Source organism: Enterobacter sp. ECC-219 (assembly GCF_043966805.1).
Taxonomy (GTDB): domain Bacteria; phylum Pseudomonadota; class Gammaproteobacteria; order Enterobacterales; family Enterobacteriaceae; genus Enterobacter; species Enterobacter cloacae_N.
This window is the reverse complement of the sequence record NZ_CP143680.1, coordinates 3,716,553-3,771,457: the sequence shown is the minus strand read 5'-3', so window position 1 is coordinate 3,771,457 and position 54,905 is coordinate 3,716,553. Positions and strand designations below refer to the sequence as shown.

Genomic DNA, 54,905 nt, shown 5'->3' with positions numbered 1-54,905 from the left:
ATCGTCACGCGGCCGTGAATGTCGACGGCCAGTACCCCTTCGCGAAGCGACTGCAGCATCGCCTGTCGCTGTTCGAACAGGGCGGATATCTCATAGGGTTCGAGCCCGAACAGAATGCGCTTCAGCACCCGCACCAGACCCCAAATCGCCATTGAACTCATAAAGATGCTGAACAAAATCGTCCAGAGCGCGTTAAGCCGCCCGCGGGCTATCTGATCTTCCACCTTTTTGAGGGAAATACCGACCACCACGACCCCGATCTGATCGTGCTGGCTGTCATAGACCGGCGTGAAAACGCGAAGCGCTTCGGCGAGGGCGCCGCGGTTTACCGAGACATTCTCTTTGCCTTCCAGCGCGGGTTCGAGATCGTTGCCAATAAAATGCAGGCCGATGAGCGCCTCGTTCGGGTGCGAGTAGCGAATCCCCCGCATGTCGGTCACCACGGTAAGCAGCAGATCGTTGCGTTGGGTAACGGCTTTGGCGATGGGCTGAATAATGTCGGACTGCGGCGACTGCATCAGGCCGCGCTGGATCTCCGGGCTGTCGGCCAGCGTGCGGGCGATACCCAACGCGGTATCTTTTACATCATCGCGGGTCGCCCGGGTGATTTGCACGGAATAGAGCGCAAAAACCACCAGCAGCACTGAGGCGATAATCGCGGACACCATCAACGTGACCAGCGTGTACAGTTTCATGGGGCGCTTGCGCGTCAGAGGGAAAGGCTGCAGATCGCTCATCAACACTCCGCGATGATTAAGAAAGGGGGTGATTATCGCTGATGATGGGCTTTTCTTAAAGCCATGTAAAAGCGTCGATTTGCTCTTCTTTTCGTGACCCCACTCGCAGGTCATCTATATAAAACACTTTATAGTGTGTGGGTACTCATAATAAGGAGGCTGTTTATGAGCATTACGCTTACCGGTTCGGTCAAGGAAAGACGGCACGCCAGCACGATGAATATAGATAGATTGTCCACGCTGGACATGCTGAAGGTTATCCACGAGGAAGATGCACGCATTTCTGCTGCTATAACCCCCTGCTTAACGACAATCGCCCGCGTGGTGGATAACGCCGCCGCGGCGCTCAACCACGGTGGCCGTCTGGTCATCGTCGGGGCAGGACAGTCGGGCTGCGCCGCACGGCAGGCTGCGGATGATTATGCGCCGGGGAAAAACCCTGTAATTGCCGTGACGGCAGAAGAGGGAGAAGGGAGCTACGAGCGCGGGGTCGCTGACCTGCAGGCCATCAAATTTGGTGAACACGATATGATGCTGGCGGTGACCGTCAGCGGAAAAACGCCGTGGGTCTGGGGAGCGATGCGGCATGCCTGGTCGCTGGGAGCGCCTGTTGCGGTCATCACCGGTGATGCACAAAGTGAAGCGGCGCAGCTGGCAAGCATGGTAATTGCCCCTGAACTGGGGGCTGATGTGGTTGCCGGGTATCTCAATACCAGGGCGGGGATCGCGCAAAAAATGATCCTCTCGATGATTACCACCGGGCTGGCCGTTCGCACCGGGCGCGTTTACAGCAACCTGCGCGTGGATCTTGAGGCAAGCAGTACCAAATGGGCTGAACGGCAAATCGCCATCGTGATGGAGGCGGGGGGATGCAGCCGGGCGCAGGCAAAGGCCGCGCTGGAGAGCTGTAACCATCACTGTAAAACGGCGGTGCTGATGGTGCTGACCGGTCTGGATGCGTGGAAAGCCCATGAGCTGCTGGCGCAGAATAACGGGTTTATCCGCGTGGCGTTGCAGGAAGCGCCGTGAAACTTTGCCTCTGAAATAATAAAGCCCGCGCTGCGGGCTTTATTATTTTCAGGGAAGGATTAGAACTGGTATACCAGACCAACCGCTACGATGTCATCAGTACTGATGCCGTTCGCTTGATAGAAGTTATCGTCTTCATCCAGCAGGTTGATTTTGTAATCAACATAGGTAGACATATTCTTGTTAAAATAATAGGTTGCTCCAACGTCAGCATATTTAACCAAATCTTTATCGCTGCCGTAATAAGAGTTCAGGTCTTTCCCTTTAGACATCAGGAAAGAAACTGCAGGGCGCAGACCGAAATCGAATTGATACTGTGCGGTGACTTCATAGTTCTGAGTCTTGTTTGCGACGAAATAATCACCGTATGGGGTCATATTTCGGGTTTCTGAATACATGGTCGCCAGGTAAATATTATTGGCGTCGTACTTCATACCCAGGGTCCAGGCGTCGGCTTTGTCGCCGCCTGCATTTGTTTTGGTTACCTGATCGTTGGTACGGTCAGAGGAGGCATAAGCTGCACCCGCGGAGAAGCCCATACCGAAATCATAGGAAGTGGAAAGACCCCAACCGTCGCCATTCTCTTTACGAATGTCGCGACCATTGCCTGTACCTTCCTGATCGTTAGAGGCACTTTCGTTATTGCCCTGGTACTGAATAGCGAAATTCAGTCCGTCAGCCAGGCCGAAGAAACCGTTGTTACGGTACGTTGCAACGCCATTCGTACGACCGGTCATGAAGTTATCGGTGTAGGTGTAGGAATCCCCACCGAATTCAGGCAGCATATCGGTCCAACCTTCAACGTCGTAGAGAACGCCATAGTTACGACCGTAATCGAACGAACCGTAGTCACCAAATTTCAGGCCCGCGAAACCAAGACGGGTCCACGCCTGGTTGCCACTGCTCTCTGTATTGTTCGCCTGGATATTATATTCCCATTGGCCATAGCCGGTCAGTTGAGTATTGATCTGCGTTTCACCTTTAAAACCCAGACGAACATAGCTCATATCGCCGTCGGAATTGGTGTTGTCAGAGAAGTAGTGCAGGCCATCGACTTTACCGTATAAGTCTAATTTATTGCCGTTGTTGTTATAGACTTCGGCGGCATGTGCTGCGCCAGCCATTAACACTGCGGGTACCAGAATTGCCAGAACTTTTCTTTTCATTATATATTCCCTTTAACAATAATTTATATGAATATATGTAATTACTCTCCGTAATTACGTTTCTGATACTATTCTATGGGTTGTTAATTTGGTTCAAAATTAAATGTAATTAAATGGGTAAAAATATTTCATAATATTTCAGTTGGGTTCTTTATTTTTTTAATGAATTGATCGGTTGTATATATTGTGTGTAATTATTATTAAGTATTCCGCATTTCTATTTTTTAATTTATTTCATTTTGCTATGTTATAATTAAGCGCCCATTTTCGTCACAGGAAAATATGATGGATATCACACAGTGGCAGCAGCGCTTTGAATCCTGGCTTGATGAACATCACGCGACTGACGATACCGCGCACGATATTTCACACTTCCGTCGCGTCTGGATGACGGCGCAGAAAATCATGGTGCATCATCACGTCGACCCGCTGACGATCCTGACCGCCTGCTATTTTCACGACATCGTCAGCCTGTCGAAAAACCATCCTGAACGCAGCCAGTCGTCGCATCTGGCCGCGCGCAGGACGCGAGAGATTCTGCACCGCGATTTCCCTGACTTCCCGTCGGATCGCTACGCTGCCGTGGAGCACGCCATTGAGGCGCACAGTTTCAGCGCCGGACTGACGCCGCACACGATTGAAGCCAAAATTGTCCAGGATGCAGATCGTCTGGAGGCACTGGGAGCGATCGGCCTGGCGCGCGTGTTTGCCGTGTCAGGCGCGCTGGGCGTACCGCTTTTTAACGCGGACGATCCGTTTGCCGACGCGCGGCCACTTGATGACCGGGCGTTTGCGCTCGATCATTTTCAGACCAAGCTGCTGCGCTTGCCTGATACAATGCAAACCGAGGTCGGGCGCGAGCTCGCGCAGCACAACGCCGATTTTCTGATTCAGTTTATGGCGAAACTCAGTGCCGAATTACAGGGCGACTGCATCGGGCTGGATAGCCAGATTCAACACCGCTTCCGTCGCAGTTTGCGAAAGTGAACTGTGGTAATCTGTTCCCAGTCTTTATTGCCCGGTTAAAAGAATGCAGGAAAATCGATCAGTGACAGAGCCCGCGTCTGAGCAGGCAGAGAAGTCAACGGCAACGGTGCAGGCATTACTGCGTCAGCTGCTGGATATTTATGACGCTAAAACGCTGGCAAACCAGCTGGTGGCGCACGGTGAGAGCCACTGGAGCCCGGCCATCCTTAAGCGGCTAGTGACCAGCGATCGGGCAGGGCGCCGCCTGAGTGAAGGCGAGTTTCGTTATCTGCAAAATCTGCTTCCGCGGCCACCTGCTGCGCACCCGAACTATGCCTTCCGCTTTATCGATCTGTTTGCCGGCATCGGCGGTATCCGGCACGGCTTTGAAGCGATCGGCGGTCAGTGCGTGTTTACCAGCGAGTGGAACAAACATGCGGTACGCACCTATAAAGCGAACTGGTACTGCGATCCGCAGGAGCATCATTTCAACGCCGATATCCGCGATGTCACCCTGAGCCATAAAAGCGGCGTCACGGATGAACAGGCCGCCGAGCATATTCGTCAGACGATTCCGGCGCATGACGTGCTGCTGGCGGGCTTCCCGTGCCAGCCTTTCTCGCTGGCCGGCGTATCCAAAAAGAATGCCCTCGGACGTGCCCACGGCTTCGCCTGCGATACCCAGGGGACGCTGTTTTTTGATGTGGCCCGAATCATTGACGCCTGTCGCCCGGCCATATTCGTGCTGGAAAACGTCAAAAACTTAAAGAGCCACGACGGTGGAAAGACCTTCCGCATTATCATGCAAACGCTGGATGAGCTGGGCTATGACGTGGCCGATTCCGGGGACATGGGCGCGGATGACCCGAAAATCATCGACGGGAAACACTTCCTGCCCCAGCATCGCGAACGCATTGTGCTGGTCGGTTTCCGCCGCGATCTCAATCTGAAGGGGGATTTCACCCTGCGGGATATTCCCTCCTTATATCCCGAGCGCCGTCCAACCATTGCCGACCTGCTGGAGCCTGTGGTCGATGCAAAATTTATCCTGACGCCGATCCTGTGGAAATACCTCTATCGCTATGCCAAAAAGCATCAGGCCAAAGGCAACGGCTTCGGGTTTGGCATGGTAAACCCAAACGATCCCCGCAGCGTGACCCGCACATTGTCCGCTCGCTACTACAAAGACGGCGCGGAAATCCTGATCGACAGAGGCTGGGACAAGGCTCTGGGCGAGAAGGATTTCGATGATCCGCAAAACCAGCGTCACCGTCCGCGTCGCCTTACGCCGCGGGAGTGCGCACGGCTGATGGGCTTTGAAACGCCGCAGGGCTACCGTTTCCGCATTCCGGTTTCGGACACTCAGGCTTACCGTCAGTTTGGTAACTCGGTGGTGGTGCCCGCGTTCGCGGCGGTGGCAAAACTGCTGGCCTCGCGCATCAGACAGGCGGTGGCGCTCCGCCAGGGTGAGGCCGTCAATGACGGACGTTCACGATAAGGCCACGCGCAGCAAAAACATGCGTGCCATCGGCACGCGTGACACCGCGATTGAAAAGCGTCTGGCCGGGCTGCTGACGCAGGCGGGCTTTGACTTTCGCGTACAGGATCCCGCGCTTGCGGGTCGTCCGGATTTCGTCATCGACGCGTATCGGTGCATCATCTTTACCCACGGCTGTTTCTGGCATCATCACGACTGCTACCTGTTTAAAGTTCCTGCGACGCGCACCGATTTCTGGCTGGAGAAGATTGGCAAGAACGTTGAACGCGACGCGCGTGATCTTGCCACGCTTGTCGCGCAGGGCTGGAGGGTGCTGATCGTCTGGGAATGTGCGCTGAAAGGGCGGCTGAAGCTGAACGATGCCGATCTGAGCGAACGGCTGGAAGAGTGGATCTGCGGCGGCGGCGAGGCCGCGCAGATCGACACGCAGGGGATCCACGCGCTTACGGTTTCTCCACCTCGCAAGGCGTAACCACGGGCTTTGCCGGCAGCAAATATTTGCCTAAGGTCACCAGCACGACGGCAAAAACAATCACCCCTAAAGCTAACCACTCAACCGGAGAGAGCGTTTCACCGCCAAGCCCGGTGCCAAGCAGCACGGCCACGACCGGGTTGACGTAGGCATAGCTGGTAGCGACCGCCGGAGAGACGTTACGGATCAGGAACATATAGGCGTTGATGGCGATGATGGAGCCGAACAGCGCCAGGTAGCCTACCGCCAGGAAGCCCGACAACGGCGGCAGGGTAGTCAGCTCCTCTCCCGTCAGGGCTGAGGCCAGCAGCAGCACAATCCCAGCCGCAAGCATCTCAATTGCCCCCGCCATCATGCCGGTCGGCAGCTCGATACGAGAACCGTATACGGAACCGAACGCCCAGCTCATCGAGCCAATAAGGATAATCACTGCGCCCCACGGATTCCCGCTCAGGTTACCGCCGCTGTTGAGCAGAATAATGCCGGCAAGGCCGATGCCAATCCCCAGCCACTCCAGCTTGCGGGTGCGGATGCCGAAAAGGCGGCTGAAGCAGAGGGTAAACAGCGGTACGGTGGCAACGACCACGGCGGCGATCCCAGACGGTACGTTCTGGTGCTCGGCAATGGTCACAAAGCCATTCCCGACCGCCAGCAGCAGCAGGCCTATCAGGGCGGCGTTCAGCATTGGGCGAAGCGGAGGAAGCTTATGCCCGCGCAGCAGCAGGAAGGCCAGCAGCAGCACGCCCGCCGAGAGGAAGCGAATGCCCGCCATCATCAGCGGCGGCCAGCTTTCTACGCCGATGCGAATGACAAAGTAGGTGGAACCCCAGATGATATACAGCGAAAAAAGTGCCCCAATGAGTGGAAGCAGTTGCCGGAAACGCATAATCCCTCACGACGAAATAAAAAGGTCGCTGATAGTAAACGCGAAAACTATCGCGCTGGCGAGCCCTTTAATTGTGTAGTTGATGTGAAATTTTTGTTGACGCAAGGTGCCTGTTTCCGCGATTGCGCTTTTGCTCCATACTATTCACTTAATTACCAAAAAAAGAAGGATCACCATTTTGGCAGGAAGTAGCTTATTAACATTGCTGGATGATATTGCCACCTTACTGGATGATATTTCCGTGATGGGGAAACTGGCGGCGAAGAAAACCGCAGGGGTGCTGGGGGACGATCTCTCGCTTAACGCTCAGCAGGTGAGCGGGGTACGGGCTAACCGTGAGCTGCCAGTGGTGTGGGGCGTGGCAAAAGGCTCGTTTCTGAATAAAGTGATCCTGGTGCCGCTGGCGCTGCTGATCAGCGCATTCATTCCCTGGGCAATCACGCCGCTGCTGATGATTGGCGGGGCATTTTTATGTTTCGAAGGCGTGGAGAAGGTCCTGCACTCTTTGAGCTCTCGCAAGCAGAAGGATACCCCGGAGGCGCGTCAGCAGCGCCTTGAAGCGCTGGCCGCGCAGGATCCGAAAGTCTTCGAGCGCGATAAAATCAAAGGCGCCATTCGCACCGACTTTATTCTTTCAGCAGAGATCGTTGCCATTACGCTGGGCATTGTCTCCGACGCTCCGCTGCTGAATCAGGTGCTGATCCTTTCCGGGATCGCCATTCTGGTTACGGTTGGCGTCTACGGCCTGGTCGGTCTGATCGTGAAGCTCGATGATATCGGCTACTGGCTGGAGGAGAAATCAAGCGCGGTGGCAAAAGGCATCGGCAAGAGCTTACTGACGCTGGCGCCGTGGCTGATGAAGAGCTTGTCCGTGGTGGGCACCCTGGCGATGTTCCTCGTGGGCGGCGGTATTGTGGTTCACGGCATTGCTCCGCTGCATCATGCTATCGAACATTTCTCCTCGGCGCAGGGGAGCGTGGTGGCCGCTATTCTGCCGACGCTGCTTAATCTTGTGCTGGGCTTTATCGTTGGCGCTATCGTGGTGGCAGCGGTGAAACTGGTTGAAAAAATGCGCGGTACAGCGCACTAATTGTTACCCGTCGCAGGATGCAAAAAGACCATTCCTCGTCTAAATTGAAACAGTTTCACCCTGATACAGGAGGCAGGTATGGTCTTTTTGGTCAGTGATGAAGTTAAGCCTAAGAAGGGCGGCCCACGTATGATTGTCACCGGGTATTCCAGCGGAATGGTGGAGTGTCGGTGGCACGATGGCTTTAGCGTCCAGCGGGAAGCATTTCGTGAAGATGAGCTTCAGCCGGGTGACGGGCAGCACAAGCGGGACAAGGCTTAATCACATAACGCCCGGCTTTGCCGGGCGTTTTTTATCTCCAGTACCGGGTGTAGGCAGTTGTCAGGGAGTGTGTGTGCAGCGCGATACCTTTGTTGTAAGACAATCTTTTCTGCAATGGCTGCATAAGCGTAGCAATCCGGGGTTGATTGTTAATCTCTGTTTTCTGATCGTTCTGGTGTTTTCCACTCTCCTGACCTGGCGTGAGGTGGTGGTGCTTGAAGAGGCCTACATTTCCAGCCAGCGGAACCATCTGGAAACCGTGGCCAGCTCGCTGGACAGGCAGTTACAGAACAGCGTGGACAGGATGCTGCTGTTCCGCCAGGGCATACGCGATGCGATCCAGATGCCGCTGGCGTTTGATGTCCTGCAGAATGCCGTGTCGCGCTTCAACACCGTCCGCAAGCAGCCTACCTGGCAAATCGCCGTTGATAAAAAGCGGACCCTGCCCATTAACGGCGTTTCGGATGCGTTCGTCGAAAAAACCACGCTTCTGAACCGTGACCCTGACCGCATCAGTCATGAAATTTCTGCCGCGCTTGAAGTAGGGTATCTGCTCAGGCTGGCGTCCACGCGAGCGCAAACGGAATCACGCGCGACCTACGTCTCCCGCGCCGGTTTTTTCCTTTCCACGGATACGCCGGACCTGGCGGGCGACATCACCTCCCGCTATTACCATCTGGTCACGCAGCCCTGGTTTACCCAGCAGTCAGAGCGCAACAACCGCGCCCGCGCGGTGCGCTGGTTCATCTCTACGCCTTCCTCATGGAACGGGGAGGAACGCACGATCGCCGCCAGTGTGCCCATCTATTTCGACCATTACTGGTACGGCGTTGTAGCGATGGATTTTGCGTTGAGCACGATGCAGCGCCTGCTGGCTGACGCGACGGAAGACCGGACGGAAGGGGAGTATCAGCTGTACGACACTCGTCTTAATATGATTGCCACATCTGACCGTTCAGGAAAACCGATTAACCATTTTGATGAACGCGAAACGGCGCAAATAGCGCAGGCGATTGAGAACGATACCAGCGGTGGGATCCGCCTTGGAAGCCGTTTTGTCAGCTGGGAGCGGCTCAATCACTTCGATGGCGTCGTCTTGCGGATCCACACCCTGCATGAAGGGGTACAAGATGACTTCGGCAGTATCAGTATTGTGCTGGCGCTGATGTGGGCACTCTTTACCGCCATGCTATTGATCTCGTGGCTGGTTATCCGTCGGATGGTCAGCAACATGTATACGCTCCAGCACTCGCTCCAGTGGCAGGCCTGGCATGACCCGCTCACCCGCCTGAATAATCGCGGCGCGCTGTTCGACCGCGCAAAACTGCTGTCGGAAACCTGTCGCCAGCAGTCGCTGCCGTTCTCGGTTATTCAGATCGATCTCGACAATTTTAAAAGCATTAACGACCGTTTTGGCCACCAGGCCGGGGATAAGGTGCTCTCCCACACGGCAGGGTTGATTGCCAGTACGTTACGCAAGAACGATGTGGCAGGACGCGTGGGCGGGGAAGAGTTTTGTATCGTTCTGCCGGGGCTTGGTCTTGAGGAGGCGAGAGGCGTCGCGGAGCGTATTCGTTGCCGAATCAACAGCAAGGAGATTCTGGTGAAGAAGAGTATGACCCTGCGCATCAGCGCGTCACTCGGCGTCAGCAGCGCGCAGGAAAACGAAAACTACGATTTCGAACAGCTGCAGTCCGTGGCGGATGCCCGGTTATACAACGCTAAACAGGGCGGGCGTAACCGGGTTGTCTGGCACGATCATGACAAAAAGTGATCCAGCCCCTCCTGCCAGCCGAGCGGTCCCGCCTGCCGGGTGTGATAAACCCGGCTGGGGCTATCGTCCCGTAACCTAATACCCTGGCGGTTTATGCCCTTAATCACCACCGCGAAGTCCACGCTGTCCAGCAACGGCGCGTCGTTTGGCCCATCGCCGAGCCCCAGGGTGGTGGGTTCAATATTTTCCCGTTCACGGTACTGCGCGATAAGCCAGTTAGCCGCAACGTCCTTACCGCAGCCGGCATCAAGAATGTGCCAGAAACGGGCTCCCTGCAGGCATTTCAGTCCGCGCTGCGCCAGCGCCGCTTCAAACCGGGCCATGGCTTCGTCGGAATCACGCCAGATGAGCGTGACGGAGGCGTCGTGCCTGCGGGCAAGCGCCGCCCGGTAGCGGGTCAGCCCCGTCCATTCGCTGATGACGCGTTCGTCCACGTCGTCAAAAGTGGTGAATTTGAAGCCTGCCTGCTGGCGGATTTGCTCAATAAGCGGATGAATCTCCCGGTGCGTCATGCCGTTGATGTGGCGCTGACCCATTTCCCAGCGTACGTCAGGCTGAACCACCGCGCCGTTCTCAGCGATAAAAGGTAAGCCTTCGAGACCTAAATCCTGCTGGATATCCAGCATCTCTGCCGCGCTTTTGCTGCTGCAAAGAATCACCGGTACCTGGTTATCCTGCAGTTTATCGAGCCACGGCATCGCGGGCTGCCACTCATAGGTATGAATATCCAACAGCGATCCATCCAGATCGGAAAAAATCAGCAGGGGACCCTGGAGTGAAAGCATAGTTACTCCCGAAAACGAATGAGCCTTAATCTAAGAATGTTCCTAAAAAATTATCTGCGCTTAAACCGGATTCAGGAGAACCGATCCAGCCAAACCCGCATTCGGCGTATGTTGTTGCTCATAACCAAAACGATTATGTTAAAAATATTATATTCACTGTAAGAATATATGCTTGTCATGCAAAATCGTTGGGGATAGTGTTGTTTGTACATCAGATTTCCTGGTGTAACGAATTTTCAAGTGCTTCTTGCATAAGCAAGTTTTGATCCCGGCCATCCCCATGACCGGGATTTTTTTCGTGCTAACGATTTGCTTCGGACACGCTAAAGTCATGAATATCTAGCTCGAAGGCCTCCGCCAGCTCGCGATAGGTGTGATAATCCCTCCCGTTAACAATGACGTGGTCCGAACCATCGTCCGTGCGGCGGACTTCTGACTCACTGATCTCATTGATGGCGGCCAGCAGGGCATCGACATCCACCTCAACTTCGCGCTTGATGGTGTCGCTGTACTCTTTATCGGTCTTCATTACGGGGTTCCTCATTCAACCGTGTCCAACGCTAAGTATAGACTGTGTATAAAAACGCCATTCACGCCGTGCGGCGATGTGTGTTTTTGCGTTTTGTTCTACACTGGCTCAAAACCAGAGGAGGAATGTATGAAGGTCAACGATCGGGTAACCGTTAAAACGGACGGTGGGCCGCGCCGCCCGGGGGTGGTGCTGGCAATTGAAGAGTTTAGTGAAGGCACAATGTACCTGGTCTCACTGGAAGATTACCCGCTCGGCATCTGGTTTTTTAACGAGCTGGGGCATCCGGACGGCATTTTTGTTGAGAAAGCGGAGTAGTACGGCGTCGGGTGGCATTGCGCGTGCCCGATTACGTCCGCAAAAGCAAAAATCTCTGGCCAGGCCAGAGATCAAAGGTAGGGTGCAAAGGGGTTTAAGCCACTAACGCATGTTGACGAAAATCCCGTTCGTCACATTATCGGTCAGACGTACCACGTGATAGATCACTTGCTTATTATGCGTTTTAATTTTCCTTTTAATATTTCCTTTGTGTGATGAAACGGTTTTCGCTTTAATATTCATCTGGTCGGAGATCTGAATAGTTCCTTGTCCCGCCATCCACATTCGCAGCATGCTTGATTCAGTCCTGCTTAATGAAAGGGTGGGTAAGTTAACCGCTCCTACATTTTTAACTTCTTTATTCAAATAATCACCCAGAATGTCATCCAGCGACTCGGGTTTAATCGACTTAGAACTAATCAATAAATTTTTACGGACCAACAAATACTCATCGAAATGGATATTCGCGATCGCCATAAAAACAATAAACAGGGTTTTTGGATGCTGATTAATGATTTGCTTAATGTGCTGACTGTTGGCTGGATCGTGAATGAAACAGTCCTCATTAATAAACACCACGCCTGGTTTGAGTTCGTCACAAGCGGCTGCGAGTTCTTCAACGGTGTGTGCATCGTTGATGTCTCTCTTTCTTACCCCTCTGCTTGCCAGGTACCCGGTTAACCCTAGCCGGGTGTAGCTGCATAAATCCATAATGATCGTTGACATGGCATACCCTCACTCAATGCGTAACGATAATTCACCATCTGCCTGAGAGCTCAAAACAGCCATACGGGATGGAAAAAAATAATAAACCTGTGAGCATGACAAAGACTTTCAGGCGGACTCACTATCCCGTAAAGTTACGTATAATTTGCCAGGAATCTTCTTAAAGTAAAGTAAATATTAAGTATTGTGAGATGGTTAGAAACATTTAAACCGCGTCAGATATATCCTGGAAGATGTTTTTCGCGTTTTATTTTAGGAATATCCTCAGAAAGACAATAGCGAACGTGAGGACTATTATTTACGTGGCAATTCGCTGACAATATCCGCTAACAGATTGAATATCTCGCCGAATAAATGTTCACAGAAGGGGGCGATAAGGGGCATCAGTAATGACATTAATAAAATTCCGACCGTCAGGGTCAGCGGAAAACCAATCACAAACACCGAGAGCTGCGGTGCCATTCTGTTCAGTAAACCTAATGCCAGGTTGACGGTGAGCAGCAGCGTGATGATCGGCAGAGCCAGCATCAGACCGTTGAGGAAAATCAGCCCCGCCGCGCGGGTAAGCGCGAGGAAGGCGTTGCTGTTGACCGGGTTATCACCAATCGGCAGCGTATGGAAGGTATCCACCAGCATGGAGATGAGCCACAGATGGCCGTTAAGCGACAGGAACAGCAGCATGGCGAGCAGATCGATGATGCGCGCCAGCACCGGCATGTTGAGATGGCTGCCGGGATCGACAAACGTGGCGAACGATAGCCCCATCTGCAGGCCAATCAACTCACCAGCCGTGCGCACGGCGGCGAAGGCGAGCTGCATGGTAAAGCCCACGGCGACGCCAATCATCACCTGCTGCAAAGCGACCCATATCGCGTTAGCCGAGAAGATGGGAATATTCACGGGTGGCAGGGAAGGGGCAACGATAATGGTGATGATAATGCCCAGCCCCACCTTGACGCGCTTGGGGATCGATTTCTCGCTGAGTATGGGGGCGGTGGAGATCAGCGCCAGAATGCGCAGCATCGGCCAGAAATAGACGCCGAGCCACTGAACCCACTGGTCGCTGGTGAAGTGCAGCATCGTCAGGTCAGCCGATGATGTACGGCAGATTGGTAAACAGGTTGCGCATATAGTCCAGCAGCAGGTTTAGCATCCACGGCCCGGCCACGATAATCGCCACGAAGACGGCGATGATTTTCGGGATAAACGACAGCGTCATTTCGTTAATCTGCGTGGCAGCCTGAAGAATACTGATAATCAGGCCGGTAACCAGCGCGACAAGCAGCAGCGGCGCGGCAACGGCAATGGCGATTTTCATCGCTTCCGTGCCCATCATCATGACCGATTCGGGTGTCATTGCCGTTCCTTAACTGTAAAAACTCTGCGCCAGCGAACTGACCAGTAGTTGCCAGCCATCGACCAGCACAAAGAGCATGATCTTAAAGGGCAGGGCAATGGTGGCCGGCGGCACCATCATCATCCCGAGCGCCATCAGGACGCTGGCGATCACCAGGTCGATAATCAGGAACGGAATAAAGATGGTAAAGCCAATCTGGAACGCGGTTTTCAGTTCGCTGGTGACATAGGCCGGCAGGAGAATGCGCATCGGCACCGCTTCCGGCCCCTGAAGCTCGCCGGTGTTGGACAGTCGAGCGAAAAGAGCCAGGTCCGCTTCGCGCGTCTGACGCAGCATAAATTCCCGCAGCGGCTGCGCGCCTTTTTCCAGCGCTTCCTGCATCGAAATTTTGTCTTCGCTGAACGGCTGGTAGGCGTCGGTATAAATCTTGTCGATCACCGGCGACATGATGAAAAAGGTCAAAAACAGAGCTAAACCCAGAAGCACCTGGTTTGGCGGCGCCGAAGGGGTGCCCAGCGCGTTTCGCAGCAGACCAAAGACGATGATGATGCGGGTGAAACTGGTCATCATCAGCAGGATGGCCGGAATAAAGGTCAGCGAGGTGATGAAGACCAGCGTCTGAACCGGGAGCGACCAGCTCTGGCCGCCACCCGCAATCGGCGTTGAGACCAGACCGGGCAGCTGTGCATAAACCGCAGGAGCAAACAGGCCAATGCCCGCAAGCGTAAGGGATAACAAACGGCGCATCAGGATCTCCCGGAACGCTTAAGCAAACTCTTCATGACGGACTGAAAATCCGCAGGGGCTTGTGCGCGCTCGTCCACCGTGACCGGGGCGGGCGGCAGTTTATGTAATACGTTGATGTTTGAGCCGGTTACGCCCAGTACCAGACGCGCATCTTCCACATCGACGATGACCACGCGTTCGCGCGGCCCAAGGGGAGTGCTGGCGCTGACCTTCAGGCCGCGGGTGCTGGCAGTTTTACCCGCCAGACCAAAACGCTTCGCCAGCCAGGCGGCAATAAGAATAAAGGCAATAATACCGAACAACGCCCCGCTCACCTGGAGCAGCGGGGAGCCGGGAACGGCGGACGGTGGTGATATTGTTGCCTGGGTTTTCATACTTAACGGCTCAGACGACGCATGCGTTCAGACGGGGTAATGATGTCGGTGATGCGCACGCCGTATTTGTCGGCAACCACCACCACTTCACCCTGAGCAATCAGATAGCCGTTGATCAGAATATCCAGCGGCTCGCCAGCCAGGCCGTCAAGGGCCACGACCGAACCCTGCGTCAGACGCAGCAGCTCTTTAATGGTCATCCGGGTGCGCCCCAGCTCAACGGTCAGCTTGACCGGGATGTCCATAATCAGGTCGATATCCTGCAGCGTGCCGCTGACGTCACCGCCGCCTAACTGCTGGAATACCGCGTCCGCCGCGCTTTTTGTCGGAGTCGTTTTTTGCTCGTTTAACGCGTCAGCCCACAGATCGTCCAGTGCTCCGCTGTTTTCATCGGACGGATTGTTCATGTCACTCATTTGGGCTGTTCCTCATTCAGCGAATTCAAAATCGGGTTGATCAAGTGCTCAACGCGTAACGCATACTGACCGTTAATCGTGCCGTACTGGCTTGTGAGTACGGGGACACCATCCACGTGGGCAATAATGCGGTCGGGTTTGTCTATCGGCAAAACGTCGCCGGGTTGTAATTTCAGGATCTGGGATAACCGCATAGAGATGTCGGCAAAGTTTGCCACCAGCTCCAGCTGGGAGTGCTGCACCTGGCGCACCAGGTTTTCACGCCAGTTCTGATCTTCGTTGCGCGAGTTCTCCAGCGGCGGGTTAACCAGCAGCTCGCGCAGCGGTTCAATCATGCTGAACGGCAGGCAGATGTTGAATTCGCCGGTCAGGTTACCGATCTCCACGTGGAACGGCGTATTGACGACGATATCGTTCGGGGAGGTGGTGATATTGGTAAATTTCACCTGCATCTCAGAACGGACGTACTCCACTTCCAGCGGGTTAATCGCTTTCCACGCGTCGCTGTAGGACTCCAGCGCCAGCTTCAGCATGCGGTTAATGACGCGCTGTTCGGTGTGGGTAAATTCACGGCCTTCCACTTTGGTCGGGAAACGCCCGTCGCCGCCGAACAGGTTATCCACCGCAATGAACACCAGGCTTGGCGAGAACACCACCAGACCGGTGCCGCGAAGCGGCTTCAGATGAATCAGGTTAAGGTTGGTTGGCACCGGCAGGTTGCGGGCAAACTCATGGTACGGCTGAATGCGGATCGCACCGACCGTGATATCCGGGCTACGACGCAGCAGGTTAAACAGCCCCATACGGAACTGACGTGCAAAACGTTCGTTAATGATCTCCAGCGCCTGCAGACGTTCACGGACTACGCGACGCTGGGTATTGGGATCGTAAGGACGAATATTATCGTCGCCGGTGAGACCCGGTTGCGGATCATCACTCTTATCGCTGTCGCCGTTAAGCAGCGCGTCGATTTCTGCCTGAGAAAGAATACTGTCGCCCATGTCGTTACCGCAGAATAAAGGCTGTGTACAGAACGTCAGTGACTTCCTGCTTAGGTTGACCGTTTACCAGCGGGGTGGCCAGCGTCTGCTTGATGGCGTCGACCAGCTTTTGCTTACCCACGTCGGTAGCCAGCGCGGAGGCGTCCTGACGAGAAAACAGCAGGAGAAGGCGGCTACGCACTTCCGGCAGATAATCGTTCAGGCGCGCGCGGGTCGCTTCGTCCTTCAGGCGCAGCGTAATACCGACATACAGCACACGATCCGCATCACCGAGGTTAACGGTGAAGGTGTCCAGAGGGAAAAAGACCGGCGCCGGCGGTGGAGCAGGTTCGGCTTTGGCCGCAGCGGTAGAAGGTTCCTGCTGCATACGCCAGTAACTATAGCCCGCGGTAGCGCAGGCGGCGAGCGTGATCAACACCAGCAGCGGGATCCAGATGGAACGCTTGCTTTTTTTGGTGATAGCGGAGTCTGTCATCTGATACGAGCTTCCTGTTTCGGTACAGCTTAATAAGGTGATTATCCCGTGTCCTGCCGTCGTCAAAGCGTGGAAAAGACGGGGATAATCACGCTACCTCTGGCGTTTAGGCGAAGATGTCTACGGCACCGTTACCGCGCGCCGCGGATTGCAGGGCGGCAGGAACCGGCAGGAGCTCATCGCTCTCTTCATTAAAACCGCCGTGCTGGCCGGAACGCGAGGCCTGATGCTGCTGGGATGAAGACTGCTGCTGACCGGCGAAACTCTCGCTGCTGACGCTGCTCTGAGAAAGCTGAATGCCGTTCTCCGCCAGCGAGGTCCGCAGGACCGGCAGCGCGGCCTCCAGCGCTGCGCGCACATGGCTGTGCGCAGAGACCATCTGCAGCTGTGCCTGGTTGTCGTCCAGCTTAAGCGAGATTTGCACCTGGCCCAGATCTTCCGGATGCAGGCGCAGCTCCGCCGTCTGCTGGCCCTGCTTAGTGAACAGGGTGATGTGCTGGCTCAGGGACTGCTGCCATTCGTGGGTGCCCAGAGGCTGGCTTAGTACCGGCGCGGTGGCAACGGTGGCGGCTGGCTGGCTGATAGCATGGCTGGACATAATCGGTGCCAGGGTCGCGGTTGGCGAAGATGACGAGGAAGAACTGGCGAACTCCTGCTTCTCTGCGGCCGCGGCCACGACCGGCGTGGCAGGCGCGTTGCCTGAGAGATCGGGACCGTTGTTTTTCGCCTGGCTCTGGTAGGACGCAGAAAGCTGCGCTTTATCATGGCTTCCCGCAGGCGCGTTCAGAGACGGCTGGCCTGCACCGTTTGGCGAAAGCGTTGCTGAATTCAGCGCTGAGGGAGCGGAAACGCCATCGCTGCCAGCCGCACGAGAGGCGGTAGTTTGCTGGTGCGGCAGCATCGCCATCAGCGCGCTTAACCCGGCCAGCTCTTCTTCGCTCAGTTCGCTTTGACCGTCATCTTTGCCGTTGGCCGTAGTGAGCGTCTTCAGCGCGTCGCCCTTTGACAGCGGCACCAGCCCGGAAACCAGGGTTTCAAGCGGCGCGGACTCGGTCGTTTCAACGCCATTCAGCGCAGGCTGACGCGCGAGCAGATCGGCAATTTTGGCCTGCAGAGCGGTATCGCCTTTGGCTTCCAGCGCAACTTTCGACAGCTTGCCGCCGGCGGCTTTCAGGTCCGCCAGGGTGAGCGGCGCATCGTTACCTTTGCCCGTTGCGTCCGTCAGGGCGCTCGCCAGCAGGGAGAGAAAGTCTTGCGCACCCTCGGTGCCTTTCCCTGTTTGCATCCCGCCTGACAGGTCGCTGTCGCTCATCAGCAGTTGTTGCAGTGTGATCATTCCGGTTTCCTCATTGATGCGCGCTGGGCAAACTCATCCATTTTCTTCTGATCCAGGCGGTTTTCCGCCAGGGTCGAGGCTGCAATCTGCCGGTCCTGTAAGGTTTGCCAGGCCTGCAGCCTCTGTTTTTTCTCGCGCCAGAAATTCAGCGCGGTATCGACTTTTTGGGTCCACTGGTTTAGCTGCTGACGGTGCTGCTCTATCGCCTTTTCCAGCGTCTGGATAAACTGCTGATAGTTAATCCAGCGCTGGCTGCCAATGCCCTGCGTCATATCGGTATTGAGGTTGGTGCGATATTCATGCTGATAGTCGATTAACATCTTCAACTGTTCTTCAGCCTGCTGGCACCCGCGTCGCATTGCGCCAAGCTGCAATGCGGCATCATCAACTTCTTTTTCAGCCAGATCTTTCAGCGTTGATAACGCGCTGTTTTGCGCCATGACCTTCGCCCTCCACCTGTGTTACACCTGCGGGAAAATCAGCTCCAGCGCCTGGATTGAATCTTCCCAGTCGGCACGTTCAAAAATGCCCTGTTGTAAAAATGCCTCCAGCTGCGGCCACAGGCTAATCGCCTTGTCGAGCATCGGGTCGCTGCCTTTGGCATACGCCCCCACGCTGACCAGATCGCGGTTGCGCTGGAAGCTGGAAAGCAGTTGTTTAAAGTTACGCACGCGGGCGTAGTGCTTCTCGGTAATCAACGCCGTCATCGCACGGCTGATGGACGCTTCAATATCAATCGCCGGGTAGTGCCCGGCTTCGGCCAGGCGGCGCGACAGCACGATATGGCCATCCAGGATCGCGCGCGCGGAGTCGGCAATCGGGTCCTGCTGATCGTCGCCCTCGGTCAGTACCGTATAGAACGCGGTGATAGAGCCGCCGCCGCTGATGCCGTTCCCCGCACGCTCGACCAGCGCCGGAAGTTTGGCAAAGACCGAAGGCGGATAGCCTTTGGTCGCCGGCGGCTCGCCGATAGCCAGCGCGATTTCACGCTGCGCCATCGCGTAGCGGGTGAGGGAGTCCATGATCAGCAGCACGTGCTTGCCGCGGTCACGAAAATCTTCGGCGATACGGGTGGCGTAGGCGGCACCCTGCATACGCAGCAGCGGCGACACGTCCGCCGGTGCGGCAATAACCACCGAGCGGGCGCGGCCTTCCGCACCCAGAATGTTTTCGATGAAATCTTTTACTTCGCGACCACGCTCGCCGATCAGCCCCACGACGATCACGTCGGCCTGGGTATAGCGCGCCATCATGCCGAGCAGGACGGATTTCCCGACACCTGATCCGGCAAACAGGCCCATGCGCTGCCCGCGACCTACGGTGAGCAGGGCGTTAATCGGACGCACGCCGGTATCCAGCACGTGCTCAATAGGGGTACGCTGCAGGGGATTGAACGGCTGGGTGATCAGCGCGCCGGTTTCGGTGGTGTCCGGCGCGGGCAGGCCATCAAGCGGCTTCCCGCTGCCGTCCAGCACGCGGCCCAGCAGGGCAGGGCCAAGCGGCAGCTGTTTCCCGCTTTGCAGCCCGTCGCCGCTGATATTCTTCGCATAGACGCGCGCGCCGGGCAGAATGCCTTCCACCTCTTCAAGCGGCATCAGGAACAGGCGCTGGCCGTTAAATCCGACCACTTCGCTTTCGACTTCACGCGTCTCCTGACCATCCTGACGCTCAATGACGCAGGTTGCCCCCAGCGGAAGCTGCAGGCCGGTGGCCTCAAGTACCAGACCGGTGGCGCGCGTCAGTCGCCCATAACGACGAACGGATGGCAGCTGTGCCATCTTCGTCTCAAAGTTGTCGAGCGTGGTGAGCCACCGGGTGAGGCGCGCGGTCATCAGACGACTCCCGGTGCCGCCAGGCGGCACAGTTCCTGCCAGCGGGTGGCGACGCTGGCATCCAGGTCGCCTTCATCGGCAGAGACTTTGCATCCGCCGTGGTGTAATGACGGGTCGCCGCGCAGACGCCAGCCGTGCAGGCTAAGCGTTGCGCCCAGGCTCTCTTCAACGCGCTGCAGATCGTCCGGGTGGACGCGCAGCTGCGGTTTGCCGCTGAACAGCGGCTCCTGCTGAAGCAGACCCTGAATTTGTTTGATCAGCGCGGTGTTATCCACCACGGGCGTCTGGCCGATAACCTGACGCGCCGCTTCCAGTGCCATCTGCATCAGACGCGAGGCAATCACGCTGTCCAGCGCGTCCAGCGTGTGCTGGAACTCGCTGACCAGCTGCTGCATGCGGGCATGGATCGGCGCCTGCTGCTGGCGCGCCTGATCGATGCCGTGCTCCAGCCCTTTCGCCAGGCCTTCCTGATACCCCAGATCGTGACCCTTCTGGCGGCCCTCGTTCAGGCCAGCATTGTAGCCCTGCTCGTGCGCCTGCATTTGCAGCTGCGCCAGCATCTGCGCTTGCTGTTCTTCTTCGCTCAGCTCAGGCTGTTCGACGTCCGCGTCGGGCTCTGCGGGCGAAACCACCGCGGGCGAGAATTCGGCAAGGGGAGGGGCCAGATCGTCCGGGGTCCAGCGCTTCCACGACAGCTCATTAGACATAGGTGTCGTCTCCGCTGCCAATCACCATCTCGCCGGTTTCCGCCAGACGACGAACAATAAGCAGGATCGCTTTCTGCTCGTTTTCCACCTGAGACAGACGCACCGGGCCGCGGTTGGCAAGGTCGTCGCGCAGGATATCGGCCGCACGCTGAGACATGTTGCGCAGGAACTTCTCGCGCAGAGGCTGCTCGGCACCTTTGAGGGCAATAAGCAGCGACTCGGAGTCCACTTCCTGGAGCAAGCGCTGGATGCTGCGATCGTCCACTTCGACCAGGTTTTCGAACAGGAACATCTCGTCGATGATTTTTTGCGCCAGCTCGCCGTCGAATTCGCGAACCGCCGTAATGACCGCCTCTTCCTGCTGCGTTTTCATCAGGTTGATGATTTCCGCCGCCGTTCTCACGCCGCCCATTTTGCTGCGCTTGAGGTTCTGACCGTCGAGCAGGTTGTTCAGCACTTCGGTCAGCTCCGCCAGCGCGGCCGGCTGGACGCCGCCGAAGGTCGCGATACGCAGCATCACGTCGTGACGCAGACGCTCCTCGAACAGGGCCAGAATATCGGCAGCCTGGCCACGTTTGAGGTGAACCAGGATGGTGGCGATAATCTGCGGGTGCTCGTCGCGAATAAGGTCGGCGGCACTCTGCGGCTCCATAAAGTTAAGCGTTTCGATACCGCTGGCGGTATCGCGCGTTTCCAGAATATCTTCCAGCAGGCTGGCCGCGCGCTCTTCGCCCAGCGCCTTGACCAGCACGGAGCGCAGGTAGTCGTTGGCGTTGACGTTGAGCGCCGCAAACTGTTCGGCTTCCTGCTCAAATTCCGACAGCACCTCGGTCAGCTGCTTGTTGGAGATCTGACGCACGTTGGCCATCGCCGCACTGAGAATTTGCACTTCTCTCTGGGAGAGGTGCTTAAACACCTCTGCCGCGCGGTCTTCGCCAATGGTCATCAGCAGGATGACGCTTTTATCGGTGCCCGTAAGCGTATTACTCATGTTCGTTACCCATCCACTGGCGGATGACCAGCGCCACGACGCGCGGATCGTTATCTGACATTTCGCGAATGCGCTGGCTCATGACCTCGGCGCCCATGCGCTGGTTAGCACGACGCTGCTGCATCTGTTCATCTTTGCTGAGGCGAACTTCAACCGCTTCTTCCGTTTCCTGACGCACAGACATCTGTTCGCGAGCCACTTTTTCGGCTTCTGCGCGGCGCTGAAGCTGAGGGCGTACGCCCTTACGCCACAGCAGCCACGCGACAATCAGCACCAGCAGCCAGCGTCCTGCGGACATCAGCTGGTCGATAAACGCCTGCTGTTGCCAGAACGGCAGCTCGCCGCCGGTCTCTTCAACCGAGTTGAACGGTGAGTTGACCACGTTGAGAGTATCGCCGCGCTTCTCGGAGTAACCCATCGCTTCACGGGTCAGGTTTTCAATCTGCTTCATCTGCTCGGCGGTCAGCGGCAGCGGTTTGCCATCCGCCAGCGTTTTGTAGTTCACCACCACCGCCACGGAAAGACGCTGAATATCGCCCACGTTCAGTTTAGTGTGGCGGATCGTCCGGTCCACTTCGTAGTTCGTGGTTTCGTTGCGGCTGCTGGAGCGCGGGCCTGCGTTACTGGTCGTTGAGGTGGTCTGCTGATTATTTTGCTGACCGTTCTGCTGATTGGCCGGCGGCGTGGAAATCGGCGCCGCGTTAGCCGGAGCAGGCTGGTTAGAGAGCGCGCCCGGCACGCCGCCAGGGTAAGCCCCACCCACCTGTTCGCTGGAGTTGATCTGCCGTGAACGCATCACCGCCTGAGCCGCATCGCCGTTCGGGCTGTATTGCTCTTCGGTTTGTTCTTTATTAGAGAAGTCAATCTGCGCAGTCACCTGGGCATGCACGTTACTGTTGCCCACTACCGGGCCGAGGATCGCTTCGATGCGGCGCTGGAGACGGCTTTCAACGTCGGCGGCGTATTTCAGCTGCGCGTCGTTCAGATCACGCCCGGCGGTATTGGATTGGGTCAGCAGATGTCCGCTTTGGTCCACCAGCGTTACGTTACCCGGCGGCAGGCCGGCGACGGCGCTGGAGACGAGATGCGTCACCGCGCTGATTTGCCCTTCGTCCAGCGCGCGGCCAGGCTCAAGGTTCACGGTAACGGAAGCCGAAGGGGATTTCTGTTCACGAACGAATAAAGAAGGTTTAGGCATCGCCAGGTGCACGCGGGCACTCTTCACCGGGCCTAACGTTTCAATGGTGCGGGCCAGCTCGCCTTCCAGCGCACGCTGGTAGTTCACCTGCTCGCTGAACTGGCTGATACCAAACTTTTCCTGATCCAGCAGCTCAAAACCGACCGCGCCGCCCTTTGGCAGGCCCTGCTGTGCCAGACGCAGACGAAGCTCGTGCACCTTATCTGCCGGCACCTCAAGCGCACCGCCATTATCGGCAAAGCGATAAGGGATATTCATCTGGGTAAGCTGGGTGACGATGGCGCCGCCATCCTGATCGGAAAGGTTGCTGTAGAGCGTGCGGTAATCAGGGCTTTTCGCCCATAAAACCATCGCTACAAGGATCGCAATTGCGGCAGCGCCTGCCACGATCAACGGGATTTTAGGATTCGCGCGAAGGCGGTTCATCCACTCGAGTGATTTATTTTGTGGCGCTGTCGATGCTGCTGCACTCATTGCGCACCTCTTAAATCCTGGTGGTTTACGTTATTCGTGTAGAGAAACAAAACTGACTCCCGGGTCGGCAAACACGACAAAAGTTCCATATTGATGGCCCTGCCATTATTTGACGATTCCGGATTTTCTATGCGTCAAATAACCTGGTTTTTTCACGCTATTTACCGCCATTATCTTATTGACAAGCTGTTAGTCTTGACCGCGTAAAAAACCATCCAGGGGAGAGTCATGGCTATACAGGGCATTGAAGGGGTAATCAGTCAGTTGCAGGCAACGGCGATGACGGCCCGTAATCAGAATGTGGCAGAACAACAGCCGACCATCAGCTTTGCGGGACAACTGCACGCCGCTCTTGACCGTATCAGCGATACCCAGACCGCTGCGCGTACGCAGGCGGAGAAGTTTACCCTCGGCGAGCCGGGCGTGGCGCTGAACGATGTGATGACCGATTTGCAAAAAGCCTCGGTTTCTATCCAGATGGGGATCCAGGTGCGTAACAAGCTGGTGTCGGCGTATCAGGAAGTGATGGGGATGCAGGTTTAAGTTATCTAACCTAATGATATTTACAATTAATAACCATCTGATCCCACAGCGTGGGGCATGGATGGGGCAAACTCACTCAATTTCTGGTTGAGGATGAGTACCTGGTCCTGGTTATTTTCAGCCATCCAGGATCCTTACACCCGGTAAACCATTTGCGCGTCGGTGTGGCCCATTTGCTTCGCAATGAAGTTCGGGTTAGCACCGGCAGTCAACGACCAGCATGCATACGTGCGTCGGGACTGGTATGCTCTGCGATAGCGAATCCCGGCGCGTCGCATTGCCGCTTCCCACGACTGGTTAATCGACCTCACTGCGTAATGATGCCCTGCTCGGTCTTTAGCAATTCAACCGCGGCGGTGGCGCATTGATTTCCCCAGTGATGCCAGCCTGGCGCCGCGCTGCGGCTGAATAATTCAATGCGCGGCACATCGCTGTAAAGCAGCTCCAGCCGGTGGCGCACTTCCCATGGCTTTTCGCTGTGCGCGCCGAGCGGGCTGTATATCACTTGCTTAATCCCGGCGTGCTTTCGCTCAAGCCTGGCGCCGCGGGTAGCAATAAGCAAGTCTTCGGTGTTGGCCCGGGTGTGGTTGCCGCCATTCATTCGCGTCTCGGCGTTAAGCAAATCGAGGAAGTCGTAAAAGTCGGTGACTTCACCTTCTGCCAGTGCCTTGTTGATGCACAGCTTGGCGTTCTGATTCAGCTTCACCCAGGTAAAGCCTTTCATCGTGCGAACGGTAAAGCCCCAGGCGTCGGCCAGTTCGATAGCCTCCTGGTTATGCGTGCCGTTGTACCACATCGCTAGCACCGCGTTTTAGGCGGCAAGTTCCCAAACTGGCAGGCGCTTGATGTCGATTAGCTTCATGGTTGGGTAATGATCGGCAGCTGCGCCATTGCTGATAGTGTTGCCGTAAGACCAGGCAGATCTGTGTAGACAAGAGAGTATTTTCCGGTCATTTCGCGCCGCCTTTCACAAAAATAACCCAGTGGGTTTTGTCAGCCTTTCCAGTGCGTTGCCAAATGGCTGGCCTCTCCTCAGTCAGAGCCAAAATATTGCTCACCGGGATCTGGGTTTCATTCCATTCGAAGATGAGTACGCCGTGTGGCCACAATACCTGGAATGCGTCGGCGAAGCCGGCACGCAGATCATCGCGCCATGTTTCTTTGTTCAGGCGTCCGTACTTTTTGCCCATCCACGCTTTATCGCCGACACGCTCGAGGTGCGGAGGATCGAATACGACGACAGGAAAAGTGTTATCAGCAAAGGGAAGGGTGCGAAAATCAGCTATATGGTCCGGGCTGATAACCAGCTGACGACCATCGCAAAGCTCATGCTGTTCGGCGTGGATATCACAGAAAAGAGCGCGATCGTCCTGCTTATCGCACCAAGACATGCGAGAACCGCAGCACATGTCCAAGATTGTTGCATCTGTCATGCCGCCTCCTGCCTTTCCCGATATTCCTCAGCGAGCCGCTGCGCCTTTAATGGATTGCTTACCACTTCACCCCATGGCATTAGCCAGCCGTTACCAATGAAGGGAAGGCACAGAGTGCCAACCCTGATGTCGTCGTGAGCGTGAGTCATAGGATGGACTCCATTTCGTCGATGTAGGGGCCCTGTGCAATCAGGCGGCTACGGCGGGCGGCGCGAGCAATGCACTACTGCCGCCTACCTTCCTGCGATTGCTCTACGGCGCGCCGGTTGAACAGCCGCGACTTGCCCTGTGGTGTAATGACCTTTGGCTTCGTGACCAGGTCGAAAGTGCGGTCACTGATGCCGTCCTCGTTGAACCATTTTTCCGACTCAACGATCTGCGCTATCTGTCCGGAGCGGCGGGTGATGCCGTTGGCGACCCGGTTAAACTCGATGAGCGTTACACCAAACTTCTCAGCGATTTCGCTGCCGGTTACCGGGCGTCCCCGCGTCTTAATCATCCAGATAACGCGTTCACGGAGGCCGGAGAATTGCCCGGTTCGCCCGGGCCGGCGGTAAAAGGGTGTGCGTTTCATTTCCACTGCTCCCCGAACGTGAAGCCGATCTCCGCCAGCACCTCGTCCATCTTCTCGATGAACTCTGGCACCATTTCGTTGAAATCGGTCATGTACTGCGGATCCCGCTCAACGACGACGTGGTGAATGCCTTCGCGCTTCATGCGTGGGTCGTAGTTGGCAAAGAACCAGACATCTTTTCCGGTAACCCACATGCTGTACTGCACCTGGGCCATATACGCGGACTTGATTGCTTCGAAACCGCCAAGGCGGAATTTCATGAAGTCGCGAGAGGTGAAAGGACATTTAAGTTCAAGGCCGAACCCATTACTGCAAAGGCCGTCACTGGAAGAGCATCAGAAAGCGTGGCTGCTGTGGAACTACAGCGAGAATATCCGCTTCGAATATCAGGTGGCGATCACTCAGTGGGCATGGGCAGAGTTCCGGGACCATCTCGGCGCGAAGAAGGTAGCCGGCAAGACGATGGAGCGCCTGAAGAAACTTATCTGGCTGGCCGCGCAGGACGTCAAAGCGGAGTTGGCAGGGGGCGAGACGTACGAATACCAGGCGCTGGCGGAACTGGCGGGCGTAGCGAAATCGACCTGGACGGAAACGTATCTGCCTCACTGGCTGGCAATGCGCAACAGCTTTAAGCGACTCGATAGCGGTGCGCTTATTTCCGTAACGCGATCACGTTCACAACAAAAGACGACAAATTTAGATGTAAGTCTTGCAAAACCGAACTGAAACGCATATGGTTCATGTAAATCTGATATCGTCGTCATAGCTTCGTAGGTCGACAAAGAATTAACAGCCTCGCCATCGTGCGGGGCTTTGTTTTTTGTGCTTTATGTTACTCAGTGGTCGTTAAAAGTTAAAAATCATTTTTTACTTATGTAAAATGTGGCCTCCAGTTAAAACAGAGAGACCTCATCATGAAGGACTTCCAGCTTTATGTTGGCGGCACTAACAACATCACCTATCGTTACGAAATTAGAAAGGTGGATGATGCTTTTAGTGTTCGAATATTCAACGTCATAAACAAGGTGCACAAAGAGGTCGGTTATAAATCGCTTCGCTTTGAGTCAGCTCATGATGTTATTGATGAGTGCACATCGCATTACAGGAAGCATGCTGAAGGCCTAAGAGGCTTTTTACGTGGGCTCAAAATGAGGTGAAGGTGCAACTCAACAAACAGGTCGCTCAGGCGGCCTTTTTTGTATCTGCATAACAGGAAAGAGCATTGGCGTGAAGGGCTCATAACCCAACCCATGCAGCAGCATGGAGCGCCAACGTAATGCTCAATGCTTTGTCCGTTGTGGTGAATTAAGCGACCGACGGAAGCAGAACCGGATAAACAAATGTGTCCAGGCGTCATCGCCGCCCAGCAACACCACACATCAACCCAGCCAGGGTGTTTACGGCCAGAGAGCCGACATTGCCTTACCCTCATATTCCCGACCTGTCGCCGGGTTTTTTATTCAGGCCGCAGACAATCAATTCCAGATGCCACGTAGCTATCGTGTCTGACGGCCTTTCCCACTACACGAACAGCACCCGATAACTACGCGAGGTGAGAGCATGTATCGCATGGAAAAAATAACCACTGGTGCTGCCTATGGCGCTTCAGCCGGGAGCATCCTAAACGGCATGCTGAATGCCTACAGCCCCGAGCAGTGGAACGCTATCGGCGTGCTGGTGGGTATCATCGTTGCCGTACTGACGTATCTGACGAATCTCTATTTCAAGATCCGCGAAGACAACCGCCGCAGCAGGAGCAGAGATGAACCCGACACTCAGGAATAATCTGGTTGGTGCCATTGTTGGCGGATCCGGAGCCATCACCATTGCTGCAGTAATGCTGGGCAATGCGGATGGGCTGGAAGGACGGCGATATTACGCCTATCAGGATGTGGTCGGCGTCTGGACTGTTTGCGATGGTCACACCGGTACTGACATTCGCCGCGGTCACCGCTATACCGACAAAGAGTGCGACAACCTGCTGAAGTCAGATCTTCGAAAGGTGGCAAACGCCATCGATCCGCTGAACAAGGTTCGCATCCCTGAGCCTACGCGTGCCGCACTTTACTCCTTCACCTATAACGTTGGCTCTGGTGCTTTCGCCAGCTCCACGCTGCTGAAGAAGCTGAACATAGGTGATGTGCCGGGGGCCTGCAAAGAACTGCAGCGCTGGACGTATGCCGATGGCAAGCAGTGGAAGGGGCTGATCACCCGACGCGAGATTGAGCGTGAAGTTTGCGAATGGGGCCAAAATGAGCCGATTAACAGCCATCATCTGTACTGTCGTTATCTGCCTGCTGGTTTCGATGGCCTGGTCGATTAACCACTACCGCGACAATGCCATTACCTACAAAGACCAGCGCGATAAGGCGACGGTCCGTGCAGAAAAATCGGAGGCGATCACCAACAACGTGATCACCACGTTGTACCTCATCCGCGACATTTCACAGGCTACCCAGAATGCAAAAAACGAACTGGCTAAAAAAGGCGAAACGCGCATTGTCTACATCAGGCAGGCGCTTGAAGGCGTTCCGTGCGCTAACCAGCCTGTTCCTTCTGCCGCTGCTGACAGCCTGCGGGAAAACGCAGACAGTTTACGTTCCGGCACTGGTGGTGCCGATAAGCGCTGACCTGACTGCAGACACGCCGATCCCCGGAATGTCCGTGCTATTCACTTGGCAGGCAAGTCTGGAGTTAAACGCTCAGCTTTATACAGCGCGGCGACAATGCAATCTCGACAAATCAGCCATACGCAAAATCGAATCCTCCCGACAAGGAAAGAATGCTCAACCCCAATAAGGCGGTGATCAGCATCTTGCTGACGGGTAAGCCGTAAGTGGCTAAGCTCTTCTGAGAAGCAGGGCAACAGCTGCGACAAGCCAAAGAGGTAATTATGTCAGACATCTACCAAATCACGCTAACCACCCAAACAGGCGAAACCTTCACGGGCAAGATGTCACGACGTCAGCCTGAGCTGGTTAATGGATTTGTGCCGCTGGCGACCGATACTGGCGAGTGGCTGTATTTAGCTCCTGCCGATGTAAAGCGCGTGGAGTTCACCCCAGTACAGAAATAAAATGGTAAATATTTTCGTGGTAATAGCTCACATGGATATTATTTTTTCAAATGCCTGCACAGCCTCATCAAGCGTCATTGCTCCTGTGATATTAGCTGGGAATAGATCATTACTCCCTGACACTCTCCAGACCCCACGGTAATGCTCTTGCCTGTACAGTTCCTGTCCGGCAACCACAGAGAAAGCAGCAGGAATAACGCAAACGGTATACCCGTTCACGCTATGAACCATCAGCGCGGCCTGGGGCCTGGAGGTTAGCACCTGTCGATTAACTACGATTGCCTTCTCCATGTCGTAATTCCGGAAAATAAATGGTTAGGAATTTTACGGCCTAAATCCGGTTTATCACATCGGACAAGTTAATAAAAAACATCCTTTATAGCGCTGCTGGAATAACCAATGACTAACGATGACGAGCGCAGGTCATACCGCCTCCGGCAATACCGTTACCTAACGGGCATTCTAAAGGGCGGCGTGCTGCCCTTGATAATGACCGTTTACTGGAAGGCATATGACAGCTTTAACCGATATTGGCGAACTCTTTATCAGCGACAGCCGCGAAGGCGGGAAAGATTACCTGCTACGGCCTTCATTCGAGGCGATGACGAGGATCGGTACTCCGGAAGAGATTGTGCAGGCGTATTGCAGGCAAGATGACCATCTACGGTAACAGTGCAAACTGCACTGGCTCCGCATCAAACGTCGTTATGAACGGGGTCAGCGGGTGTGTCCTGAATGATTTCTCATCTATCAATGCCTGTGGTCACAACATTGAGATCAATGACTCTGTTTACAGCGATAACTGTCTGCCAAACAAAGTAAAAAATGGTGTGGTCAACGGCGCAGCAATCGGTCATGCCATCAGCCTGTATAAAAAAGGGGGCAATCGCCCCCTGATTTATTTTATTATTTTGCACCCGTAGTATTCAGAAATGAGAGGTAAATTATAGTAATACCATTCATCCCTGTTGTTTACATAGCGATAATCATCAAATCCTTTTACTATACCTACCTTTATTCCACTGGCGCATTCGCGGCTATTAAGCCTTTCTTCAATAAAAGACTCCCGCGAGTGCATTGGTTCATAAAACTCTCGTGTTTGATGATATAATTCTTTGCTTACATAAAGAGCCATGAAGCCTACTACTAAAATAGGAATGTTATATCTCCAGTCGACATCACGCAATGTTTTTACAGCGGCAACCACAAAGGCGATCATGACACACCAGGCGAACATAAAAGATCTGGCCTCAGTGTATGGAGATGCAACCATAGACCCTACGACTAAAACAGAAGAAATTAGTAACAGGTCATGCTCTTTTAAGACAAGTTTTTTATGGTAGAGGTAAGCAAGAGCCAGTATTGCCGCAATGAACACAATTGTAGATGTCTGAGCAAATACAGACACGACATCGATCGCCCGCGCTTGAATTCCATCAATAAATGAAATGTCTTTGTGGTACCACTCATTGTATTTAATTCTTCTGAATGTTGTCGATGGCGCTGTAACAAGCAATACCCACCCTGCCAGCACAGACACAGGAACAAGTGCTAGTCGTGTTTTAAGCTGCTTGTTCATGAACAGTGTCGCAAACAAGAAAAAGATGGTCGCTACTGGCACATTCTCGAAAGAGATCCCGGAAAGTAATCCCACGAAGCAATACAATGCCATTTGAACTTTGCTATCTATCAGCATGGCACGTCTGGAATGCGTCATGAATTTACGAAGTACAGCAAGTGTCAGAAGCATGGGAACTGTATAACCAGTGATAACAGTCCTCCACGTAAATAACTCGAAGCCGGGCCACAGCAGAAAGACAAAAATAATTCCGAGCACTAAAGATGATGCTTTCCTATCATCATCGAACAGTAAAGTCGAAATGACATAGGAGAGTATGGCGATAGAAATTACAGCCACCAAAAGGAAAGTATAATCAGGCAGGCTGAGAGTAAAAATTGATAGCTGCTCGCCAAGCCTCGCATTCCATGACTCAATCTGATGAACTGATCTTTGAAGAGCCCAGAATAATCGTTCTGAAATACTCTCTGATGTAAACCTTTTTGTAAGCCCATAATCCTCACCGTTTAGGGGTGAGTACATAAATGTAAGAATATAGATGCATGCAATGGCAATGGCCTGTAAAGAAATCGCAGACTTCACAATGGATTTCATTTGTCATCGCCCTTCTTTAAAACATAACGTGGTCTGTTTTTTACCTCAGTGTATATCCTGCCTACATACTCCCCAAGCACTCCAATCCCAATTAACTGAATGCCACCAAGGAACAGGACAGAAACAAGCAATGACGGATAGCCACGAACTGGATTACCAAAGGCAAGCGTGTTGATAATCATCCATGCGCCATACAGGAAAGCCATTCCTGCTACTGCGAGACCAATATAGGTCCACATGCGAAGTGGGAAGGTGGAGAAGCTTGTAATTCCTTCCAGAGCGAGATTCCATAACTTCCAGCCATTGAATTTTGTATTACCGGCCACACGTTCTGCGCGAGCATACTCAACGACATCGGTCCTTCCGCCTACCCAGCTCAATACACCCTTCATAAATAGGTTACGCTCTGGCATGAGCTTAATATTCTCTACCACTTCGCGAGACATCAGGCGGAAATCGCCAACGTTCTCTTCAATCTGCGGATTACTGATTTTGTTGTGCAGCTTATAGAACCATTCAGCCGTCTTACGCTTAAGCCTGCCATCAGTAGAACGGTCTGTGCGCTTAGCCAGAACCATGTCGGCACCGGCCTGCCATTTATTGATAAGATGAGGTATTACCTCGATAGGGTCCTGCAAGTCTACGTCAATCGGGATAATCGCGTCGCCGGTTGCATGGTCAAGCCCGGCGAATAGCGCAGGCTCTTTGCCGAAATTGCGAGTGAAGGAAAGCGGCTTAACGAGAGGATCTGAAACAGCAATCGAATTTATGATCGCTTCAGTTGCATCCTTACTCCCATCATTGATGAAGACTATTTCTACTTCATATGACTTAAGGTCTTCAAACTCTCTGACGGTTTTGTAAAAAATTGGTATCGCGTCCTCTTCATTGAAGACGGGAACAACCAGAGAAATCTTCATTTTTCTTCCCTAAATACAATGTGTTTTGAATAAAAGAAACCGCACACCAGGCTTATCAGCGAGAACTCAACAAGAGTAACGATGGGGGCGATCTGATAGTAATCAGACACCTTTCCTACCAAAACACTCATAAGCCCCATGAAACCAACAAACAGAAAATAACTTTTCGCCTTAGGCTTTGATTTGAACGTAAAGGCAGCATTGGCGAAGAATGAGAACGTCACAGCAGTAGCAAAAGCCAGAAAGTTTGCTGCTGCCTGGTTAACATGGAACATATAGACGCCTGCTGCGAAGACCAACCAGTGGATAGCGGTATTGAAAACGCCAACAGTCAAATATTTTGAGAATTGCTTAAGCATATGAGTAGTTTGGTTGTTTTAGAATTTAGCGGAGTTTACCACCTAAGACCAATCTGATCAGCACTTGATCAATTTCGAAAGCTGAGATTCTGTGTAAATATACAGTTAATTGGGGCTGTTTATGGGATTTCCTGGCCCTGCAGCAGACTACGTTGAAGAGCGCATGTCACTCGATAAGCGTCTTATTGCTCATCCTTCATCCACGTATATGATAGTAGCCGGCACGACATACCTGCATGCGGGTATCATGAAGGGCTCCATGCTCATCGTCGACTCATCGCTGACACCGAAAGACGGCTCTCTGCTTGTCTGTGCTGTTGATGGCGAGTTCAGGATCAGCCGTTACAGGACTCACCCGCATCCTTATCTGGAAAACCCTGAAAATGGAAGGAGGGAGCCGTTACCGGTGAAGGACGAAGTGTCAGATACATCGCGGCCGGTGTTTGGAGTGATCACTTACATCATCAACGATGCGCGCTCTGGTGAGTTCGACGACTGCCCGGTGATGGAATGGGGCATGGATGGGGCATAAAACAGCACTCGCTCTAAGGTGAACTTAGACGACTGATGTTTTCGACGACTCAAACCATCTGTTATTTGGTGCGCTCTTGGACGATCTTTGTCGATTATGAAAAATGTATGCTCATGTGATGGGACGCAGGTTTAAGCCCCGTCGATCTTCGCTGGCGGCCTCTGCGCTTTAATGCCACAATATTTTTTTCTTCGAATGCAGGAAAGATGATGAAAAAAATAGCAATTGCTGGCGCGCTGCTGGCACTGACCGGGTGCGTTCAGGTCGATAACTATAATGATGTGATCAAGCATCCCGTCCCGGCGAACCTGGCGGGATACTGGCAGTCGAAAGGGCCGCAGAGCAGCCTGGTCAGCCCTGAAGCGATTGCCACGCTGGTGGTCACGGAAGAGGGCGATACGCTGGACTGTCGCCAGTGGCAGCGCGTGATTGCCGTGCCGGGTAAGATCATGCTGCGCTCAGACAGCTATTACAACGTTACTCGCAAGCTGGATATCTATCCGCTGGATCGCGACGGCTCAACGCTGGAGTATGACGGGATGGAGCTGCAAAAGGTTAACCGCCCAACGGTGGAATGTGCTGATTATCTGAGCAAGAATCCGCTGGAGAGTAAACTGCCCTAAGGGTAAAAGCAAAACGGCAACCTCGTTGCCGTTTTTGGTGTTTGCTCCCTCTCCCTGTGGGAGAGGGACGGGGTGAGGGCATCAGGCCGCACGTTTCCCGTTCTACAACGCATCCTCAATCACCCACACGCTAACGCTTCCCCCTTTGCAGGTAAAGGTGCCTTCGCCATCCGCCGCGGTGGTGACCGTTTCTTCACGGTTGCCGAGAAAATCCCGCCACGTTTTGTTGCCGTAGTTTTCCCCCAGGCAAATCACCTTCTCGCCGTCGTCACCGTTCGACATGACCACCACGCAGCCGGGATCGTCCTCGGTGCCGCTGCGGCTGAAAGCGATGCAGTTTGGATGGTCAAAAAACAGCGTCTGCACGCCGTGGGCAAAGCGCTGGCGGGCAAGGATCAACTCGTGGAGCTGCTCAATAACCGGCATGTCGATGTGATAGGTCTCGCCATCGCCTCCCGTATCGTCATAGCTGGCGCCGAACAGATCCGGATAGAAAACGCTCGGCACGCCGTTTTCCCGCAGCAGGATCAGCGCATACGCCAGCGGTTTAAACCAGGCTTCCACCGGCGCTTCCAGCGCCTGTAGAGGCTGCGTGTCATGGTTAGCGACGAGGGTGACCGCATGAAACGGATCGGCCTCCACCAGCGTGCCGGTGAAGATTTGGCTCATGTCGTAATCCCGACCCTGACGTGACGCTTCGTGGAATTTCATCTGCAGGGGGGCATCAAAGAGCATGGTTTTACCGTCGACCTGGTCAATATAGGCCTGCAGTTTGTCCACCTCGTGGGACCAGTATTCCGCCACGATAAATAACGGCTGTTCGGCAACTTCCTGTACATGCTCAATCCACTCTTTATAAAACCAGGCCGGAATATGCTTGACGGCGTCCAGACGAAAACCGTCGCAGCGCGTCTGTTCCATGACCCAGCGGGCCCAGTATTTGATCTCCTCGGTGACGGCGTGATTGCGAAAGTCGATATTTTCGCCCATCAGGTAATCGAAGTTACCCATCTCATCGTCGACCTGGTCGTTCCAGCCTTCGCCGGTGTAGTCGTTGACGATTTTAAAGATGCCGTCTTCATCGGGATTCTCAATATGGTCGACGCCGCTGAAGCATTTGTAATCCCAGATAAACTGCGAATATTGCCCGGCGCGGGCAGGGAAGGTGTAGCGTGTCCACGCTTCACACTCGACGATCTCATCATCGATTTGCGTGCGATCCTGCTCGTTCACGCGCTGAACACGGACAGGCTCTTTCTCATCTGCCCCCATTTTGTGGTTCACCACCACATCCAGCAGTACGGCAATGTCGTTGCTTTTAAGGGCGTCGATGGCCTCCAGCAGCTGCGCTTTGTCACCGTACTTTGTGGCGATACTGCCTTTCTGATCAAATTCGCCGAGGTCGAACAGATCGTAACAGTCATAGCCAACCGAATACCCGCCGGAAGCCCCTTTATAGGCGGGCGGCAGCCAGATCATATTGATGCCGATTTCATTAAGATTGGGGGCTAACGCCGTGACTTCTCGCCACAATTCGCCGCCAGCGGGGTAATACCAGTGAAAGCATTGTAACAGGGTGGGGTTTTTCATCGTCCGTGCTCCAGAAGCCATTTGGCAGACTTCTGGAGTATGGATGAAGAAATCATAATTGTGTGTCGCGGGTAACACTTTCTGGATAAAGAATATTCCCTGACAGCTTTCCATAGGTAGAGGTGATGGATTGCTGTTTACCGGTCTGATCGATGAGATTACGCAGTTCGTCCATCCGCACTTTCAGCAGGGCCTTTAACGTATTCTCATTGTCGAGGATCATCTCCAGCAGCGCACGCGCTTGCTCAACCTGAGCCGGGGGGCATGACATGATGGGCGTTTGCGAAATCTTTTCCACCAGTTGAACGTAATGCATTTCCTGCTCAATAAGCGCATCCCATTGACCAGAATGTGCGAGATTTAGCATAGCAATGCTCTGAGCATGTAACGCCTGCCAGTGGCTAAGCGCTGCGCTGGGATTATTCATCAAAATTATCCTGAAATAGAGGACGCATTGGGGCCGATTTGCTTCCACGCATCCGCAATGTTGTTTAATAAACCCTCGACTTCAACAATTGCGTCTACGTCGTTACTGACGTTCGCCAGTAATAAACGTCGAACCATATATTCGTACAAGGAGGCAAGATTACTGGACAGATCGCTCTCAACCTCCATGTTCAGTCCTGCTTTTAAACCGTTGTCGATGATGTTAATGGCTTTCGATAACGCTTCGCCTTTTTCACGAATTTGTCCGGCTTCCATGAACAAACGCGCGCGGACGAGGGCGCTCTGCGCCCCGTCGAACAACATGACAATCAGCTGGTGTGGACTGGCATTCATAACAGCGCTTTCTACTCCTATCTGCTGATAGGATTGAACACCAGAGGTCTTATACATATCCACTCCTGAAGGCTACGACTATTTTTGTGAGAACTGTTGGGTCAGGTAGTTGGCCGTACTGGTCATTTTGGTGACTAATACGTCCAGGCTGGTGAACTGCGCTTTGTAACGCGCCATGGTCGCATCAATAGAGGCTTCCATAGAATCGTAACGTTCGCCCAGGGTTTTCAGCGTTTTGTTAATACCGTCTTTCGCGTTCTGGATCACACCCGCGCTGCCGGTGCTGGTGCTGAGCATGGTGGTCAGCGTGTTGTTCATCTGGGTCGCCAGACCGGTTTTCTTTCCGTCACCGATAAAGTACTGCTGTACGGCGGTCGGGTTGTCGGTCAGCGCTTTTTTCAGCTTATCGGTATCCACCTTCAGGTTACCGACCGTACCGTCTGCGCCTTTCACTGGATCCTGGGTAATCCCGAGTTGAGCCATGATCTGAACGGAGCCGGCCTGCACTTCGGTCAGCAGACCGCGCAGCTGAGACTGGATCCCGCGCACATTTGCATCACCGACAAGCGCGCCGTTGCTGGCTGACTGGCCGCCAGCGCCAGCGTCGACCGGCACATATTTGGTCAGGCTATTAATGGTGGACTGCAGCGAGTTATACGCGGTTACCCAGTCCGTTACGGCTTTCTGGTTCGCATCCGTGGCGCGCGTCACTTCCAGCATTTCATCCGCTTTACTTTCTGCCTTCAGAGTGAAGGTCATCCCCGGCAGCGCATCGGAGATGGTGTTCGATTGACGCTCAATCTTGATGTCGTTCACGACGACAATCGCGTTCTGTGCCGCGGTATTTACCGTCAGCGCGCCGGTTTTGGCGGTTGAGTCGTAGCCGATTGCGCTTTGCAGCTTGTCGTCCCCGGTTACGCTGATGGTCATCTCGCCATCCATACCGGTGGTTTTCGATGAAAGCATCAGGCGGTAATCGCCGTCTTTCGCCTTGATTACGCTGGCGGTGACGTTGCCGTTCGCTTTATTGATCGCGCTCGCGATCCCGGCCAGCGACGTATCGCCATCGGCCAGGTTCACCTCTAAAGGCGTTTTAGTCCCCGGCTGGGTAATCGTAATTTTACGCGTCGTGCCGGTCGTATCGCCCAGCAGCTCCGTGTTGGTGGTATAGGAGCCCGTCGTGAGCGCCTGTGCTTTTGCCACCTGGTTGACGTTAACCACATAAGAGCCGACGGATGCGTCAGCGGTAGTGGTTGCCGTAAAGGCCGTGTTGGTGCTGCTTACGGCAGTTGAGTTCCATGTGGTCGCTTTACCCAGCGCAGCGGTCGCAGTCTGCAGCGAGGTCATGGCACTCTGCAGCTTGCCGTACGCGCTCAACTGTGCGTTATACGTTGATTGCTGGGTAGTAATCGTCGTCAGCTTGGTTCTTTCTGCTGCGTCCAACTGATTATATAAATCCCCGAGTCCTGCAGAACCTATCCCGAGGTTACTGATAGTAGCCATGTATATTTTCCTTAAATACGAAAGTAGTTCAGGACTCTTATCGGCCTCGAATAGTAAAAGTTTACGATGGCGAGAAAAAAATAATCCAAAGAATAGGCATGTCCTGGCGCGGTAAATGAAACGATTGCACTTTGGGACGATTTTTTAGCGCGTCAATAACACGGATAAATGTGTGCCTTTTTTGGCATATTCCACGTAATAAAAAGACCTAAATAATAACCTTATGATAAATCTTAATTGATTTTTTAAAAATAAAATCGTTAATAATCATTTGGTTATAATTTTTTCGAAATTGATTCTAAAGTCTTTTCGGGACCCGTCGATAACCTTGTTGACGGTGAGAGACGCTGTGAGTGTTAGGCACCGGACCTAAAACCCAATTTTTGAAGGAAAGAAAATTATGGCAGTTATCAATACTAACCTGTTGTCCCTGACTACTCAGAACAACCTGAACAAATCTCAGTCTTCTCTGGGCACTGCTATTGAGCGTCTGTCTTCAGGTCTGCGTATCAACAGCGCGAAAGACGATGCCGCTGGCCAGGCGATTGCAAACCGCATGACCGCTCAGATCAAAGGTATGACTCAGGCTGCACGTAACGCCAACGACGGTATCTCCATGGCGCAGACCGCTGAAGGTTCCCTGAACGAAATCAACAACAACCTGCAGCGCGTTCGTGAACTGGCTGTTCAGGCAAGCAACGGCACCAACAGCACCTCTGACCTGGCATCTCTGCAGGATGAAGTTACCGCTCGTCTGGCTGAAATCAACCGTGTTGCCAGCAAAACCGACTTCAACGGCATCAAACTGCTGGATGGTTCTGCTGGTACTGCTGGTGTGGTTAAAATTCAGGTTGGCGTAAACGACGGCGACACCATCGATCTGGACCTGAGCGGTGCTAAAGCTGACACCACCACTCTGGGTGTGAACGCAATCGACCTGAAAGCAATGACTGCTACCGATCTGGACACCATTGACAAAGCAATCGCTAAAGTTGATACCGCTCGTTCCGGTCTGGGTGCTGTGCAGAACCGCTTCACTTCTGCAATCAACAACCTGAACAACACCTCTAACAACCTGTCTGCTGCTCAGTCCCGTATCCAGGACGCTGACTACGCAACTGAAGTTTCCAACATGTCCCGCGCGCAGATCCTGCAGCAGGCTGGTACTTCTGTTCTGTCTCAGGCAAACCAGGTTCCACAGACCGTTCTGTCTCTGCTGCGTTAATATTACGCATCAAACCCCGCTTCGGCGGGGTTTTTTTGTCTCTGAATTTTGAGGATCCGCCCGTGAAACAGATCGTTATTACCCAGCCTAAACTGGTCGCAGATTTTTCCTGTGTCGGTGGGGAATGTCGTGAACATTGTTGTCAGGGCTGGACCATCGCGTTTGATAAATCCTCCGTTAACCGTTATCTGAACAGTAAAAATTCCGCCATTCGTCACACGGCGAAAACGGCGATAAAAGTCACAAAAAAACAGTATGGCAACTGGGGCGAAGTGATTTTCCATACGGAAAGTAAAAATTGCCCGTTTATGGATACGGAAAAGCTCTGTTCTATTCATAGCGCCATGGGGGCCCAGGCGTTAAGCCCAACCTGTTCGACATTCCCGCGGACAAACCGCGTCTATAAAACCGAAATCGAAAAATCGCTCAATCTCTCGTGTCCGGAAGTCACCCGACTGCTGTTGAACGATCGGGCGTCGATGTCGATGATGGAGTCCATCAGCGTTCAGCAGGACGTTAATAATGCGCCAGCGATGGATTTGAAGATGAAGGTCATCAATCTCTTCTGCCAGAACCTATTTAGCGTTGAGGCGGTGAGCGTTGAAGAACAAGTTTATGCCGTGGTGAAATTCCTCATGGTCGCTGAAAAGCTCGAAAACCTGGAAGAGAATATCGGCACGCTCGAAACGGTTTATTTTTCGCTGGTGAACGAGCTGGTGAGCGGTAAAATCAAGAAGGAGTTAGGCGGGTTTAATCAGAACTACAGCCTGAAATTCGCGTTAATCTCGCTCATCCAAAGTTACTTTACGAAGAAAGCGACGGCCCGCGGTGGCGCCGTATTAAACCGTTATTTTGACCAGCTTTATCAACAGTTTGAATCTGTCGATGACACCGTTTCGGCAGAAAAGGTCATGGAAAACATCGAGTCCGTGTGGCGCGATGTGGCGGGCGGTTACCTGACGGAAAACGATCACCTGTTTAAGAACTTTTTTAAATACAAGCTCTGGGAGCAGGGCTTCCCGCAGAGCAACGGCCGCAGCATGTTGAATAATCTCTATTTAATCGTCGCGGAGTTCTATTTCCTCAAATCGCTGCTTGCCGGTCAGGCCATCGCGGCGGGGAAAATTGAACAAGACAATATTATTGACGTTATTTACAGCTTCCACTCCCTGAGCCAGCATAATCAGGAAGCAGGAAAGCTCTTTCATCAACATATAGATAGCGTCAAATTGGGCGACGATATCTCATTGCTGCAACTGTTAATTTAGCCAGAAAAGTTGCCCCTGATGCGGGCAACCTCAGAATAACCTCACTTTATCCCCCTTTTTCATCCAATTGAACGCCCTGCAGAATCGGATAATCATGCCGATAACTCAACTAACGCAGGGCTGTTTATCGTGAATTCACTCTATACCGCTGAAGGTGTAATGGATAAACACTCGCTGTGGCAGCGTTATGTCCCGCTGGTGCGTCACGAAGCATTGCGCCTCCAGGTGCGCTTGCCGGCGAGCGTGGAACTTGACGATCTGCTACAGGCGGGCGGTATCGGGTTATTGAATGCAGTTGACCGATACGACGCTCTGCAAGGAACGGCATTTACGACTTACGCAGTTCAGCGTATTCGTGGTGCGATGCTGGACGAGCTGCGCAGCCGCGACTGGGTGCCGCGCAGTGTTCGCCGCAACGCGCGCGAAGTGGCGCATGCGATGGGGCAGCTGGAACAGGAACTGGGACGCAACGCAACGGAAACCGAAGTGGCGGAACGTCTTGGCATTGCTGTTGAAGAGTATCGTCAGATGTTGCTCGATACCAATAATAGCCAACTCTTCTCCTATGACGAGTGGCGCGAAGAGCATGGCGATAGCATCGAGCTGGTGACGGACGAGCACCAGCAGGAAAACCCGTTACACCATTTAATGGAAGGGAATTTACGCCAGCGCGTAATGGAAGCGATTGAGGCTCTGCCTGAGCGCGAACAGCTGGTGTTGACCCTTTATTACCAGGAAGAGCTTAATCTCAAAGAGATTGGCGCGGTTCTGGAGGTGGGGGAGTCGCGGGTTAGCCAGCTGCACAGCCAGGCCATTAAACGCTTACGAACCAAGCTGGGTAAGTTATAGGTGATTCAATCACCCGAAAAATGCCGCACAACGTATTGACAACCAGGAGTTATCATGACGGTGCAGCAATCTAAAAGACGGCCTTTAAGCCGCTACCTGAAAGACTTTAAACACAGCCAGACGCATTGCGCCCACTGTAACAAATTACTCGATCGTATCACGCTGGTTCGCCGCGGCGAGATCGTGAATAAAATCGCAATCTCTCGCCTCGACACGTTAATGGATGAAGCCGCGTGGCTCGAAGAGCAAAAAGAGTGGGTGGCGCTTTGCCGTTTCTGTGGCGATCTTCACTGCAAAGAGCAAAGCGACTTCTTCGACATCATCGGCTTCAAGCAGTTCCTGTTCGAACAAACGGAGATGAGCCACGGCACCGTGCGCGAATATGTGGTTCGCCTGCGCCGCCTTGGTCAGCATCTGACCGTTAACAATATCTCTCGCGATCTGCTCAAGACCGGTTATCTGGATGAAAATCTGGAGCCGTGGCTGCCTGCAACCAGCACCAACAACTACCGTATTGCGCTGCGCAAGTATGCGCAATATAAGGTGCAAATGCCGGGTTCCGTGAAGCAGAAAGCGCTCGCCGGAACAACTTCTGATATATATTAAAAAAGAATAAGATGTAGCGCAGTCGCCTTTGACGTTGCAGGCGATTTCTCTACACTACGTAAAAATTCCACTATATCGGGGTATTTATGAAATTTGCACTTCTGGGTCGTCAGGCGCTGATGGGAGTTATGGCCGTCGCGCTGGTTGCGGGCATGAGCGTAAAAACGTTCGCCGCAGAAAACCTGCTGAATAAAGTAAAAGAGCGCGGCACGCTGCTGGTTGGGCTGGAAGGAACCTATCCTCCGTTCAGTTTCCAGGGTGATGACGGCAAACTCACCGGTTTTGAAGTGGAATTTGCAGAAGAACTGGCGAAACACCTCGGCGTTAAGGCCTCGCTGAAACCGACCAAATGGGACGGTATGCTGGCTTCGCTGGACTCCAAACGCATTGACGTGGTGATTAACCAGGTGACCATTTCTGACGAGCGTAAGAAGAAGTATGACTTCTCCACGCCGTACACCGTGTCCGGTATTCAGGCGCTGGTGAAGAAAGGTAACGAAGGCTCCATCAAAACGGCTGCCGATCTGAAAGGCAAAAAAGTTGGCGTCGGTCTGGGAACCAACTACGAAGAGTGGCTGCGCCAGAACGTTCAGGGTGTGGATATCCGCACTTATGATGATGACCCGACGAAATATCAGGACCTGCGCGTAGGCCGTATCGACGCCATTCTGGTTGACCGTCTGGCCGCTTTGGATCTGGTGAAGAAAACCAACAATACCCTCGCGGTAGCGGGTGATGCGTTCTCTCGTCAGGAATCCGGCGTGGCCGTTCGTAAAGGCAATGAGGATCTGGTGAAAGCCATTGATTCCGCGATTGCTGACATGCAGAAAGACGGCAGCCTGAAGGCGCTGTCTGAGAAGTGGTTCGGGGCAGACGTCACCAAATAAGTCGGTGACGTGAAAAAAAGGCGCTTTTAAAAGCGCCTTTTTTATTTCTTACGCGTCTGCGTGCATAATGAAAAATATCACATTTTGTCTGAGTTACCGGAGAATCCATGTCACTACAGAATTTAACGCGCTTTCCCCGTCTGGAGTTTATCGGTGCGCCGACGCCGCTGGAGTACCTGCCGCGACTTTCTGATTATCTGGGACGCGATATTTTTATTAAGCGCGATGACGTGACGCCGATGGCGATGGGCGGCAATAAGCTGCGCAAGCTGGAGTTTCTGGCGGCTGACGCGCTGCGCGAAGGGGCGGACACGCTGATCACCGCCGGGGCCATTCAGTCCAACCACGTTCGTCAGACGGCGGCCGTGGCGGCAAAGCTCGGGCTTCACTGCGTGGCCCTGCTGGAAAACCCGATAGGTACGCGGGCGGAAAACTATCTGACCAACGGTAACCGTCTGCTGCTGGATCTGTTTAACGTGCAGGTGGAGATGGTGGATGCGTTGACCGACCCGACCTCGCAGCTTGACGAACTTGCCACGCGTCTGGAAGCGCAGGGTTTCCGTCCCTACGTTATTCCCGTCGGTGGTTCGAATGCGCTGGGCGCGCTGGGGTATGTGGAAAGCGCGCTGGAAATTGCACAGCAGTGCGAGGGCGCCGTTAGCCTCTCGTCGGTGGTCGTCGCGTCCGGAAGCGCGGGCACGCATGCCGGGCTGGCGGTGGGGCTGGAACAGCTGCTGCCGGAGGTCGAGCTGATTGGCGTGACGGTGTCCCGCAGCGTCGCGGACCAGAAGCCAAAAGTAGTGATTCTGCAACAGGCGGTGGCAGAGCAGCTGGAGCTGAAGGCCAGGGCCGAGATCCGGCTTTGGGATGACTATTTTGCACCGGGTTACGGGACGCCTAACGAAGAGGGGATGGAAGCAGTTAAGCTGCTGGCGCGCCTTGAGGGTATACTGCTCGATCCGGTCTACACGGGCAAAGCGATGGCCGGGCTTATCGATGGCATTGCGCAGAAACGCTTTAAGGATGAAGGGCCGATTTTATTTGTGCACACCGGCGGGGCGCCCGCGCTGTTTGCTTATCATCCTCATGTCTAAAAATCAGGTCGAAAAATAATAATGCAAGAAAGTATTCAACTGGTTATTGATTCGCTGCCGTTCCTGCTGAAAGGTGCGGTATTTACGTTACAGCTCAGTATCGGCGGGATGTTCTTCGGGCTGGTGCTGGGTTTTATTCTGGCCTTAATGCGCATGTCGCCCATCCTGCCGGTACGCTGGCTGGCGCGCTTTTATATCTCCGTGTTTCGCGGTACGCCGCTCATCGCCCAGCTCTTTATGATCTACTACGGTTTACCGCAGTTCGGGATCGAGCTGGATCCGATCCCGGCGGCAATGATTGGGCTGTCGCTCAATACGGCGGCCTATACCTCCGAAACCCTCCGCGCGGCGATCTCGTCAATTGATAAAGGCCAGTGGGAAGCGGCGGCCAGTATCGGGATGACGCCGTGGCAGACGCTGCGTCGCGCGATTCTGCCGCAGGCTGCACGGGTAGCGCTTCCGCCGCTGAGCAACAGCTTCATCAGCCTGGTGAAAGACACCTCACTCGCAGCAACCATTCAGGTGCCGGAGCTGTTCCGTCAGGCGCAGCTCATTACCTCACGCACCCTTGAAGTTTTCACCATGTATCTGGCCGCCTCGCTGATCTACTGGGTGATGGCGACGGTGTTGTCCGCGCTGCAAAACTATTTTGAAAACCAGCTTAACCGCCAGGAGCGTGATCCAAAATGAGAGCTATCGACGTTAAAAACCTGGTGAAAAAATTCCACGGGCAAACGGTGCTCCACGGGATCGACCTGGAAGTTGAGCAGGGCGAAGTAGTGGCGATTATTGGCCCGAGCGGATCGGGTAAAACTACGCTGCTGCGCAGTATCAACCTGCTTGAACAGCCGGAAGGGGGCACCATTCGGGTTGGGGAGATAACGATTGATACCGGTAAATCCATCAGCCAGCAGAAAGGGTTGATTCGCCGCCTGCGTCAGCATGTTGGCTTTGTGTTCCAGAGCTTCAACCTTTTCCCGCACCGCACGGTGCTGGAGAATATTATTGAAGGACCGGTCATAGTAAAAGGTGAGTCAAAAGAAGAAGCGACGGCTCGCGCGCGCGAATTGCTCGCCAAAGTCGGGCTGGCAGGTAAAGAAACCAGCTATCCGCGCCGCCTGTCGGGGGGGCAACAGCAGCGCGTGGCGATAGCGCGGGCGCTGGCGATGCGGCCTGATGTGATCCTCTTTGATGAACCGACCTCCGCGCTCGATCCCGAGCTGGTGGGTGAGGTGCTGAACACCATCCGCCAGCTGGCGCAGGAAAAACGCACCATGGTCATCGTGACGCATGAGATGAGCTTTGCGCGCGATGTGGCGGACAGGGCCATCTTTATGGACCAGGGGCGAATTGTGGAGCAGGGACCGGCGAAAAGCTTATTTGCTAATCCTCAGCAGCCGCGAACCCGTCAGTTCCTGGAAAAATTCCTCATGCAGTAGCATTTCTGCACTGATTTGCTCCAGAAACTTTCTCTGGAGCAAATTATTCTCGCTCTACTCCTTAAACGATGTTCTTTTATTCCGCCCGGCCAGAATAGCCCTTATCTATAGCGCAGTTGCACTATTGCCGATATTTTGTAGTTAGAAATAAGTTTTATGTGTTAGTTTATATTCACCATAATAATGATTATCTTTTCAGAGGCTTCTTTTAGTAAGTATGAAGGATTCAGACTTTTTCACCTGGCGACGGGATTGCTCCCTCCGGTTTCAGGAATTGACCTGTGCCGCCGAGGTATATCAGGAACTTCAGCGACAAACTCAGGCGCTGGAATTCGATTATTACGCACTCTGTGTGCGCCATCCCGTGCCGTTTACGCGACCTAAAATTTCTGTGTATGCCACTTATCCGCAGCAGTGGCTGGCGCAATATCAATCAGCGAACTATTTCACCATCGATCCGGTGCTTAAGCCGGAGAATTTCATTCAGGGGCATTTACCCTGGACGGACGCATTATTCGCGGATGCTCAGGAATTATGGAGCAGTGCGCAGGACTTCGGCTTACGTTCGGGAATAACGCAGTGTCTGATGCTGCCTAATCATGCGCTCGGCTTCCTCTCTGTTTCTCGTACTAGCGTGCAGGAAGGACCATTTGCCGGCGAGGAAATAGAGCTGCGGCTTCAGATGCTGGTGCAAATGGCATTAACCGCGCTGTTGCGTTTTGAAGATGAGATGGTTATGCCGCCTGAGATGAAATTCAGCAAACGCGAACGAGAAATTCTGAAATGGACTGCGGAAGGGAAGACGTCTGCGGAAATAGCGATCATTCTCTCTATTTCAGAGAATACGGTTAACTTCCATCAGAAGAATATGCAGAAAAAATTTAATGCGCCAAACAAGACGCAGATAGCCTGTTACGCGGCGGCTACGGGATTGATCTGATTAGAGAGTACGTTCTGCGTGACAGACGAGTGGACGGCTGAATGCACTGCATCCAGCCGTTTTTTGTTACTGGCGGTACGCTTGTTTGATTTGCTTAACGGTGTTAGCAAATACGGCCGATTCCGCCTGGTCTTCCATCTGCGCGATTTGTTTTTCCATTTTAATGATCACACGACCAGCGTCAGCCTGGCCCATCGCCTGCAGCATCAGTGTTAGCAGCGCTTTCAGGCAGTTTACTTCCTGTGCCAGTTCCTGGTTATTCTCCGCAGTGGCAAATTCAGGTGTGCTCATTTATTTTCCTCATTATTAAACGGCGCTAAAGCGCGACGACGAAAGTCAAGGCGGCGGAGTATACCACAAGCTGCAGCAAAAAATGCAGCGGTTGTTTTTCGTACTTTTACGTTGGTGTTTATTTGCGTAAACGCAGCCAGACGGTAAACTGATGCTCTGGTACGGTTATTAATTGTTTGCGCCTGGTTTACTTGCCGTTAATTATTGTTACAAAAATTTGAGGACAGTTTTTCCGCGAGAAAAACATGCAAGCTTTTTGTAACTTTTTGAATACAGATGCTTAAAAAAGGCCGGAAAAGCTCTGATGGCAGGGCTCTCTTTCCATGGACTGTACAGGCTAATTTCCAAAAACGAGACCAAAATCGAATGGCCGATTTTTTAACGTTTTAATCTTGTGATGAAAACCGTTAATATAAGCCAAATTATCACTCAGTAGCGTTATCCCTATTCTGGAGACATTTCCTTTGATCAACGTCCTTCTTGTTGATGACCACGAACTGGTGCGCGCAGGGATACGACGCATTCTTGAAGATATTAAAGGTATTAAAGTTGCCGGTGAGGCGTGCTGTGGGGAAGATGCCGTAAAATGGTGCCGCACAAACTCGGCCGATGTGGTGCTGATGGATATGAACATGCCCGGTATCGGTGGTCTTGAGGCAACACGCAAAATCGCGCGTACCTTTGTTGATACGAAAGTCATCATGCTGACCGTGCATACTGAAAACCCACTGCCCGCGAAGGTGATGCAGGCGGGTGCAGCTGGTTACCTGAGCAAAGGTGCCGCTCCGCAGGAAGTCGTCAATGCTATCCGTTCTGTTTTTGCCGGGCAGCGTTACATTGCCTCTGACATTGCGCAGCAGATGGCGCTGAGCCAGATCGAACCCGAGAAAACGGAATCGCCGTTTGCCAGTTTGTCTGAGCGTGAATTGCAGATTATGCTGATGATCACCAAGGGTCAGAAAGTGAATGAGATCTCAGAACAGCTGAATCTCAGCCCGAAAACGGTCAACAGCTATCGTTATCGAATGTTCAGTAAACTGAACATCCATGGTGATGTTGAACTGACTCATCTGGCCATCCGGCACGGTTTATGTAACGCGGAGACGTTGTTAAGTCAGTGAGTGATGTATTCGATTCAAAAGCATTTCTGAAAACCGTAACCAGCCAGCCAGGCGTCTATCGGATGTATGACGCTGGCGGTACGGTTATCTATGTGGGGAAGGCCAAAGATCTTAAAAAACGTCTTTCCAGCTATTTCCGCAGCAACCTTGCCTCCCGTAAGACCGAAGCGCTGGTCTCACTTATTCAGAATATTGATGTCACCGTGACGCATACCGAGACGGAAGCGCTGCTGCTTGAGCACAACTATATTAAGCTCTACCAGCCGCGCTATAACGTGCTGCTGCGGGACGACAAGTCTTATCCGTTTATCTTTCTGAGTGGCGATACGCATCCGCGGCTCGCGATGCACCGCGGCGCAAAACATGCGAAGGGTGAATATTTCGGCCCCTTCCCGAATGGCTATGCCGTGCGGGAGACGCTGGCGCTGCTGCAAAAAATCTTCCCGATCCGCCAGTGTGAAAACAGCGTCTACCGCAACCGCTCGCGCCCGTGTCTGCAGTACCAGATTGGTCGCTGCCTTGGCCCCTGCGTTGCCGGGCTGGTCAGTGAAGACGAGTATGCGCAGCAGGTAGAATATGTACGCCTGTTCTTAGCCGGCAAAGACGATCAGGTCTTAACCCAGCTAATTGCGCGAATGGAAAAAGCCAGCGCCGCGCTTGAGTTTGAAGAAGCTGCGCGGATCCGCGACCAAATCCAGGCGGTGCGCAGAGTCACTGAGAAACAGTTTGTCTCGAATACCGGTGACGATCTCGACGTTATCGGCGTGGCCTTCGATGCCGGCATGGCCTGCGTGCATGTGCTGTTCATTCGCCAGGGAAAAGTGCTCGGCAGCCGCAGCTATTTCCCGAAAGTGCCTGGCGGCACTGAGCTGGGAGAAGTGGTGGAAACGTTTGTCGGCCAGTTCTATCTGCAGGGCAGCCAGATGCGCACGTTGCCCTCCGAGATCTTGCTTGATTTTAATCTTGACGATAAAACCCTGCTGGCCGATTCGCTTTCCGAACTGGCGGGCCGTCGGGTCAATGTTCAAACCAAACCGCGCGGCGATCGTGCGCGCTATCTGAAGCTGGCGCGAACCAACGCGGCGACGGCGCTCAGCACGAAACTGTCCCAGCAATCCACGGTCAGCCAGCGTTTAACCGCGCTGGCGACGCTCCTGAAGTTGGCGGAAGTGAAGCGAATGGAATGTTTTGATATCAGCCATACGATGGGTGAGCAGACGGTGGCGTCCTGTGTGGTGTTTGACGCCAACGGCCCGCTGCGCGCCGAGTATCGCCGATATAACATCACCGGCATCACGCCGGGTGACGACTATGCGGCCATGAATCAGGTGCTCCGCCGTCGCTACGGTAAGGCCATTGAAGAAAGCAAGATCCCTGACGTCATTCTTATCGACGGTGGGAAAGGGCAGCTTGGTCAGGCGAAAGCGGTATTCGAGTCGCTTGACGTTGAGTGGGACAAAAACCATCCGCTTTTGTTAGGCGTGGCAAAAGGGGCCGATCGTAAGGCCGGTCTGGAGACGTTGTTCTTCGAACCGGAAGGCGAGGGCTTCAGCCTGCCACCGGACTCCCCGGCGCTGCACGTTATCCAGCATATTCGCGATGAGTCGCACGACCATGCCATCAGCGGACACCGCAAAAAACGGGCGAAGGTCAAAAACACGAGCACGCTTGAGACCATTGAGGGCGTGGGGCCAAAACGCCGCCAGATGCTGCTGAAATATATGGGCGGATTGCAAGGATTACTCAACGCCAGCATGGAGGAAATTGCAAAAGTGCCGGGTATTTCGCAAGGGCTGGCAGAAAAGATCTACTACTCGTTGAAACATTGAGGGCTCTGTAGCAACATAGAGCTAAATTTTACTGACAACAAATAGTTACCGTCACTATGCAATATAATATCCCTACGTTGCTCACTCTCTTTCGTGTTGTACTCATTCCGTTCTTTGTGCTGGCATTTTATCTGCCGGTTGTCTGGGCACCGTTTGCCTGCGCATTGATCTTCCTTATCGCAGCGGTAACTGACTGGTTTGATGGCTATCTGGCGCGCCGCTGGAACCAAAGCACCCGTTTCGGCGCGTTTCTCGATCCGGTAGCCGATAAAGTCATGGTCGCTATCGCGATGGTGCTGGTGGCTGAGCACTATCATACCTGGTGGGTGACGCTGCCCGCCGCAACCATGATCGGCCGTGAGATCATCATCTCTGCGCTGCGCGAGTGGATGGCTGAGCTGGGGAAACGCAGCAGCGTGGCGGTGTCCTGGATTGGTAAAGTGAAAACAACCGCGCAGATGGCCTCGCTGGTCTGGATGCTCTGGCGCCCGAACGCCTGGGTAGAGTGGGCGGGGATCGGTCTTCTGTGGGTAGCGGCGGTGCTGACACTGTGGTCAATGCTGCAATATTTGAACGCTGCGCGCGGGGATTTGCTTGAACAGTGATCGTTTCGCCGTAATTTTCAGCAAACGATCCGGGGAAGCAAAAAATAACGTTGACTCATAACGTCATATCAGTAGAATGCAACGCATCGAACGGCGGCACAGCAAGCCGGACGATAGTGAAATCAAGCGGTTAGTAGTAAGCTTGATGACATGCGGGAATAGCTCAGTTGGTAGAGCACGACCTTGCCAAGGTCGGGGTCGCGAGTTCGAGTCTCGTTTCCCGCTCCAGATTAAAGACATTCGCAGCAGCGGGTGTCAGTTTCAAAAGTTTTACGGCGCGTTAGCAAAGCGGTTATGTAGCGGATTGCAAATCCGTCTAGTCCGGTTCGACTCCGGAACGCGCCTCCACTTTCTTCCCGAGCCCGGATGGTGGAATCGGTAGACACAAGGGATTTAAAATCCCTCGGCGTTCGCGCTGTGTGGGTTCAAGTCCCACTCCGGGTACCATGGGAAACAAAGAATAATCAAAGCAATAAGCAGTGTCGTGAAACCACCGAAAGGTGGTTTTTTTGTGCCTGGAATTTGCTGTTTCTCCAGCTGGCTGCCTTCCGCTGCAGTGGTGTTACTTCAGGATGCTGCAGAGTTGGTTATGGCTTACGTGTCAGGTAATAGCAGTGAGTTCTGATAAATAGGGTTGACCCAAACGAACCTGTATGGCCGCCAGGACCAACCCAATCAAAATTTTTTACTTCTTTCTAAACCTCACAATTGTGCTCAGATACAAAGGTAAAAATAATATCTGGACTTTTCGTGATGATTTGAAATCGCCAATAAAAGTTAGCAGAGCACGACGCAGGGCCTTCTGTTCAGCCAGAGGAAGTTTTGCGTCTTTGTTTCTCACCAGCATGTATTTGATAAAATTGAATATTCTTTGCACTGTTGGAAAAATAGCTCGCTTTACCTCTGTATTATCCTTTGCCAGTAGCGAGAGCGATTGCGCAGCGAAGACTAAATCAATCAAATCTTTTGGTCTGAAGGTCTGCGTTATACTTTTTTTATGATAGCGATACCAGATTAATGATTTATCTATCCCATAGATAACATTGCTATGTAAATAGAGTGCGGGGATAGTACTCATATCTTCATAAAGCCGGCCGGTGGGGAACGTGATGTCAAAATTTTGGAAGAGCGCTTTTTTATAAACCCGTGCCCAGGGATACCACTTGCTTCTTTTGAAAGCGGGCGTAAGTTCAGAAACGGATGTGATCTCGACCCTCTCATGGAACACGGCGCAGTCAATATGTTCCACAATGTTGGACGTTTCACCGTCGAACTGATCGGCGTTAAATTCAACAATATCAATGGAAGAGTCATTTATAACAGGCAACACTTCTTTCCAGAAATCAGGATGGAAGAAATCATCCGAATCTAATAGAGCAAGATACTCACCTTTGGCGGCGTTGATACCTGCATTCCTGGCAGCGGAAATCCCTGCGTTAACCTGGTGAATAATCGTAATGCTTTTATCTTTGAAGCGATTGACGGTCTTCTCTATAACCGCTGAGCTATCATCTGTAGAACCATCATTTACAATAACGAGCTCAATCGTATTTGACATGTACGGGAGAACAGAGTGAAGACATTCAGCAATGTAATCACGAGAATTATAACAGGGTACGATAACACTTAACTTTATCATACTCATTACCAAATTATACTCCAGTGTCAAGTTGTTCAGCGGAGTAATCTCCGAAAACATAAAATTTAATAGCCGTATTCGAAACCTAACTTTTTTTCACAAACCACTATTACGACTGCTACGCGGCCACCAATTGAATACATCGTCGTATCAGCATGGTCGGACAAGCAGTCATCAGGAGTTGTGGCTTGAGTAACACTTGTACTGTCCTCGATCAATAATTGGATGTGAGCCTCTCTTCTTTTATGATGCTTTTCAGGATTTTTTAAAAAAAACTGTTCCTTTGGGGTGTTTTTACTGTTATCAGCGCTTTCTGGGTAGATCTATGAAATGATAACGACAGACTCAAATTCTCTACAGCTAGCACTTATCAGTTCTCTTGGTTTTCTTAATGGAGTTATAATATCCCCGAAGATATTTCTGTCAAATTTGTTGGATTTATTGTGGGCTATTTGAATTGGGTTGAAAATGGGGACGAAAGATAAGCAATGTGGGGCGCTAATTATTTCGCGTTCTGTCCTGTGGTCACCCGGTAGTCACACCCCACCCAAATACGCCTTCCTCACTTCCTGATTGCCCAGCAGCTCCTCGCCGCTGCCGCTCAGCCGGATCTGCCCGTTAACCATCACATACCCGCGATCGGAAAGTTTCAGCGCATGGTGCGCATTCTGCTCCACCAGAAAAATGGTCATGCCATTACGGGCCAGCTCGCGCAGCGTCTGGAAGATCTGCTTCACCACGATCGGCGCTAAGCCCAGGCTCGGTTCATCCAGCAGCAGCAGCTTCGGACGGCTCATCAGCGCCCGGGCGATAGCCAGCATCTGCTGTTCCCCGCCGGACATGGTCATCGCACGTTGCTTACGCCGCTCCTTGAGGCGAGGGAACAGCTCGAACATGGTTTGCATATCTTCAGCCGCATACCGGTTACCGATGGGGATGGTCCCCATCAGCAGGTTCTCTTCAACGGTCATCTCCGGGAAGACGCGCCGGCCTTCAGGCGCCTGCGCAATGCCGCCGGAGGCGACGTAGTGGGTGGATTTATGGCTGATATCCTCACCACTGAAAAGGATCTGCCCGTTGCGGATACGGGGCTGGCCAAAGATGGACATCAGCAATGTCGATTTCCCCGCGCCGTTTGCGCCAATCAGCGCCACGGTTTCACCTTTATGGACCTCCAGCGAAACTTGTTTCAACGCCTGAATCACGCCGTAGAACACGTCCACCTCGCGAAATGCCAGCAGCGGTTCGCTCATAGGATCACCTCGCTTTCATCCGTGCCCAGGTAGGCGGCAATGACCTTTTCATCATGCTGGATCTGCTCGGGTTTTCCTCTGGCAATCACATCGCCGTGGTCAAGCACGATAATGTCGTCCGAAATCTCCATCACCATCCCCATATCATGCTCAATCAGTAATACCGTGATGTCATGCCTATCCCGCAGAAAGCGAATAATGCTGCTGAGCTTATGCGTTTCGACCGGGTTAAGCCCGGCGGCGGGTTCATCCAGGCAGATCATCTCGGGCCCGGTACACATTGCCCGCGCGATCTCCAGACGCCGCTGCTGGCCGTACGACATCTCTCCCGCCAGGCGATTGGCGAACTCCACCAGGTCCACCACTTCCAGCCAGTAGAAGGCTCTGTCCAGGGCGTCGCTCTCCGCCTGCCGGTATGCCGGCGTGTTTAAAATCCCGGCGAGCAGATTGCGGTTAACGCGCATATGCTGCGCGACCAACAGGTTTTCCACGACCGACATCTCGCGGAAAAGACGAATGTTCTGGAAGGTGCGCGCCAGCCCGGCGCGATTCACTAGGTGCGTTCCGCCAAACATTTTGTAGAACAGGCGCTGCCCGAGCTGCGCGGGGTTAATCCAGTCGCCCGGCTGGAATTTTTGTCCGAGGACCTGAATAACGTTGGTCGTTTTTGTGCGGGTATTAAATAAAATGCTGCCGCCGGAGGCCTTATAGAAGCCCGTCAGGCAGTTAAACACGGTTGTTTTTCCCGCCCCGTTTGGCCCGATGAGGGCGGTAATGGAGCCGCGCTGCACGTCCAGGTTGACGTCGTTTAGCGCCTTAATCCCGCCGAAGTGCATCATCAGATGTTCAACGCGCAATATCGTTTCGTTCATGGCGCCACGCCCTTACGCACGGCAAACCCGCTGCGGTTAATGCGGATCAAACCGCGCGGACGCCAGATCATCATCACCACCATCAGCATGCCAAACAGCAGGACGCGGTACTCAGCAAAACTGCGCAGCAGCTCCGGCGTGACCGTGAGCACAAAGGCGGCCAGCACTACGCCCAGCGTCGAGCCCATACCCCCCAGCACGACGATGGCGAGAATCAGCGCCGATTCGAAGAACGTGAATGAGGTCGGGTTCACGAACCCCTGGTAGGTCGCGAAGAATACCCCGGCAATGCCCGCGGTCGACGCGCCCAGCGTAAAGGCTGAGAGCTTAACCAGCACATGATTTAACCCCATTGAGCGACAGGCAATTTCGTCTTCCCGCAGGGCTTCCCACGCACGGCCAATCGGCATCCGCGTCAGGCGGTGCTTAATGTAGAGCACCAGCATTACTACCAGAAACAGCACCGTATAGATAAAGATGAACTTCATGTTCGGGTTGTAGGTCAGGTGGAAAAATTCGTGGAAGGGCACGCCACCTTCCCTGGCGCGTCGTCCAAACTCCAGACCGAAAAAGGTGGGAGGAGGGGCCGAGACGCCATTGGGGCCGCCGGTGAAGGTCAGCCAGTTGTTCAGTACCAGGCGAATGATCTCCCCGAATCCGAGGGTGACGATGGCCAGATAGTCACCGTGCATGCGCAGCACAGGGAAACCGAGCAGGGCGCCTGCGGCGGCGGCCATGATCGCCGCCAGCGGCAGCATGCTCCAGAAGCCTAAGCCGAGATACTGGTATCCCAGCGCCAGACCGTACGCCCCGATCGCGTAGAACGCAACGTACCCCAGGTCCAGCAGGCCGGCCAGCCCCACGACGATGTTCAGCCCCAGGCCAAGAAGCACGTAGATCAGCCCGAGAATAGCGACGGTCAGCACATATTTAGTGGCGACAAACGGAAAGCAAACCGCAAGAGCAATCACCAGAGGAATAATCCAGCGCATGCGGCTTTTGTATTCCGGAGGCCGTACATACACGCCCGCGCTATCGGCCTCAAAGCGAGCCTGAAAGCGGGCTCCCGCGGCGGTACCTAAAAAGGCGCTCAACAGAAAACGCCCCAGCATCACAATGCCAACCATCCAGGCCAGCCGCTGTCCGGCGAAGTTAAAGCTGTACCCGTCCAGCACCACGCCCGCAATGGGGCCGAAGATAATCAGCGCAATCAGCCCGGAAAAAATCGCGTCGAGAATGCAGCGTTTAAGAGAAAAACCGTGCGATGTCATCATTCTCTCCCTCACACTTTGGCCACAATCGGGCGCCCAAGCAGTCCCTGGGGACGGAAAATCAGGATCATGACCAGCAGGCCAAATGAGAAGACATCTTTATAGTCCGAGTTCACCATGCCGGAGAACTGGGCTTCCGCGACGCCGAGGATAAGGCCACCCAGCATGGCGCCGGGGAGGGATCCGATGCCGCCGAGCACTGCCGCAGTAAAGGCCTTAATGCCAATCACAAACCCGACGTAGAAATCAAAGGTGCCGTAATTCATGGTGATGAGCACGCCCGCCAGGCCTGCCATCGCCGCGCCGATAATAAAAACCAGCGAAATAATCCGGTCGGTGTTAATGCCCAGAATGGAGGCCATCTTCCGATCCTGCTGTACCGCGCGGCACATCCGCCCCAGCCGGGTGTGGTTGATTATCCAGGTAAGGATCAGCATGCCGGCAAACGAGGCGACCAGAATAAAC

61 protein-coding genes, 3 tRNA genes and 7 pseudogenes (2 of these 71 cut by a window edge) are annotated in these 54,905 nt (G+C 53.6%); 33 read left to right on the top strand and 38 right to left on the bottom strand.

The genetic code is table 11. The features are described 5' to 3' along the window. A protein-coding gene (locus V1603_RS17990; protein ID WP_116338944.1) for a sensor histidine kinase crosses the window boundary here: on the bottom strand, window positions 1-737 show its 5' portion. Its footprint begins 880 nt before the window's first position; only the first 737 of its 1,617 coding nucleotides appear in the window; its start codon is at window positions 735-737; its stop codon lies beyond the left edge, outside the window. A gap of 165 nt (window positions 738-902) precedes the next feature. Here V1603_RS17990 and V1603_RS17985 point away from each other — a divergent pair, with 165 nt between their 5' ends. Continuing rightward, window positions 903-1,766, top strand: a complete 864-nt coding sequence (locus tag V1603_RS17985) for an N-acetylmuramic acid 6-phosphate etherase (RefSeq protein ID WP_395313041.1) — start codon at window positions 903-905, stop codon at window positions 1,764-1,766. Between the two features lie 59 nt (window positions 1,767-1,825). On the opposite strand, the gene ompC is transcribed toward V1603_RS17985, so the two are convergent. Next, window positions 1,826-2,932 carry a porin OmpC gene (gene ompC, locus V1603_RS17980; protein WP_233002662.1) on the bottom strand — a complete coding sequence of 369 codons (1,107 nt, stop codon included), beginning with the start codon at window positions 2,930-2,932 and terminating at the stop codon, window positions 1,826-1,828. Between the two features lie 285 nt (window positions 2,933-3,217). Between ompC and V1603_RS17975 the strand changes: the two genes are divergently transcribed. From V1603_RS17975 to V1603_RS17965, 3 genes are all read left to right on the top strand, one after another. Then, window positions 3,218-3,919: a phosphohydrolase gene (locus V1603_RS17975; protein WP_395313999.1), complete on the top strand. Its 702-nt coding sequence runs from the start codon at window positions 3,218-3,220 to the stop codon at window positions 3,917-3,919. 61 nt (window positions 3,920-3,980) lie between these two features. Next, window positions 3,981-5,396 (top strand): DNA cytosine methyltransferase, encoded by a 1,416-nt coding sequence (locus V1603_RS17970; RefSeq protein ID WP_302217914.1) that lies wholly within the window; start codon window positions 3,981-3,983, stop codon window positions 5,394-5,396. Then, window positions 5,377-5,868 (top strand): very short patch repair endonuclease, encoded by a 492-nt coding sequence (locus V1603_RS17965; RefSeq protein WP_316379470.1) that lies wholly within the window; start codon window positions 5,377-5,379, stop codon window positions 5,866-5,868. Before V1603_RS17970 ends, V1603_RS17965 begins: the two co-directional genes overlap by 20 nt. Here the strand turns inward: V1603_RS17965 and yedA are convergent. Continuing rightward, window positions 5,840-6,754: a drug/metabolite exporter YedA gene (yedA, locus tag V1603_RS17960; RefSeq protein WP_028013712.1), complete on the bottom strand. Its 915-nt coding sequence runs from the start codon at window positions 6,752-6,754 to the stop codon at window positions 5,840-5,842. The two genes, V1603_RS17965 and yedA, sit on opposite strands and share 29 nt — an antisense overlap. A gap of 175 nt (window positions 6,755-6,929) precedes the next feature. Here yedA and V1603_RS17955 point away from each other — a divergent pair, with 175 nt between their 5' ends. The 3 genes from V1603_RS17955 to dgcQ all read left to right on the top strand — a co-directional run bounded on the left by V1603_RS17955 (window position 6,930) and on the right by dgcQ (window position 9,879). Beyond that, complete coding sequence (locus tag V1603_RS17955) at window positions 6,930-7,844, top strand: DUF808 domain-containing protein (RefSeq protein ID WP_192984988.1); 915 nt, start codon at window positions 6,930-6,932, stop codon at window positions 7,842-7,844. A 78-nt stretch (window positions 7,845-7,922) separates the two neighbouring features. Further along, entirely contained in the window at window positions 7,923-8,105 is a 183-nt protein-coding gene (locus V1603_RS17950; RefSeq protein ID WP_116338958.1) for a YodC family protein, read from the top strand. Between the two features lie 73 nt (window positions 8,106-8,178). Further along, window positions 8,179-9,879, top strand: a complete 1,701-nt coding sequence (gene dgcQ, locus V1603_RS17945) for a cellulose biosynthesis regulator diguanylate cyclase DgcQ (protein WP_395313040.1) — start codon at window positions 8,179-8,181, stop codon at window positions 9,877-9,879. Here dgcQ and V1603_RS17940 read toward each other — a convergent pair. Both V1603_RS17940 and yodD read right to left on the bottom strand, forming a co-directional pair. After that, on the bottom strand, window positions 9,864-10,664 hold the full coding sequence (locus tag V1603_RS17940) for a mannosyl-3-phosphoglycerate phosphatase-related protein (RefSeq protein ID WP_395313039.1): 801 nt from the start codon (window positions 10,662-10,664) through the stop codon (window positions 9,864-9,866). The two genes, dgcQ and V1603_RS17940, sit on opposite strands and share 16 nt — an antisense overlap. Window positions 10,665-10,965: 301 nt before the next feature. After that, entirely contained in the window at window positions 10,966-11,193 is a 228-nt protein-coding gene (gene yodD / locus V1603_RS17935; protein WP_048959254.1) for a YodD family peroxide/acid resistance protein, read from the bottom strand. A gap of 129 nt (window positions 11,194-11,322) precedes the next feature. Here yodD and dsrB point away from each other — a divergent pair, with 129 nt between their 5' ends. Then, the gene (gene dsrB / locus V1603_RS17930; protein ID WP_013097741.1) at window positions 11,323-11,511 is read left to right on the top strand and encodes a protein DsrB; all 189 of its coding nucleotides are present in this window, start codon (window positions 11,323-11,325) and stop codon (window positions 11,509-11,511) included. Window positions 11,512-11,613: 102 nt separating this feature from the next. On the opposite strand, the gene rcsA is transcribed toward dsrB, so the two are convergent. The 14 genes and pseudogenes from rcsA to fliF all read right to left on the bottom strand — a co-directional run bounded on the left by rcsA (window position 11,614) and on the right by fliF (window position 23,145). Further along, a complete protein-coding gene (rcsA, locus tag V1603_RS17925; RefSeq protein ID WP_013097740.1) occupies window positions 11,614-12,237 on the bottom strand; it encodes a transcriptional regulator RcsA in 624 nt (207 codons plus the stop codon). 287 nt (window positions 12,238-12,524) lie between these two features. Further along, window positions 12,525-13,317, bottom strand: a pseudogene (gene fliR, locus V1603_RS17920) (flagellar biosynthetic protein FliR); the annotation flags it as partial. 7 nt (window positions 13,318-13,324) lie between these two features. Continuing rightward, on the bottom strand, window positions 13,325-13,594 hold the full coding sequence (fliQ, locus tag V1603_RS17915; RefSeq protein WP_008500315.1) for a flagellar biosynthesis protein FliQ: 270 nt from the start codon (window positions 13,592-13,594) through the stop codon (window positions 13,325-13,327). 9 nt (window positions 13,595-13,603) lie between these two features. Continuing rightward, window positions 13,604-14,341, bottom strand: coding sequence for a flagellar type III secretion system pore protein FliP (gene fliP / locus V1603_RS17910; protein WP_061097755.1), 738 nt, complete (start codon window positions 14,339-14,341; stop codon window positions 13,604-13,606). Continuing rightward, window positions 14,341-14,715 (bottom strand): flagellar biosynthetic protein FliO, encoded by a 375-nt coding sequence (gene fliO / locus V1603_RS17905; protein WP_116338968.1) that lies wholly within the window; start codon window positions 14,713-14,715, stop codon window positions 14,341-14,343. The genes fliP and fliO overlap by 1 nt, the downstream gene beginning before the upstream one ends. Window positions 14,716-14,717: 2 nt before the next feature. Then, complete coding sequence (fliN, locus tag V1603_RS17900) at window positions 14,718-15,131, bottom strand: flagellar motor switch protein FliN (RefSeq protein ID WP_003859592.1); 414 nt, start codon at window positions 15,129-15,131, stop codon at window positions 14,718-14,720. After that, window positions 15,128-16,132, bottom strand: a complete 1,005-nt coding sequence (gene fliM / locus V1603_RS17895; RefSeq protein WP_028013703.1) for a flagellar motor switch protein FliM — start codon at window positions 16,130-16,132, stop codon at window positions 15,128-15,130. Before fliM ends, fliN begins: the two co-directional genes overlap by 4 nt. A gap of 4 nt (window positions 16,133-16,136) precedes the next feature. Beyond that, window positions 16,137-16,607, bottom strand: coding sequence for a flagellar basal body-associated protein FliL (gene fliL, locus V1603_RS17890; RefSeq protein ID WP_021241388.1), 471 nt, complete (start codon window positions 16,605-16,607; stop codon window positions 16,137-16,139). Between the two features lie 106 nt (window positions 16,608-16,713). Continuing rightward, the gene (gene fliK, locus V1603_RS17885; RefSeq protein WP_395313038.1) at window positions 16,714-17,943 is read right to left on the bottom strand and encodes a flagellar hook length control protein FliK; all 1,230 of its coding nucleotides are present in this window, start codon (window positions 17,941-17,943) and stop codon (window positions 16,714-16,716) included. Next, entirely contained in the window at window positions 17,940-18,383 is a 444-nt protein-coding gene (fliJ, locus tag V1603_RS17880) for a flagellar export protein FliJ (RefSeq protein ID WP_006811155.1), read from the bottom strand. Before fliJ ends, fliK begins: the two co-directional genes overlap by 4 nt. 21 nt (window positions 18,384-18,404) lie before the next feature. Continuing rightward, the gene (gene fliI, locus V1603_RS17875) at window positions 18,405-19,775 is read right to left on the bottom strand and encodes a flagellar protein export ATPase FliI (protein WP_023330814.1); all 1,371 of its coding nucleotides are present in this window, start codon (window positions 19,773-19,775) and stop codon (window positions 18,405-18,407) included. Continuing rightward, the gene (fliH, locus tag V1603_RS17870; RefSeq protein WP_163329831.1) at window positions 19,775-20,482 is read right to left on the bottom strand and encodes a flagellar assembly protein FliH; all 708 of its coding nucleotides are present in this window, start codon (window positions 20,480-20,482) and stop codon (window positions 19,775-19,777) included. The genes fliI and fliH overlap by 1 nt, the downstream gene beginning before the upstream one ends. Next, window positions 20,475-21,473, bottom strand: coding sequence for a flagellar motor switch protein FliG (gene fliG / locus V1603_RS17865; protein WP_008500327.1), 999 nt, complete (start codon window positions 21,471-21,473; stop codon window positions 20,475-20,477). Before fliG ends, fliH begins: the two co-directional genes overlap by 8 nt. Then, complete coding sequence (fliF, locus tag V1603_RS17860; protein ID WP_395313037.1) at window positions 21,466-23,145, bottom strand: flagellar basal-body MS-ring/collar protein FliF; 1,680 nt, start codon at window positions 23,143-23,145, stop codon at window positions 21,466-21,468. Before fliF ends, fliG begins: the two co-directional genes overlap by 8 nt. Window positions 23,146-23,373: 228 nt before the next feature. Here fliF and fliE point away from each other — a divergent pair, with 228 nt between their 5' ends. Further along, complete coding sequence (gene fliE / locus V1603_RS17855) at window positions 23,374-23,688, top strand: flagellar hook-basal body complex protein FliE (RefSeq protein WP_028013699.1); 315 nt, start codon at window positions 23,374-23,376, stop codon at window positions 23,686-23,688. A 26-nt stretch (window positions 23,689-23,714) separates the two neighbouring features. Here the strand turns inward: fliE and V1603_RS17850 are convergent. The 6 genes and pseudogenes from V1603_RS17850 to V1603_RS17825 all read right to left on the bottom strand — a co-directional run. Further along, window positions 23,715-24,020: pseudogene (locus V1603_RS17850) on the bottom strand (integrase); the annotation flags it as partial. Continuing rightward, window positions 23,996-24,642 (bottom strand): annotated as a pseudogene (locus V1603_RS17845) (MT-A70 family methyltransferase). The pseudogenes V1603_RS17845 and V1603_RS17850, both read right to left, overlap by 25 nt. Next, window positions 24,639-25,121, bottom strand: a complete 483-nt coding sequence (locus V1603_RS17840) for a class I SAM-dependent methyltransferase (RefSeq protein ID WP_395313036.1) — start codon at window positions 25,119-25,121, stop codon at window positions 24,639-24,641. Before V1603_RS17840 ends, V1603_RS17845 begins: the two are co-directional and overlap by 4 nt. Continuing rightward, complete coding sequence (locus V1603_RS17835) at window positions 25,118-25,270, bottom strand: DUF1317 family protein (RefSeq protein ID WP_006809793.1); 153 nt, start codon at window positions 25,268-25,270, stop codon at window positions 25,118-25,120. Before V1603_RS17835 ends, V1603_RS17840 begins: the two co-directional genes overlap by 4 nt. Beyond that, a pseudogene (locus V1603_RS17830) lies at window positions 25,267-25,695 on the bottom strand (regulator). The gene V1603_RS17835 and the pseudogene V1603_RS17830 overlap by 4 nt, the downstream one beginning before the upstream one ends. Beyond that, window positions 25,692-26,024 (bottom strand): annotated as a pseudogene (locus V1603_RS17825) (YqaJ viral recombinase family protein); the annotation flags it as partial. The pseudogenes V1603_RS17825 and V1603_RS17830, both read right to left, overlap by 4 nt. On the opposite strand from V1603_RS17825, the pseudogene V1603_RS17820 reads away from it, so the two are divergent. The 7 genes and pseudogenes from V1603_RS17820 to V1603_RS17790 all read left to right on the top strand — a co-directional run. Next, a pseudogene (locus V1603_RS17820) lies at window positions 26,017-26,421 on the top strand (bacteriophage antitermination protein Q); the annotation flags it as partial. The pseudogenes V1603_RS17825 and V1603_RS17820 overlap by 8 nt on opposite strands. Before the next feature lie 834 nt (window positions 26,422-27,255). Next, window positions 27,256-27,480, top strand: coding sequence for a class II holin family protein (locus V1603_RS17815; RefSeq protein WP_252093165.1), 225 nt, complete (start codon window positions 27,256-27,258; stop codon window positions 27,478-27,480). Further along, window positions 27,458-28,018 (top strand): lysozyme, encoded by a 561-nt coding sequence (locus tag V1603_RS17810; RefSeq protein ID WP_395313035.1) that lies wholly within the window; start codon window positions 27,458-27,460, stop codon window positions 28,016-28,018. The genes V1603_RS17815 and V1603_RS17810 overlap by 23 nt, the downstream gene beginning before the upstream one ends. Beyond that, complete coding sequence (locus tag V1603_RS17805; RefSeq protein WP_395313034.1) at window positions 27,948-28,325, top strand: DUF2570 domain-containing protein; 378 nt, start codon at window positions 27,948-27,950, stop codon at window positions 28,323-28,325. Before V1603_RS17810 ends, V1603_RS17805 begins: the two co-directional genes overlap by 71 nt. Window positions 28,326-28,588: 263 nt before the next feature. Further along, entirely contained in the window at window positions 28,589-28,771 is a 183-nt protein-coding gene (locus V1603_RS17800; protein ID WP_395313033.1) for a hypothetical protein, read from the top strand. A gap of 511 nt (window positions 28,772-29,282) precedes the next feature. Then, window positions 29,283-29,414, top strand: a pseudogene (locus V1603_RS17795) (DUF6246 family protein); the annotation flags it as partial. A gap of 10 nt (window positions 29,415-29,424) precedes the next feature. After that, the gene (locus V1603_RS17790) at window positions 29,425-29,694 is read left to right on the top strand and encodes a hypothetical protein (protein WP_395313032.1); all 270 of its coding nucleotides are present in this window, start codon (window positions 29,425-29,427) and stop codon (window positions 29,692-29,694) included. On the opposite strand, the gene V1603_RS17785 is transcribed toward V1603_RS17790, so the two are convergent. Genes V1603_RS17785 through V1603_RS17775 form a run of 3 tightly spaced genes read right to left on the bottom strand, consistent with a single transcriptional unit; the run spans window position 29,670 to window position 32,223 of the window. Continuing rightward, window positions 29,670-30,944, bottom strand: coding sequence for a DUF6056 family protein (locus V1603_RS17785; RefSeq protein ID WP_395313031.1), 1,275 nt, complete (start codon window positions 30,942-30,944; stop codon window positions 29,670-29,672). The genes V1603_RS17790 and V1603_RS17785 overlap by 25 nt on opposite strands. Then, window positions 30,941-31,864, bottom strand: a complete 924-nt coding sequence (locus tag V1603_RS17780) for a glycosyltransferase family 2 protein (RefSeq protein WP_395313030.1) — start codon at window positions 31,862-31,864, stop codon at window positions 30,941-30,943. Before V1603_RS17780 ends, V1603_RS17785 begins: the two co-directional genes overlap by 4 nt. Beyond that, entirely contained in the window at window positions 31,861-32,223 is a 363-nt protein-coding gene (locus V1603_RS17775; RefSeq protein WP_395313029.1) for a GtrA family protein, read from the bottom strand. The genes V1603_RS17780 and V1603_RS17775 overlap by 4 nt, the downstream gene beginning before the upstream one ends. A gap of 121 nt (window positions 32,224-32,344) precedes the next feature. Between V1603_RS17775 and V1603_RS17770 the strand changes: the two genes are divergently transcribed. After that, complete coding sequence (locus tag V1603_RS17770) at window positions 32,345-32,755, top strand: S24 family peptidase (protein WP_395313028.1); 411 nt, start codon at window positions 32,345-32,347, stop codon at window positions 32,753-32,755. 209 nt (window positions 32,756-32,964) lie between these two features. Then, a complete protein-coding gene (gene yedD, locus V1603_RS17765; protein WP_395313998.1) occupies window positions 32,965-33,378 on the top strand; it encodes a lipoprotein YedD in 414 nt (137 codons plus the stop codon). 102 nt (window positions 33,379-33,480) lie between these two features. Here yedD and amyA read toward each other — a convergent pair whose 3' ends face one another. From amyA to fliD, 4 genes are read right to left on the bottom strand one after another with little or no spacing between them, the layout of a single operon-like run. After that, window positions 33,481-34,968, bottom strand: a complete 1,488-nt coding sequence (amyA, locus tag V1603_RS17760; protein ID WP_163329833.1) for an alpha-amylase — start codon at window positions 34,966-34,968, stop codon at window positions 33,481-33,483. A 52-nt stretch (window positions 34,969-35,020) separates the two neighbouring features. Continuing rightward, the gene (gene fliT, locus V1603_RS17755) at window positions 35,021-35,395 is read right to left on the bottom strand and encodes a flagella biosynthesis regulatory protein FliT (RefSeq protein WP_116338981.1); all 375 of its coding nucleotides are present in this window, start codon (window positions 35,393-35,395) and stop codon (window positions 35,021-35,023) included. A gap of 5 nt (window positions 35,396-35,400) precedes the next feature. Further along, a complete protein-coding gene (gene fliS, locus V1603_RS17750) occupies window positions 35,401-35,805 on the bottom strand; it encodes a flagellar export chaperone FliS (RefSeq protein WP_116338983.1) in 405 nt (134 codons plus the stop codon). Between the two features lie 21 nt (window positions 35,806-35,826). Continuing rightward, window positions 35,827-37,251 carry a flagellar filament capping protein FliD gene (gene fliD / locus V1603_RS17745; RefSeq protein WP_395313027.1) on the bottom strand — a complete coding sequence of 475 codons (1,425 nt, stop codon included), beginning with the start codon at window positions 37,249-37,251 and terminating at the stop codon, window positions 35,827-35,829. 400 nt (window positions 37,252-37,651) lie between these two features. Between fliD and V1603_RS17740 the strand changes: the two genes are divergently transcribed. From V1603_RS17740 to sdiA, 9 genes are all read left to right on the top strand, one after another. Next, a complete protein-coding gene (locus V1603_RS17740; RefSeq protein ID WP_047362882.1) occupies window positions 37,652-38,476 on the top strand; it encodes a flagellin in 825 nt (274 codons plus the stop codon). 62 nt (window positions 38,477-38,538) lie between these two features. Next, window positions 38,539-39,744 (top strand): flagellin lysine-N-methylase, encoded by a 1,206-nt coding sequence (gene fliB / locus V1603_RS17735; RefSeq protein ID WP_233002672.1) that lies wholly within the window; start codon window positions 38,539-38,541, stop codon window positions 39,742-39,744. Window positions 39,745-39,873: 129 nt separating this feature from the next. Continuing rightward, window positions 39,874-40,593, top strand: a complete 720-nt coding sequence (locus V1603_RS17730; protein WP_014170714.1) for an RNA polymerase sigma factor FliA — start codon at window positions 39,874-39,876, stop codon at window positions 40,591-40,593. 54 nt (window positions 40,594-40,647) lie between these two features. Further along, window positions 40,648-41,199, top strand: a complete 552-nt coding sequence (gene fliZ / locus V1603_RS17725; protein ID WP_061097767.1) for a flagella biosynthesis regulatory protein FliZ — start codon at window positions 40,648-40,650, stop codon at window positions 41,197-41,199. A gap of 86 nt (window positions 41,200-41,285) precedes the next feature. After that, a complete protein-coding gene (gene tcyJ, locus V1603_RS17720; RefSeq protein WP_047652374.1) occupies window positions 41,286-42,086 on the top strand; it encodes a cystine ABC transporter substrate-binding protein in 801 nt (266 codons plus the stop codon). A gap of 107 nt (window positions 42,087-42,193) precedes the next feature. After that, window positions 42,194-43,180 carry a D-cysteine desulfhydrase gene (dcyD, locus tag V1603_RS17715; RefSeq protein ID WP_395313026.1) on the top strand — a complete coding sequence of 329 codons (987 nt, stop codon included), beginning with the start codon at window positions 42,194-42,196 and terminating at the stop codon, window positions 43,178-43,180. 21 nt (window positions 43,181-43,201) lie between these two features. Then, on the top strand, window positions 43,202-43,870 hold the full coding sequence (gene tcyL / locus V1603_RS17710; RefSeq protein WP_163329837.1) for a cystine ABC transporter permease: 669 nt from the start codon (window positions 43,202-43,204) through the stop codon (window positions 43,868-43,870). Further along, a complete protein-coding gene (tcyN, locus tag V1603_RS17705; RefSeq protein ID WP_395313025.1) occupies window positions 43,867-44,619 on the top strand; it encodes an L-cystine ABC transporter ATP-binding protein TcyN in 753 nt (250 codons plus the stop codon). Before tcyL ends, tcyN begins: the two co-directional genes overlap by 4 nt. A 217-nt stretch (window positions 44,620-44,836) precedes the next feature. Next, complete coding sequence (gene sdiA / locus V1603_RS17700; RefSeq protein WP_116338997.1) at window positions 44,837-45,559, top strand: transcriptional regulator SdiA; 723 nt, start codon at window positions 44,837-44,839, stop codon at window positions 45,557-45,559. Between the two features lie 66 nt (window positions 45,560-45,625). Here the strand turns inward: sdiA and V1603_RS17695 are convergent, their stop codons facing one another. Beyond that, a complete protein-coding gene (locus V1603_RS17695) occupies window positions 45,626-45,850 on the bottom strand; it encodes a DUF2594 family protein (protein WP_014832453.1) in 225 nt (74 codons plus the stop codon). A gap of 464 nt (window positions 45,851-46,314) precedes the next feature. Here V1603_RS17695 and uvrY point away from each other — a divergent pair, with 464 nt between their 5' ends. The 6 genes from uvrY to V1603_RS17665 all read left to right on the top strand — a co-directional run bounded on the left by uvrY (window position 46,315) and on the right by V1603_RS17665 (window position 49,852). Continuing rightward, a complete protein-coding gene (gene uvrY, locus V1603_RS17690; RefSeq protein ID WP_013096026.1) occupies window positions 46,315-46,971 on the top strand; it encodes a UvrY/SirA/GacA family response regulator transcription factor in 657 nt (218 codons plus the stop codon). Beyond that, window positions 46,968-48,800, top strand: a complete 1,833-nt coding sequence (gene uvrC, locus V1603_RS17685) for an excinuclease ABC subunit UvrC (RefSeq protein ID WP_395313024.1) — start codon at window positions 46,968-46,970, stop codon at window positions 48,798-48,800. The genes uvrY and uvrC overlap by 4 nt, the downstream gene beginning before the upstream one ends. Before the next feature lie 56 nt (window positions 48,801-48,856). Continuing rightward, window positions 48,857-49,405, top strand: coding sequence for a CDP-diacylglycerol--glycerol-3-phosphate 3-phosphatidyltransferase (pgsA, locus tag V1603_RS17680; RefSeq protein ID WP_116339001.1), 549 nt, complete (start codon window positions 48,857-48,859; stop codon window positions 49,403-49,405). A gap of 152 nt (window positions 49,406-49,557) precedes the next feature. Continuing rightward, a tRNA-Gly gene (locus tag V1603_RS17675) sits at window positions 49,558-49,633 on the top strand. A gap of 46 nt (window positions 49,634-49,679) precedes the next feature. Next, window positions 49,680-49,753 (top strand) — tRNA-Cys (locus V1603_RS17670). Between the two features lie 12 nt (window positions 49,754-49,765). Further along, a tRNA-Leu gene (locus tag V1603_RS17665) sits at window positions 49,766-49,852 on the top strand. Window positions 49,853-50,090: 238 nt separating this feature from the next. Here the strand turns inward: V1603_RS17665 and V1603_RS17660 are convergent. The 5 genes from V1603_RS17660 to V1603_RS17640 form a co-directional block, all read right to left on the bottom strand. Beyond that, on the bottom strand, window positions 50,091-51,044 hold the full coding sequence (locus V1603_RS17660; protein WP_395313997.1) for a glycosyltransferase family 2 protein: 954 nt from the start codon (window positions 51,042-51,044) through the stop codon (window positions 50,091-50,093). Window positions 51,045-51,580: 536 nt separating this feature from the next. Continuing rightward, window positions 51,581-52,297, bottom strand: coding sequence for an ABC transporter ATP-binding protein (locus V1603_RS17655; protein ID WP_395313023.1), 717 nt, complete (start codon window positions 52,295-52,297; stop codon window positions 51,581-51,583). Further along, window positions 52,294-53,169 (bottom strand): ATP-binding cassette domain-containing protein, encoded by an 876-nt coding sequence (locus V1603_RS17650; RefSeq protein ID WP_163329844.1) that lies wholly within the window; start codon window positions 53,167-53,169, stop codon window positions 52,294-52,296. Before V1603_RS17650 ends, V1603_RS17655 begins: the two co-directional genes overlap by 4 nt. Continuing rightward, a complete protein-coding gene (livM, locus tag V1603_RS17645) occupies window positions 53,166-54,440 on the bottom strand; it encodes a high-affinity branched-chain amino acid ABC transporter permease LivM (protein ID WP_116339013.1) in 1,275 nt (424 codons plus the stop codon). The genes V1603_RS17650 and livM overlap by 4 nt, the downstream gene beginning before the upstream one ends. A gap of 11 nt (window positions 54,441-54,451) precedes the next feature. Next, window positions 54,452-54,905 carry the 3' end of a branched-chain amino acid ABC transporter permease LivH gene (locus V1603_RS17640; protein WP_395313022.1) on the bottom strand. It continues 461 nt past the right edge of the window, so 454 of the gene's 915 nt are visible here — the last part of the coding sequence; its start codon lies beyond the right edge, outside the window; it ends in the stop codon at window positions 54,452-54,454.

Bases quoted from the DNA above. Each gene is read 5' to 3' on its own strand.
- fliH (WP_163329831.1), bottom strand. From the start codon at position 20,482: ATGTCTAATGAGCTGTCGTGGAAGCGCTGGACCCCGGACGATCTGGCC.
- fliI (WP_023330814.1), bottom strand. From the start codon at position 19,775: ATGACCGCGCGCCTCACCCGGTGGCTCACCACGCTCGACAACTTTGAG.
- fliS (WP_116338983.1), bottom strand. From the start codon at position 35,805: ATGTATAAGACCTCTGGTGTTCAATCCTATCAGCAGATAGGAGTAGAA.
- fliG (WP_008500327.1), bottom strand. From the start codon at position 21,473: ATGAGTAATACGCTTACGGGCACCGATAAAAGCGTCATCCTGCTGATG.
- fliK (WP_395313038.1), bottom strand. From the start codon at position 17,943: ATGATCACACTGCAACAACTGCTGATGAGCGACAGCGACCTGTCAGGC.
- V1603_RS17650 (WP_163329844.1), bottom strand. From the start codon at position 53,169: ATGAACGAAACGATATTGCGCGTTGAACATCTGATGATGCACTTCGGC.
- V1603_RS17950 (WP_116338958.1), top strand. From the start codon at position 7,923: ATGGTCTTTTTGGTCAGTGATGAAGTTAAGCCTAAGAAGGGCGGCCCA.
- fliZ (WP_061097767.1), top strand. From the start codon at position 40,648: ATGACGGTGCAGCAATCTAAAAGACGGCCTTTAAGCCGCTACCTGAAA.
- fliP (WP_061097755.1), bottom strand. From the start codon at position 14,341: ATGCGCCGTTTGTTATCCCTTACGCTTGCGGGCATTGGCCTGTTTGCT.
- fliE (WP_028013699.1), top strand. From the start codon at position 23,374: ATGGCTATACAGGGCATTGAAGGGGTAATCAGTCAGTTGCAGGCAACG.
- V1603_RS17805 (WP_395313034.1), top strand. From the start codon at position 27,948: ATGAGCCGATTAACAGCCATCATCTGTACTGTCGTTATCTGCCTGCTG.
- sdiA (WP_116338997.1), top strand. From the start codon at position 44,837: ATGAAGGATTCAGACTTTTTCACCTGGCGACGGGATTGCTCCCTCCGG.
- V1603_RS17660 (WP_395313997.1), bottom strand. From the start codon at position 51,044: ATGATAAAGTTAAGTGTTATCGTACCCTGTTATAATTCTCGTGATTAC.
- V1603_RS17695 (WP_014832453.1), bottom strand. From the start codon at position 45,850: ATGAGCACACCTGAATTTGCCACTGCGGAGAATAACCAGGAACTGGCA.
- fliQ (WP_008500315.1), bottom strand. From the start codon at position 13,594: ATGACACCCGAATCGGTCATGATGATGGGCACGGAAGCGATGAAAATC.
- tcyL (WP_163329837.1), top strand. From the start codon at position 43,202: ATGCAAGAAAGTATTCAACTGGTTATTGATTCGCTGCCGTTCCTGCTG.
- V1603_RS17770 (WP_395313028.1), top strand. From the start codon at position 32,345: ATGGGATTTCCTGGCCCTGCAGCAGACTACGTTGAAGAGCGCATGTCA.
- yedD (WP_395313998.1), top strand. From the start codon at position 32,965: ATGAAAAAAATAGCAATTGCTGGCGCGCTGCTGGCACTGACCGGGTGC.
- fliF (WP_395313037.1), bottom strand. From the start codon at position 23,145: ATGAGTGCAGCAGCATCGACAGCGCCACAAAATAAATCACTCGAGTGG.
- yedA (WP_028013712.1), bottom strand. From the start codon at position 6,754: ATGCGTTTCCGGCAACTGCTTCCACTCATTGGGGCACTTTTTTCGCTG.
- fliL (WP_021241388.1), bottom strand. From the start codon at position 16,607: ATGACAGACTCCGCTATCACCAAAAAAAGCAAGCGTTCCATCTGGATC.
- fliJ (WP_006811155.1), bottom strand. From the start codon at position 18,383: ATGGCGCAAAACAGCGCGTTATCAACGCTGAAAGATCTGGCTGAAAAA.
- V1603_RS17790 (WP_395313032.1), top strand. From the start codon at position 29,425: ATGACCATCTACGGTAACAGTGCAAACTGCACTGGCTCCGCATCAAAC.
- amyA (WP_163329833.1), bottom strand. From the start codon at position 34,968: ATGAAAAACCCCACCCTGTTACAATGCTTTCACTGGTATTACCCCGCT.
- pgsA (WP_116339001.1), top strand. From the start codon at position 48,857: ATGCAATATAATATCCCTACGTTGCTCACTCTCTTTCGTGTTGTACTC.
- V1603_RS17785 (WP_395313031.1), bottom strand. From the start codon at position 30,944: ATGAAATCCATTGTGAAGTCTGCGATTTCTTTACAGGCCATTGCCATT.
- dsrB (WP_013097741.1), top strand. From the start codon at position 11,323: ATGAAGGTCAACGATCGGGTAACCGTTAAAACGGACGGTGGGCCGCGC.
- V1603_RS17800 (WP_395313033.1), top strand. From the start codon at position 28,589: ATGTCAGACATCTACCAAATCACGCTAACCACCCAAACAGGCGAAACC.
- V1603_RS17840 (WP_395313036.1), bottom strand. From the start codon at position 25,121: ATGACAGATGCAACAATCTTGGACATGTGCTGCGGTTCTCGCATGTCT.
- V1603_RS17965 (WP_316379470.1), top strand. From the start codon at position 5,377: ATGACGGACGTTCACGATAAGGCCACGCGCAGCAAAAACATGCGTGCC.
- fliN (WP_003859592.1), bottom strand. From the start codon at position 15,131: ATGAGTGACATGAACAATCCGTCCGATGAAAACAGCGGAGCACTGGAC.
- V1603_RS17985 (WP_395313041.1), top strand. From the start codon at position 903: ATGAGCATTACGCTTACCGGTTCGGTCAAGGAAAGACGGCACGCCAGC.
- V1603_RS17775 (WP_395313029.1), bottom strand. From the start codon at position 32,223: ATGCTTAAGCAATTCTCAAAATATTTGACTGTTGGCGTTTTCAATACC.
- tcyJ (WP_047652374.1), top strand. From the start codon at position 41,286: ATGAAATTTGCACTTCTGGGTCGTCAGGCGCTGATGGGAGTTATGGCC.
- fliM (WP_028013703.1), bottom strand. From the start codon at position 16,132: ATGGGCGACAGTATTCTTTCTCAGGCAGAAATCGACGCGCTGCTTAAC.
- tcyN (WP_395313025.1), top strand. From the start codon at position 43,867: ATGAGAGCTATCGACGTTAAAAACCTGGTGAAAAAATTCCACGGGCAA.
- fliT (WP_116338981.1), bottom strand. From the start codon at position 35,395: ATGAATAATCCCAGCGCAGCGCTTAGCCACTGGCAGGCGTTACATGCT.
- V1603_RS17815 (WP_252093165.1), top strand. From the start codon at position 27,256: ATGTATCGCATGGAAAAAATAACCACTGGTGCTGCCTATGGCGCTTCA.
- V1603_RS17780 (WP_395313030.1), bottom strand. From the start codon at position 31,864: ATGAAGATTTCTCTGGTTGTTCCCGTCTTCAATGAAGAGGACGCGATA.
- V1603_RS17740 (WP_047362882.1), top strand. From the start codon at position 37,652: ATGGCAGTTATCAATACTAACCTGTTGTCCCTGACTACTCAGAACAAC.
- fliD (WP_395313027.1), bottom strand. From the start codon at position 37,251: ATGGCTACTATCAGTAACCTCGGGATAGGTTCTGCAGGACTCGGGGAT.
- livM (WP_116339013.1), bottom strand. From the start codon at position 54,440: ATGACATCGCACGGTTTTTCTCTTAAACGCTGCATTCTCGACGCGATT.
- yodD (WP_048959254.1), bottom strand. From the start codon at position 11,193: ATGAAGACCGATAAAGAGTACAGCGACACCATCAAGCGCGAAGTTGAG.
- V1603_RS17835 (WP_006809793.1), bottom strand. From the start codon at position 25,270: ATGACTCACGCTCACGACGACATCAGGGTTGGCACTCTGTGCCTTCCC.
- fliO (WP_116338968.1), bottom strand. From the start codon at position 14,715: ATGAAAACCCAGGCAACAATATCACCACCGTCCGCCGTTCCCGGCTCC.
- V1603_RS17655 (WP_395313023.1), bottom strand. From the start codon at position 52,297: ATGAGCGAACCGCTGCTGGCATTTCGCGAGGTGGACGTGTTCTACGGC.
- V1603_RS17810 (WP_395313035.1), top strand. From the start codon at position 27,458: ATGAACCCGACACTCAGGAATAATCTGGTTGGTGCCATTGTTGGCGGA.
- dcyD (WP_395313026.1), top strand. From the start codon at position 42,194: ATGTCACTACAGAATTTAACGCGCTTTCCCCGTCTGGAGTTTATCGGT.
- rcsA (WP_013097740.1), bottom strand. From the start codon at position 12,237: ATGTCAACGATCATTATGGATTTATGCAGCTACACCCGGCTAGGGTTA.
- V1603_RS17940 (WP_395313039.1), bottom strand. From the start codon at position 10,664: ATGCTTTCACTCCAGGGTCCCCTGCTGATTTTTTCCGATCTGGATGGA.
- V1603_RS17975 (WP_395313999.1), top strand. From the start codon at position 3,218: ATGGATATCACACAGTGGCAGCAGCGCTTTGAATCCTGGCTTGATGAA.
- ompC (WP_233002662.1), bottom strand. From the start codon at position 2,932: ATGAAAAGAAAAGTTCTGGCAATTCTGGTACCCGCAGTGTTAATGGCT.